This is a genomic window from Roseateles toxinivorans, from assembly GCF_004362525.1.
GTDB lineage: Bacteria > Pseudomonadota > Gammaproteobacteria > Burkholderiales > Burkholderiaceae_C > Paucibacter > Paucibacter toxinivorans.
Window position 1 is genome coordinate 1 of the sequence record NZ_SNXS01000009.1, and the last position, 57,671, is coordinate 57,671.

Genomic DNA, 57,671 nt, shown 5'->3' on the forward strand with positions numbered 1-57,671 from the left:
CGGCAAAACCAAGTGCCGCTAGCGCAGCGGGCTTCAACATTCCACTTCAGGTCGGGGCCAGCACCGATGACTGCGCTTTGTGCAGACCTTCCCTAGAGACCGAGCAGGACACACCAATGCTCGCCCCGCTCGGCCTTGGAACCCAAAAGTCAACGACGACCACGCCTCAACATCAACCCCAACAGCGCGATCCCGCCAATCAGCAGCGCACCGCTGGTTGGTTCTGGAACAGCGCTCGCGCTGGAATATTTGAAAGCGTAGAACGCGTCAGCGGTGCCATTGGGTTGGAGTCCTGCGCCGTCGGCGATGATGCTGATTCGGTCGGCCGACAAGCCGGTTGACGCCACGGTCACCGTGTCGCCGCCGGCCAGTACGAAGCTCGCGAAGATGCCGCTGGCAGAGGCTGGGGAAGGGAAAGTCACGTTTTGTGCATAGGGCGTACCGTCCGCGATGAACGATATTTGACCGGCGCCTATGTGTTCGCCGAACCCCAAGAAGGCAATCGCATAGTAGCTGCCATACCCCAGGCTGACGGTGGAGTCAGCCGCATTCAAGAAGGGTTGATTCAGACCAGTAGCTGCTGTGAAAGCCAACGGCGAGGTGTTGCCATCCACGATCGTGTTGTTGATGTAGCTCAGAGAATTGGATTTGAAGCTGATGTCGGTCAAGGTGCCGGCGCTGGCCGTGGCCATCGCTGTGCACAACATCGAGATACTCAACAGGTACTTGGAAACGAATCGCATATCAGTTGCTCCAGGTGATTTCGTGGATGCCGGCGATGCATTGGCAGACTTGTTGCCGGTGTCCGCGACGCTACTCGGGAAGTTGGTGGGCAACAACCCCGCGTGTGGGTGGTTCGCCTTCCCCTACGGGTTTGACCTAGCTCTACGACTCAAGCCTCGACAAAGCGCAATCTCTGTGAATCGATCGCGTTTGTGACGGTCATGGCGCAGGGGTGGTTTGATGCGATGTCCGCGCCGACCGAACTTTGACCACCCGGGGATGTGACCAGAAACTTGGACTGGTTATGCAGCGATCCCCAAGTTCCTGCGGTGCTCGGTGGGGCTGCGGCAACCGAGCGAGTTCTTGATCCGCGCGTCCATGTACCAGCGGATTTAGGCGTCCACGGCCGCCACGAACTCGATGGTCGTGGATAGCCAACCGCCTGTGCTTCGCGACCTATGTGGAGGCAAGCTCGCTGCGGCTTCTTCCCGCCGACTTCGCTCTGTACAGAGCCGCATCGGCTCGACCGAGCAGATGCTCAACTCGGTCCTGAAGCGAGTGCGCCACACTTTCGATCGGCTGCTGGGAACTCAGTGCAACGAGCGTTGCCACGCCAATCGAGGTGCTCAGGCATCCTTGTTGACTTGCCTCATGGGGATGTGCCAGTTCAGCTAAGGCCCGATGCATGTGCGACGCGACCGCCATGGCGCCGTCGCTATCGGTATCTGGAAGCAGAACGACGAACTCTTCGCCACCCCAGCGCGCGCAGAAATCATTGGCGCGGCTGGCCGCCTTTCGCATGCACTCGGCAACCTTGATCAGGGCAAGATCGCCGGCTACGTGACCATAGAGGTCATTGAATGCCTTGAAGTGATCGACATCGATCATCAGCACGCTGGTCGGCGTGCGCAAGCGATCGGCCCGAAGGACCTCGCGCTCGAGCCGCTCCTGCATCGCGCGGCGGTTTGCCAGTCCGGTCAGCGTGTCAGTTCGGGACAGTCGCCGCACTTCAGCCAGGGCCCGGCTCAACCGAAGCTGGGTGTTCACCCTGGCCTTCAGCACGCCGGGCCGGATGGGTTTGGACAGGAAGTCCACTGCACCCGCCGCAAAGGCAGCTTCTTCGGTGGCTTCGTCGCGATGGCTGGTCAACAGGACCACGGGGATCTCGGCGAGTTCGCTGGAATTCTGCATCAGGCCGAGCATCTCCAGCCCGCCCATCTCCGGCATCTCGGCGTCCAGCAGGACCAGGTCGACCGGCTCATTGCGCAGCAGGCGCAGCGCATCGACTGCGCTGCGGGCAAAGCGGCAGCGGCCGAAATCGCTCAGCAGTCGGCTGGCGGCTTGGATGATCGATGGGTCGTCATCGACAAGAAGCAGCGTGGCTGGAGGCGCGGCGGTATCGTTCATGGCCCATTCTGACAGAGAGGTTGGACGGTCCGGCCGAAGCCGGTGCATGGCCTGTTGAAAACCCTCGGGGTCTAGTGCGCCGCGGCCCCAGATGCTTGCCAAGCGCAAAGAAACTGAAGCACGGGCTCGAAATCCAGCTCGGCCACGTCATGCTGGAGTCGCTGCAGTTCCTCGTCGGGCAGGCCCATCTGGCGCAGCCAGGGCAACAGGAACTCCAACTCCGTGGCGGCGCCGAGATCCTGCTGGCGCAGCAGGGTCAGCAAGCCCGTGAAGCGCTGGGCGGCATCGCCCGGTGGCTGCAACGCAGGCTGCGTTGGTGGGGCTGATCGGGCTGACGGGGTCACCAGTAGGCCTGCTGCAGACTGCCGCAGCATGTCCAGGGCCTCGGCCAATGCGTTCAACTGCGGTTGAATCTCGTCAGGCTGTCCGCCCTGCCGCAGCCGGTCTTCAGCCTGGGTGGCCAACTGGTCGATGCGCGCAGCGCCCAGCGTGGCAGCGGAACCCCGAAGCTTGTGCAACGTGGCCTTCAATCGGGCGGCATCCAGTGTATGTAGCTCTTCAACCCATCGACTGTCGAACGTCGCGAGCATACGCACGACCATGCGTTGGAACAAGGCGAGGTCGCCACCCAATCGGGGCAGGGCCTCGGCCATGTTGACCCCGTCGATGACGGGGTAGTTGGCAGGCGGAGGTGACGAAGAAGCAGGGACTGCCGAAATTCCGAGCCCGGCGGTGTGTGCCAACATCCGGCGGCTCAGGGTGTACACCAGCTTGCCGGGGTCCAGTGGCTTTGTCAGGAAATCGTCCATCCCGGCCTCAAGGGCGCGGCGACGCTCCTCTGACAGTGCGCCGGCCGTCAGCGCCAGCACCGGAAGCCTCTCCAGACCGGCCAACTGCCGGATGCGCCGGGTCGCCTCCAAGCCATCCATCTCCGGCATCTGAATGTCCATCAGCAGGGCGTCATAACGTTCTCCCCGCTGGAGCCGTGTGATCGCCAGGGCTGCCCTGGTTTCGCAAACAGCCTCGGCGCCTTCCTGCTCCAGCATGCGTTTGACCACGTCCAGGTTGATCTCGCTGTCATCGACAACCAGCACACGAAGACCCTGAAGTCGCTTGCCATCGACGGCTTGGGCTGAATCATCGATCGGTCGATGGAGCACTTGATCTAAGGCTGCCGCATCGGCGGGTTCGAGTGGCAGCGTGACGATGAACTCTGCGCCTTCGGCCGCCGCGCTGTGTAAGGTCAGGCTCCCCCCCATAAGAACCACCAGGCGCTTGGAAATGAACAGCCCCAGGCCGGTGCCCCCGAATCTCCTGGTCGTGGATGCATCGGCCTGAACGAAGGGCTGGAACAACTTGCTCTGCGACTCGGTGGAAATGCCGATGCCCGAGTCGCGAACCGAGAAGCGCAACTGGGCTCCATCGACTCGCGCGATCAGGCTCACGCCGCCGGCCTGGGTGAACTTCAGCGCGTTGCTGAGCAGGTTGCTCAGCACCTGGCGCACACGGGACGCATCGCCGATCAGCCACTGAGGCAGTTGAGGGTCCTTGCTCAGCGTCCAGTTCAGGCCCTTGCTGCCGGCCTGGATGGCGAACACCGCATCGAGTTCCTGCAGCACATCGTGGGGGCTGTAGGCTGCGCGCTCCGCAGTCATCTCACCGGCCTCGATCTTGGCCAGATCCAGCACGTCGTCAATCAGCGACAGCAGCGAGCGCCCGGAGATCTGCAACTTGCCAAGCAGCTGACTCTGGTCTTCGTTCAGCGGGGTATCGGACAGCAGGTGGCCGATGCCGATGATCGCGTTCATCGGCGTGCGGATCTCGTGGCTCATATTGGCCAGGAACATACTCTTGGCTTCGCTGGCTGCTTCGGCATCGAGCTTGGCTTGGAGCAGCGCCTGCATCAGGTGATGCTGCTCGGTGACGTCCTGCAGGGCGCCCATCAGACGCACGGGCCGGCCCTCTTCCCGGTCCACCATGCCGAGCGCACGTACCACCAGCGGTGTGCCGTCTCTTCGCACGAAGGGAACTTCCAGATCCCAGCCGATGCCTTCCTCCATGCCGCGGCGCAAGGCTGCTTCGATCTGCTGGCGTGCGGCCGGAGGGTAGAAATCCAGTGACTCATCCAGCTTGGGCTGATAGTCAACGGCCACCCCATGGAGTCTGCAAGTCTGCGCCGACCAGAACAAGGTTTGGGTGAGCAAGTCCAATTCCCACCCCCCGACCCCGGCCAGCTCATTGGTGCGGCCTAGCAGAGCCTCGCTGCGGCGCAGCGCGGTTCTTTGCGCCATGTTCCCGGAAATGTCGACCAAGGTGCCGAAGACCCATTCGGCGGAGCCATCCGGCATTCGACTGATCACCCGGCCGCGCTCCTGGACCCAGACCCAGTGGCCCTGCCGGTGCTGCATCCGATGCTCGCTGAGGTACTCCGCCTGCGTGCCGCTCTGCAGCACCTCCAACTGCGCCGTGATCCGCTCGCGCTCGTCCGGGTGGAGTCGCGCGGTGCGCAGGCCGAGATCCGGCGGTGTGATGTCTGCGATCGGCCAACCCAGCATCTCGGCCCAACGCTCATTGACCTTCAGGGCGCCTGACGGCACATGCCATTCCCAGGTTCCGGCGTTCGAACTCAGCAGCAGGTTCTGCAGGCGCTGTCTCGCTTGCAGCAACTCGGCCTCAAAGCGCTGCCTTTCCGTGGCGACAAAGAACGCCCAATGAACGCGCAGCGATGCCGGCGGTGCTTTGCCCGGATCGCAGCGGGCGTTCAGCAGCACGGCACGCTGCTTGCCGTTCGCGCTGCGCAGTTTCAGATGGATCTCGTCCACACGTCCCTGCCGCAGCAGCAGGGGCCAGACATGGGTCTGCATGAAGATGCGCGAGGCCGGCGGCAGCAAATCGTCAAGATGCCACTGCACTCCAGATGGCGGGGCCATGCCGAACTGCTCGTGCAGTTCGGCATTCGTCAACAACGCCTGTCCCTGGCCGTCGGTGACCAGCACAGCGCAGGGCAGCAAGTCGAGGTCGGAGGCCAGATGCTCCACCTTCAGGCAGCGCCTGCCGTGTCGGCCAGATAGCGCCGCATCGCATCTATCACCAGCTCGGGGTGGCTCATGTGCGCGCAATGGCCAGCGACATCCAGAACCTCGTAGCGACTGTTCGCCAACGCGCGGTGCAGGTACTGCCCGACTGACTGTGGCGCCAAGGCATCGTTGGCGTGCTGCAGGATCAGGCTTGGGCAATGCACCTTGTGCAAATCGGCGCGGTTGTCCGCAAAGAAAGTGGCGCGCGCAAATACCCGGGCAGTCACCGGGTCCGTCGAGCAGAAGCTGCGCTCCAGCTCCGCACCCGTACTGGCACCCCCCGCACCCGCCACCACAGGCGCCAGATAGCTGGCCCAGCCCAGGTAGTTCTGATCCATCAACTCCAGCAACCCTTCCAGATCGGCGGCCTCGAATCCCCCTTGATAGTCGGGAGGATGGTTCAGAAAGCAGGGCGATGGCCCGATCAGGATCATCCGTTCGAAAAGATTCGGCCGCTGCAGATGCGCCAATATGCCGATGCTGCAGCTCACCGAGTGTGCGACCAGGGTGACGCCCTGACTCAGTCCCAACGCGTCGCAAACCTCGATCAAATCCTGGGCATAGCCCTCCAGCCGACCGTAGCGTTGCGTGTCGAAGGGGACCGAATCGGACGCAGGCCCGCTGCCGGTGTAGTCCAGCAGAATCTGCCTGTGGCTGGACTCAAAGGCCGGCGTGATGCCGGACCACATGCCCTGATGGCAACCAAAGCCATGGGCGTAAAGCAGCACCGGTCCCTGCTGACCGATGCTGCGGACATGATTTCTATCCAGGGGATTCATGCTGTCCTTTCAGTGTCGTATCGAAAACGGATTCTCGTCCCTAGTCTGGACTCATGAACCCAGACTCTGCGCTTCCAGCAGACTCAAGGCCTTCTCGAAGTCGAGGTCGTCCACACAGCGCTCGACCGCATCGACTTCCTCGGCACGCAGCCCCTGCTCGCGGAGCCAGCGTCGCAGACTCTGCAGAACGCTTCCAGCCTCAAGGTCCTGCCTGCGCAGAAGGCTGAGCAGTTCCGCGAAAGCCGCTTGGGCGTCTGCCAGCGGCGGTTCCTCTGACCCGTCAGAAGTTTCCAGGGGTTGCGCCAACCAGGCCTCGGCAGCGCTTTGCAGCGCCGCGATCGACTGTGCCAAGCTGCCGCGCAGCACCTTCAGCTCTGCTGGCGACGCTCCAACACGCAGGCGCTCCTCGCCTTCGGCCGCCAGCTCTTGGACGCGCAGCGCCCCCAGCAGGCCAGCCGAGCCACGCAGCTTGTGCAGTTGAGCTGCGGCCTGTTCCGCAGGAAGTTCGGCCAGGCCGTTCACCCATTCGGCGCCATGCGATTGCAGCAGCCTTGTCAGCAGCCGGTGGAACAGCCCCGTATCGCCGCCCAGCCGGTGCGCCGTGCCCTGGGCGTCGATTCCCTCGATCTGTGGCCAATCCGCGGGCAGTGCCGCCTGCGCGTCGATGCCGCGAACCGGCAGCGGTGCGCCGCGCCGCGCTTCAATGTGTCGCCGCAGCGTGCGCACCAGGGTTTCAGGGTCCAGCGGCTTGGTCAGAAAATCGTCCATGCCGGCTTCCAGTGCGCGGCGGCGTTCTTCCGCCAGCGCGCCGGCGGTCAGGGCTATCACCGTCAGATCGCGCAGCTGTAGGCGCTCGCGGATCAGCCGCGTCGCCTCCAGTCCGTCCATGCCGGGCATCTGGATGTCCATCAGCACGGCATCGAATACCTCGCCCTGCGCCAATCGCTTCAAGGCGTCCTCGCCATGGCTGTCGCACTGCACCACCGCCCCCTGGCGCTCCAGCAGGCGGCGCGCCACCTCCAGGTTGATGTCGCTATCATCCACCACCAACAGGCGCACGTCGGGCAAGAGGCCGCCGCCCAGGCGCCGTATCACTGATTGATCCAGCAGGTGCTCGCTGCCGCCCTTGCGCTTGGCAATGGCCTCGTTGACGGCGTTGAACAAGGTGGAGGGGTTGGCCGGTTTGGCCAGCACAGCGTCCACAACCTCGGCGATGTCCTCGGTCTGCAGGGCCTGGCGCTCATCCTGGGTGATCAACAGGGCTGCCGGCACGCTGCCCGCGGGGAGTGACTCGCGAAGCCGACGCATCGCGCTGATGCCGTCCAGACCGTCGCCCAAGTTCCAGTCGACAAGCAGCACGTCAGGCATTGGCTGCCCCGTCTGCTGTCGCTCCAGCATCAGATCCAGCAAGGAGCCGGCCTCCGCGAAGCTCCGGGCTTGCCACCCGAAGCCCGAACACAGGGCGGACAGTCGTTCGCGCTGCACCGCCTCGTCCTCGACGACGATGGCTTCCATCCGATGGGGTGCACTGCTGACGGTAAGGGCCTGCGACTGCAGCGGCAGCTCGAGGGAGAACACGCTGCCTTGGCCCGGCTGGCTGACCAGCTCCACCGTACCGCCCATCAGCCCGGCCAGGTGCTTGACGATAGCCAGCCCGAGCCCCGTGCCGCCAAACCGCCTCGTCGTCGCCGCCTCGGCCTGTGCAAAGGGCTGGAAGACCTGTGCCTGCGCTTCTGGTGTGATGCCCACGCCGCTGTCCCTGACCGTGAAGCGAAGGCCCTGGCGGTACGCGTCAAGGTCGCAGCGCTCGACGCGCAGGCTGACCTCGCCGCTTGCGGTGAACTTGATCGCGTTGCTGAGCAGATTGCTCAGCACCTGCTTGAGCCGCTGAGGGTCGCCGACCAGCGCCTCGGGAACCTCGGGTGCGCTCGCCACCTCCCAGCTCAGGCCCTTGGCGCGCGCCTGGTCGGCGAACACCGCGTCCAGGTCGCGCAGCACCGCCGAGAGTTGATAGCCGATCCGCTCCACCGCTAGCTCGCCGGCCTCGATCTTGCTCAGGTCCAGCACATCGTTGATGACGCCGAGCAGCGAGCGACCCGCCACCTGCAGCTTGCTGAGCAGTTGTCGCTGGTCCTCGTTCAACGGGGTGTCGGCCAGCAGATGAGCGATGCCGATCACCGCATTCATCGGCGTGCGGATTTCGTGACTCATATTGGCCAGGAACATGCCCTTGGCCGCACTGGCCGCCTCGGCTGCCGCCTTGGCATGGCGCAGCGCCCGCTCGGCAGCCAGACGCGCGGAGATGTCCTGGGCGATGCCCAGGTAGCCGACGATGTTCCCGCGCTCGTCGCGCACCACGGTCACGGTCAGAGACACCGGCACATGGCTGCCGTCCTTGTGCACGTAGGTCCACTCGCGCTGCTCGGTTCCCTGGCGCTCGGGCAGGGTGACAAAGACGCGGAAGCCTTCCACCGTATGCCCCTCGGCTGCGCTGAGTGCAGTGCCGCGCTGCACGACTTCGTCGGCCAGATGCATGACGGCCGGCGTCTGCCGCCCGATCATCTCGTCCGCCGTGTAGCCGAGCAGGCGTTCGGCCCCGGCGTTGAAGACGGTGATCAGCCCGTCTGGCTCCGTGGCGATGATGGAAAAGTCGGTTGCTGCTTGCAGCACGCCGCGCAGCAGGTTGCCGAAGCGTTCGCGCTCAAGCTGGGCGGCGCGCATCTCGGAGATGTCCAACAAGGTGCCGCTGATCCACTCGGCGCGACCGTCGGGCGTGCGGGTCATCACCCGTCCGCTGGACAGGGTCCAGACCCAGTGGCCGTCTCGGTGACGCATACGGCTCTCGCACACGTACTGCCGGCTTTCACCCTTGAAATGGGCGATCAGCAGCTGGCGCGTCCGCTCCAGGTCTGCGGGGTGAAGGTATTCGACCCAGCCATCCCCGCTCATCGGCGGCAAGGCGTCGAGCTGATAACCCAGGATCTCCGCCCAGCGCGCATTGAAATGGGTCTCGCCGCTCTGGCAATTCCATTCCCAGGTGCCGGCACCCGTTCCCTCCAGGATGTTGCTCAAGCGGCTGCGCTCACTTTGGAGCTCGCGGGTCTGCTCGATCACACGACGCTCCAGACTGCCGTTCAGCGCGGCAAGCCGGCCCTGATGACCCTGCTGCAAGCGCCAGTAGAGAAACAGCAGCGCATAGAGCGCGCCGGCCAGCAAGACGGGTAGCCACAGCCGGTCTTGCCATTGCGACAGGACCTGCTGCTGCATGGCACTCATCGGCACGACTGCGCGGTAGAGCACCTGCGCGCTGGGGTCGCCGGCGTTCGGGTCAACAATGCTCTGCGCGCTCAGCACCTCGCCCTGCCGGCTTTGCCAAGCGCGCAAGGTGTCGGCAGGTGTCCGGACGCCCACCGAAATTGGGTCGTAGCGGTCCGACCAGACTTCGCCTGGCTGGCCTTCCAGCAAGCCCTGCCGGCTCAGCCAGCGCTCTTCACGGCTCAGCACGTGCAGGCTGCCCCCCCAGGGCAGGCGAAGTGCCTCGGCATTGAAGCGCGCTGAGATGTCAACGTCCATTTCCAGCACACCGAAGAGCTTTTCACCGTCCAGAACCGGCATCGAGTAGCGGAGCAGCTGCCTCGGCGATTCATCCGACTTACCCTCGCTTTGGTGATTCTGCGTCTCCATGGGGTGAGCCCAGGCCTCACCCCTGAGCAGTGTGGAGCGAATGTCGTTCAGCAAATCTATCCGGGCGGTGTCGACCCCTTGATCGAACAGAACTTCGCCGAGTTCACGTGGCTGGCGCCGCCAGCTCACCAGCTGGCTGGCCGGCCCGGCAAGTCGAATCAGCCTGACCTCCTGCGCATCCAGGTTGGCCCTGCCATAAGCTGCGAAGATCTGGCCCATGCGTTGCTGCCAGAGACGGCGGCTGGAGCCATCCAGCGGGTCCCGCCCGGATGCGTCACTGCGAATCAGTCCGTCAACCGGCGGCGTGCCGCGCAGGAAGATCAGCGCTGTTTTGCGGCTTTTTACTGCGGTGTTGCCCGCGTTGCCGCGCTGGTCGGCCAAGGCTTGCAGCTCCCGCTCGAAGCGGGCGGCAACGGTCTCTCGCACCTGCCACCAACTGAAGGCCGCGTACGCGCTTCCCAGCACCAGCAGGGCCAGCAAGGACCAGCGGGCGAGCTGGCTTCGGGCGAAGTCCATCAGGCTGCGTCGGCCGGCCCCATCGTCGAGTACGGCCCGCGGTGTTGCTGTGACGAGGTGGGTGATCAGCGATGCCAGCAAACTCAGCAAGGCCCCAAGCGCCAACAGCAGCCCGACGGGGGCTAAGCTTGCCTGGGTCTGCAAGGCCTGGCTGGCCTGCAGCTGAAGTTGCCACCGCCTCCCGAACACCGAGAGTTGATTTTCGACGATGCGCCCGGGCGCCGTTGCAAGCTCGGTGCCGCCTCGCCGCGTCGTGAAGAAAGGGCTAGGCTCGCCCACCTCACCAAGACTGAGATCCACTAGCGCGAACTCGTCGAGCAGGGGCTTGAGAACCTCCTCGGCAAGCAAAGGGGCATAGGTCCACCCCAGGGTAGCAGCCAGGCGGCCAGCCCCGTCCGGCGGCAGGGCGCCCGACGAGTACATGGGCAGCAGAATCAGGAAGCCTTGGCGAACCTTCTGGTCGGCCTGCACCAAGGTGAGCGGCGCAGTCAGGCGAACCGCAGCGTCACGTGAAGCCGCCACGGCGGCGTCGCGCCGGGTGGTCTCGGAGGCGATATCCAGGCCGACCGCACCTTGGTTGGCAGCCTGCGGGTAGATGTACTCGATAACGAAACGATCACCTGAGTTGGGTGCCAGCTCGCGCAGTTGGAAGCTGGGCATGCCGTCACCCCGGACACGGCGCAACTCGTCGCCGTCGTGGCCTTTCGGCCAGCGCCGGATGAAACCGAAGCCTCGCGCCCCGGGAAACTCTCGCGACAATTCGCGGCTTTGCGAGTAGGCGGAGAAGGTCTCGCGGCTGATGTTCGCCCCGCCGCCTGCGAGGATGGCGCCGCGAGCACCGCGCAGGCCGTACTCGTAGAGCCCGAATCGGGCCTCGACTTGCTGCGCTGCCCGTTCAGCCTGGCGTTCCAGTTCCGCGGCCAGCCGCTGCTCGTTTTCGTGCGCTAGCCACCAGGCGGCCATAGCCGTGACGAGCAGGCCAAGCAGGCCGACCCAAAGCCAGGGGCGTCCGTTCCGTGGCTTCCTTAACATCGCGCTCCCTGCAGGCTAGGTTGTCCGCGGAGCTCCCCGCTCCACGAACGGACTTTATTGCAAAATGGGCTGAGGTTCGCAGGCGCACAGCCTGTGGAGCACCAAAGGGAGAATACAAATGGCCGACAAGCCACGCCTGCTGCTGGTCGACGACGACACAGTCGCTCTGCAAGTACTGAGTAAGACCCTGGCGCCCTATGCGCGCATGCGCTTTGCGCGCAGCGGTACCGAAGCACTCAAAGCCGTCAACGAAGAACTGCCCGACCTGCTGATTCTTGACGTCAATATGCCGGGGCTTGGCGGGATGGATGTGCTGGCAGCCTTGCGCGCGAAGCCGGCGAGCGTGCACCTGCCAGTCATCCTTGTCACCAGCGCCAGCGACGAGACTTTGGAGGCGACGGCGCTGGAAATCGGCGCGCAAGACTTCATTCGAAAGCCGTTCCAACCGGAGCTGCTGGTGGACCGGATGAGAGCGCTGTTGCGGCTGTCCGCACTGCGGGCGCCGAACGCCTCGCTGACGACGGACCGGCTTCGCCAGGGCGCGCGCATCTTGCTCGTCGACGACGATCCGGTGGCTATCGAGTTCATGCGCGCCTCCCTGGCCCCGCTCGGGGCCACGTTGATGGCCGCTGCCGACGGAGAACAGGCGCTCGCCTCGATGCATGACCAAGCTCCCGACCTGGTGTTGCTGGATGCGGAGATGCCGCGCCTGGACGGCTACGCGGTGTGCCAGGCCATGCAGGTCGACCCAGTGCTGGCCCAGGTGCCCGTGGCCTTTGTCAGCGTCAATGCCGAAGCCAAGTTCGAAACGCTCAGTTTTGCGGTGGGGGCTTCCGACTTCCTGGCCAAGCCCTTCAAACCTGAGGTTCTGCTGGCCCGGGTTCGCAAGTTGCTTCAGCTGCGCAGCGAGCGTGATGAGGCGGTCAGTGCCATCGCCGCCCAGTGGCAGGAACTGGGTGACCGCCGGGTGGCCGAGCTGGTTTCGGTCGCCTCGGACGCCATCGTCTCGGTGGACGCCACCGGCGTGGTGCGTCTGATGAACAAGGCGGCAGCGGCCTTGTTCGGCATTTCCATCGAGCGAGCGTTGGGCCAGCAGGCCGAGGCAGTGCTACCCGGCTGGATGGTGATGGGCTTCGTCAGTGAAGCCTTTGGCCTTGCCAATGAGCGCCGGCGCAGCGGTCGAGGCGGGCGGGTATTCCGCCTCTATCGCGGCGATGGCGCCGTCCGCTCCGTGGAGCCGGTGGTTTTTCAGCAGGGCTCCGCGCAGCACCGCATCACCACGGTCGTGCTGCGCGATGCGACGGATCGGATCGCCGCGGAGCAGCGCCGCGAGGTGCATAGAGACGATGTGGTCACTTCTGCCGTTCAACTGGCCTTGCTTCAGGCGCTAGCCAGTGGGGACCGTTCGGCCGAAGACCTGCTGGCGGCCGCTCAGGGTCGGGTCGCCCTGCCGCTGAACGCGCCGCGACTCAGCGAGTTCGACCTTGCCCTGGAAATACAGCGGGTGCAGGAATGGGGGTTGAAACGGCCGGTGCCGATCCGGCTGCATCTGGTGCTGCCGACCCGAACGCTTGGGGCAATGGGCAATGCCGACAACTTCCGCCAGGGGCTGGAAAAGCTGCTGGCCGTTGCAGCATCGTGTGTCACGCGAGGTTTGGATGTGGACATCAACTGCAAGGTCGAAGAGGCCGTATCTCTGGATTTATGTCTTCGTGCGGAGCTTGCGGATCACCGCGTCGTCGAATCTCCTGCCTGGCGACTGGCGCTGATGCAGTTAGGTGCCGGCGGAGCGATCACCGCGGAAGACGCTGGATCAGCGCATCTTCCGACCACCATCGCCCTCAGACTCTTGAGGCCCCGCGCCTCCACGGACGTCGTCGACTGAGAATGTCGGCTCATCGCCTGCCCTCTACGCAGGGCCAAGAACCAGAGCCTGGGCTAGCATCTGATAACCACCGCTCGCGACCACCACCCCTGCGCAGGCCTGGCTCAGGGCGGGCCCATAATCAAATTCTAGGGGGACGCGCTTTGAGACCTTCCAATCGACGGAGTCAGGCAACACTGCCGCGCAGGTTCTGGCTTTCGGTATGCTGGATTGGGCTGACGCTGTTTGCCGGTGCAGGCCGGTGCGCGACACTGACGCTGGCGGTGGCCGACATCCCGTACTCCGCACCCGTGCTCATCGCCGAGGCCGAAGGCTATTTCGCGGCCGAGGGCCTGGACCTGCAAGTCAAGCACTACCCGGTCGGGCGCATCTGTCTGGAACGGCTGCTGGCCGGCGAGGCGCATTTCGCCACCGTGGCCGATACGCCGATCACGCTGGCCGGCTTCACCCGGCGCGACTTCGGCATCCTGGCCACGACCACCCTGTCAGGACGCGAGAACCAGGTCGTGGTGCGCACCGACCGGAGCATCCGTCAGCCCGCCGACCTGCAGGGCAAGCGGCTGGGCGTCATCCCGGGGACCAGCGGCCATTACTTTGCCGACACCTTCCTGCTCTTCCATGGCGTGAAGATCGACAAGGTGACCGAGCAGCCCCTGGACCCCAAGGACCCGGTCGGCGCCCTGGTGCGCGGTGAGGTGGATGCGGCTTCGCTTTTCGGCACCTATGTCACGGACGCGCTGAATCGGCTGGGGCCGCAGGGCCGGGTGCTGCCCGGCCCGGCCTTTTTCAGCGTCACCTTCAACATCGTCAGCCGGCCCGCCAGCCAGGGCGTCAGCGACGACGATGCCATGAAGCTGCTGCGGGCCGTGCAGCGCGCCACGGTCCTGCTGCAGCGCGAACCCGAGCGCGCCCGCGCCATCGTGGCCAAGGCGCTCAAGGTGTCAGTGGAGGACCTGGCAAAGACCTGGAGCGGCTTCGAGTTCCGGCTGCACCTGTCACAGGCGCTGATCACCACGTTGGAGGCCGAGGCCCGCTGGGCCTTGCGCCGACGGCTGGTGCCGGCCGGCGAGGTACCCGACTACCTGGACCTGGTGCGCCCCGAGCCGCTGAAGAAGCTCGACGCGCGCGCTGTGAACCTCATCAAGTGAGCCCAGCTTGCAAGTCCGCCGACTGATGTTGTGGGGCATTGCACTGGCCTTCGGGCTGGTGGCCGTGCACCAGGTCGCCGTCGAGTCGCTGGAGCGGCAGCGCGAGCGCATCGACGTGGTGCAGCTGGGTGTCGGCAAGGTGTCGCGTGACGCCGCCGGTCTGCTGGTTTTGACGCAGGACTATCTGCTGCACGGCCATGTGCGTGCGCGGCGGCAGTGGCATGCCGTGCACACCGAGCTGATCCAGACCCTGCACGCGCTCGACGGCCCGGCGGTGGGCCTGAAGGACGATATCGACGATTTGGTGGCTGTGACCGAAGGCCTGCCGTCCCTCTTTGCCGCGCTTGAATCGGCGGCTGGGGCGGGCGCCGCCGATGCCGATGCAGAGGGTGCGCGGCGCCAGATGCTGTCCGACCACCTGGTGGCTGAAACGCGCCGCATCAGCGATGGTGCATTCGACCTGGTCAGCGGACTGATCGATCTGCGCAGCCAGCAGCAGCACCGGCTGCGCAGCGCGACCTTGGCCGCGAATGCTTCGCTGGCTGCGCTGCTGGCAGGTCTGGTGGCCATGGTGCTGCGCCGCGTGCTGCGCCCGATGCGCCGGCTGCAGGACACGGCGCGCTGCATCGAGGCCGGCGAGCTGCAGGCCCGCAGCGCCTACCCGGCGCCGGATGAGTTCGGCTCGCTCTCGCAAAGCTTCGACGCCATGATCCAGTCCCTGCAGGACCGCCAGGCCGCGTTGGAAGCCACCCGCCGTGACCTCCGCACCGTGCTCGACGCCATGCCCTCGATGATCGGCTACTGGGACCGCAACCTCGACAACCGCGTCGCCAACCGGGCCTACCACACCTGGTTCGGCGTCGATGCAGACACTCTGCCCGGGCGCAATATGCGCGAGCTGCTCGGGCCTACACTGTTCGAGTCCAACCGGCCGTATATCGAGGCAGCGCTGCGAGGCGAGCCGCAGACCTTCGAGCGCTCTATCCCGCGCCCAGATGGCCAGGGCCTGCGCCACTCGCTGGCCCACTATCTGCCCGACCGCCAGGGCGACGAGGTGAAGGGCTTCTACGTCATCGTTCACGATGTCACCGAGCTGAACGAGGGCCGCCTGCAACTGGCAGCCGCTTTGCGCGAGAACGAGGCCTTGCTGGCGGCGATCCAGCAGTACGCCATCTTCTCGGAAATGGGCTCGGACGGCCGCTTCATCACGGTCAACGACAACGTCTGCCAGCTCACCGGGTTCTCGCGCGAGGAACTGCTCGGGAAGACCTATGCCGTGCATCAGCCGCTGCTCAGCTCGGGCGACTTCGATAGCGAGATCTGGCCCGCCCTGCGCGCCGGTCGGGCCTGGCAGGGGGAGATCGGCGGCGTCGCGAAGGATGGCAGCGTCTACTGGACCTACGCGGTGATGGTGCCCGTGAAGGCCGAGGACGGCTCGATCCGGAAGTACGTGTCGATCCGCACCGACATCACGGCGCAGAAGCGCCTAGCGCAGGAAGTCCAGCGCAGCAACGAGCGCTTCGAGCTGGCGGCCGGCGCCGCAGGCATCGGCGTGTGGGACTACGACGTCGTCGCCGGCACCCTTGTCTGGGATGACCAGATGTATGCGTTGTACGGCCGCCATCGCTCGGGCGGGCTTGAGCCCTACACGCTGTGGAGCGACAGCGTTCACCCCGAAGACAGGGCCAGCAGCGAGAAGGCTCTGCAGGACTCCATCGACGGGTATGCCGCCTTCGATCGCCAGTTCCGCATCGTCAGGCCCGACGGCGAGGAGCGATATCTCAAGGCCATGGCCCGCGTCGTGCGGGACGCCAACGGCCGACCGCTGCGCATGATCGGCGTCAACTTCGACGTGACCGAAAGGCTGCGAACCGAAGCCGCGCTGCAGGCCAATGAGAACCTGCTGCGCAGCGTCGGGCGCATGGCCCTGGTGGGCGGCTGGCGCGTCGACCTCCGGGCCGGCCGGGTGCACTGGAGCGAGCAGACGCGCGCCATCCACGAATTGCCGGCCGACTTCGAGCCGACGCTGGACACAGCCATGAACTTCTACGCGCCCGAGAGCCGCCCGGTGATCACCGATGCCGTGAACCGGGCGATCGCCAGCGGCCGTGGCTGGGACTTGGAGTTGTGCCTGATCACCTATACCGGCCGAACAGTCTGGGTGCGGGCGATGGGCGAGGTGGAATTCGACGCCCAGGACAAGCCGGCGCAACTGGTCGGGGCCCTCCAGGACATCACCGAGCGCCGTCGCACAGACGACCTGCTCCGCGCGGCCACCGCCGCGGCCGAAGCCGCCAGCGCGGCCAAGAGCGCCTTCCTGGCCAACATGAGCCACGAGATTCGCACGCCGCTGAACGCGGTGATCGGGCTGGCGCACCTGCTGCAGCGCACGCCGCTGAGCACCGAGCAAGCGCCCTATGTGCAGAACATCCTGCTGTCGGGCAAGGCGCTGCTGGGCATCGTCAACGATGTGCTGGACCTGTCCAAGATCGAGGCCGGCGAGATGGCGCTGGAGCGTACCACCTTCAGCCTGCGCGACGTCAGCTCGTCGCTGGAGGCGCTTTTCGAGGACCAGGCCCACAACAAGGGCCTGGTCCTGGCCATGACGCCTGAAGCCACGCTGCCGGACGCCCTGCTGGGCGACCCCACGCGTCTGCGCCAGGTCCTGGTCAACCTTTTGGGCAACGCGATCAAGTTCACCGAGCACGGTCAGGTCGAACTGCGCATCCAGGCCCTGGCGGCGCCGGCCGGCCACTGCCGCTTACGCTTCGAGGTGCGCGACACCGGCGTGGGCATCGCCGCCGACGTGCTGCCCACGCTCTTCGCCCCCTTCTCGCAAGCCGACGCGTCCACCACGCGGCGCTTTGGCGGCACGGGGCTGGGCCTGTCGATCACCAAGCACCTGGCCGAGCTGATGGGCGGACAGGTGGGCGTGCTCAGCACGCCGGGCCAAGGCAGCTGTTTCTGGGTTGAGCTGCCTTTCGAGCTGGGCGACGCCACCGAACTCGCGAGCGCCGCGCAAGTTCGTATCGATGGCCCGCGCCTGCAGGGCGTGCGCGTGCTGCTGGTGGACGACAGCGACATCAACCTGCAGGTGGCCGGACGGCTGCTGGAGCTCGAAGGAGCGCTGGTGCAGCCCGCACGCGACGGCGCCGAGGCGCTGCGCTGGGTGCAGCAGCGCGCTGACTTCGACATCGTGCTGATGGACGTGCAGATGCCCATCATGGACGGGCTGGAGGCGACGCGGCGCATCCGCGCCATGCCCGAGCGCGCCGGGCTGCCAGTCGTGGCGCTGACCGCGGGCAACACCGACACCGAGCACCGGCGCGCACGTGAGGCCGGATTGCAGGACATTCTGTCCAAGCCCATCGACCCGGAGCTGCTGGTACAGGGCGTACTCCGGCTGCTCGGGCGCGCGCCCGTCGTGCCCGCGGTAACCCCGACGGTGAACGACTTGCGTGACTGGCCGCAGATCGAAGGCATCGACACCAACGATTCGCGTCGACGACTGGCGGGCGACGTAGAGCTGATGCGCCGCATGCTGCGGCGCATGCTGGTGATGTGCGAGGAGTGCCTGGGCGTGCCGGCCACCACGCCCGAGCAGCGCCAGGCGCTGGCGGCGTTGATGCACAAGCTCAGAGGCAGCGCGGCCACGCTGGGGGCCAAATCGATGGCAGCACTCGCGGGGCAGGTCGAGTCGGCTTGCCAGCCGGGTCAGGCGGGGGCGGTGGCTCCGCTGCTGGCGCAGCTCGGCGAGGAGGCCCGGCAACTGCAGGCGGCCGCGGCCGCCTGGCTGCAGACGCCGCCTGATCGGCCAGGCGCAGAGGCCGGCGCGCCGCCGCTGGACACCCAGCGCATGGCCGACCTCATGCGCGCGCTGAGGTCCAAGGATCTGGCGGCAGAGTCTATGTTCGAGGCGCTGGCGCCAGCGCTGCGCGGCGTGCTCGACGCAGAGGTCTTTCGAACGCTGGCTACTTGTATCGAAGACCTAGAATTCGAGCAAGCGCTCGCCTTGTTGCGGGAACTGTCTTAGATCCTGCCGGACCAGCCAAAGTGGACTGTCTATGGCCAGTAGATGCCCTGCAATCAGTACACGGGATTCGCGGCATACAAGTGCGGCGGCTCATTGCATCCTTCACCCGGAACAGCAGGCATTCGAGCGAGCCAAGGCGCAGAAGGCCGCCGGCCGCGGGTTTTGACCTTTGCAGTTCTACGCCGGCCCAAGAGTGAAGCGGCCAACTCACGACGCCCCCGTAACCGTAATCGGGCGCGAACCGTGAATACACCTCCCGGCCGCGAGCAGCATCAATCGTTGCGGCATTGACCGATAACCCACGACCTCGAACTTCGGCAATGGGCACGTTCCTGGCTATGGCGGACGGCTCTGTGCCCAAAGCGGGCATTCACCTTGGCTCGATGAATTCACGCGGTCGGCCAGGAACGCACATACACCATTGACTACTTTCTAGATCTTTGTCTAGCCCGCCTATGCGCTATGCAAATTCAAAGCAGATGCCCGGATACATCCACGTGAACTCGATTGCCAGCGGCACCATGTAGATGCTCTCGACATCGACCGGCATCGAGGCACGCAAGACGCCCTTGGGCTGACCGAATGGCGCAGATGTAGCGGAAGGTTGCGTTTCGATCAGGCGCCTCTGGCAGACGCATCTGGAGAAGGCGACTTCAACGGGCGCTCCAGCACACGCTGCACAAGCGTGCGCAATTGAAGGTGCGCTGGGTCAGCGCCATGGCGCGGATGCCAGGCCATCAGCTGACGCTCGGGAGGCACATCGAAAGGCAGCTCGAAGGCGATGAGTCCGAGCGCGGGTGCCATGGCCCGCACGATGCGTTCGGAGGCGGTGGCAACCAAGGTCGAGCGGGCTGCCGTCACCAAGGCTGCGTAGCTGCTGGGCACGGTGAGCACGATTGCGCGCGTCAAGCCCCGCTGCGCCAACGCGTCGTCCAACGGTGAAGCCTCCCCGTGTCGCCACATCACCGCCACATGGGGCGCCTCGGCGTAGCGCCGCGCCGTGCGTCGCCCTTGAGCCAGCGGGTGGTTGGCGCAGACTGCGCCGAGCGGCGCGTGCTGCGAGAGCTCGATCAACTCTACCTCGGGGTCTCGATCCGTGAAGCTGCCGATGTCCAGATCGATGCGACCCTCGCGCAGCGCGCCACGGTCACCAAACGCTTCGGGCACAAAGTGCAGCGTGGCGCAGGGCAGGACGTCGCGCAACGCCAGCGCCAAGGTGGCGGCATAGGCCACCACCATAGCGTCGGGCGCGCGAACGACGAAGTTGCGCTCCAGCGTCGCGAAGTCACGCTCACCGGGCGAGGCCACCAGCGCGTCGGCCTCTGTCAGCAGGCGCGCGATGGCCGGTTTCATTGCCAGCGCACGCGGTGTCGGCGTCAAGCGGCGGCCGGCGCGCACGAACAGTGGGTCGCCCATCGCTTCGCGGGCGCGCGCCAGCGTGTGACTGGTAGCAGGCACGGACAGGTGCAGGCGCTCGGCAGCGGCAGTCACGCTTCCGGTGACCAGCAGCGCATCCAGCGCGCGGAGCAGATTGAGATCCCAGGATTTCATTTGTTGAAATTAATAGCTTCAATAATTGCACTGTACAGAATTCGTCTGCATTCGCACACTTTGCAGCTATGAAGACCACCCCAACCCCCGTTCCCCGTCCCGTCGCCCACGCACTGCTGATGTTGTTGCTTGTGCTGTCCGGTCTGGATCAGACGCTGCTGTCGGCCGCGCTGCCCACCATCGTGCGCGAGCTAGGCGGCGCCGATCGCTCCTCTTGGGTGTTCACGGCCTTCCTCGTTGCGTCTACCGTGGTGATACCGGTCTACGGCAAGCTGGCCGACCGCTGGGGTGTTCGGCCTCTGCTGCTTACCGCGGCGGGCCTCTTTGTGGTCGGCTCGCTGGCCTGCGGACTGGCGCCGTCGATGGATACGCTGATCGCCGCGCGCGCGCTCCAGGGCCTTGGCGGCGGCGGATTGATGACGCTGACCCTGCTGGCCACGACCGCGCTGACGACGATCGAGGAGCGGAGCGGGCACCTGGCGCGCTTGGGCGCAGCCTATGGCCTGGCCACAATGGCCGGCCCGCTGGCGGGAGCATTCGTCACCGAGCACCTGTCGTGGCGTTGGACCTTCTTCGCCGCATTGCCATTGGCGCTGGGCGCCTGGGTCGGATTGGCGCGTACGCCGATGGGCAGGCCGCACGGTGGACGATTGCCACTGGACTGGCGTGGCGCTCTGCTCCTGGCCGTGATGCTGATCTGCGCCTTGCTGGCCACGCGCAGCCGGGCGCTGGGCACCGAAACGGCCACCCTGCTGGCCGCCGCCGCGGCGACGTTGCTGCCGGTCTGGCTGTGGAGCCAGCGCCGGGCGGCCGATCCCATCGTGCCGCTATCGCTGTTCACGCGGCCGGGATTCGCCGCCAACGCATGGCTGGCGGTGAGCACGGGAATGTCGCTGTTCGCCGCAGTGGTGTTCCTGCCGTTCTTCATGCAGACCGTGCGGCACCTGTCGCCCACTTCATCGGCCTTGCACCTGCTGCCGCTGATGGCGGGGCTGATGCTGGCGTCCCGGCGCGCCGGTGCGCGGCTGAGGCGCGGTGCGGCGCCACGGTCGCTGGCGGCGACGGCTTCGATCGCTATGGCAGGCTCTCTGGCCTTGCTGGCCGTGCTGCTGCATGCGGGCGTCACGTCGCCCTGGGCCTTGTCGGCCGCTGTGCTGCCGCTGGGCGCGGGCTTGGGGCTTGTGATGCCGGTGTTGACGGTCGTCTCGCAGCGCGCCGCCCCAGCCACGCACGCGGGTATTGCGACCGCGCTGCCGATGATGCTGCGCGCCTTGGGCGGCGCTGCGGGCGTGGCCCTCCTGGGCGAGTACCTCGCGCGCCACTCGGCGGGTGGATTGATGTCCGCACTGGCGGGTGTCTTCACCGCGGCGGCGCTGGCCGCACTGCCGGCCTGCGCCGCGGCTTGGGCGCTACCGACCCGGCTCACGCCAATCGCCGCACCGCGACCGACGGCCGCTTGAGCGGCATGCCGCACCGTCGTTCAGTTTGCCACCGCTCGGTAGGGCAAATCGACAGTTCAAGGACATATGCGGCCGGGCGACAGGTTGCCTGCTAGGCAGGCCGGAAGGCACCGCGTACAGTATTGGAAGGGCCTGCCAGCACATTCCTGACGGCATAGGAAACGCGGATCATTTCACGGACGGCGCTGCATGTCCTCACTCGAGATCGCCACCTTTCGGAAGACGCCACTGGCGTGGCAGAGTGTTGCGCGGCTGATCGCCGTGTCGGCCTTGTTCTGGGCCGTGGCGGCCGGGATTCTCTTTCTTGCGGCACCGGGCATTGACACCTATCCCCGGTTGCTGGTGTTCAGCGAATGCAGCGGCCTGGCAATTCTGGGCTTCGCCATGCTGCTCAGGCCGTCGCGCTGGTTCCCGAAGATCAACCCCACGATTGGTTGGCTGGTCACCGGTGTCATAGCCATTCCGGCAGGCTATGTGCTTGGCCATGTGATTGCGCTCCTCGCGCTCGGCGAGCCGTTTCGCCTGCTCAGTCCAGGCAATGATCGGATGGTGCCGATCATCTTCACCGTGTTGATTGCGGGATTTGGCTTGCACTACTTTGCCACGCGCGAGCACCTCGCGAACGAGGCCATGGCACGCTCCGAAGCCCAACGACTGGCAACCGAATCCGAGCTGCGCCTGCTGCGTGCTCAGCTCGAGCCTCACATGCTGTTCAACACGCTGGCTAATTTGCGGTCCTTGGTCAAGGAGGACGCGACACAGGCCGAGCTCATGATCGACCAGTTGATCACCTACCTGCGCAGTGCGCTGGCGGCGTCACGGACGGAGGCCAACACATTGAGCGACGAATTTGTTCAGCTCCGTGCCTATCTGGAAATCATGTCGTTGCGCATGGGTCCGCGGCTGAGCTACCGGCTCGACCTGCCAGCAGACCTGGCGCGGCTGGCCGTGCCGTCGATGCTGTTGCAACCGCTGGTGGAGAACGCCATCAAGCACGGACTCGAACCCAAGGTAGGGGCGGGCAGCATCGAAGTGCGTGCATGCCGAGCCGATGCCGGTATCGAGATTTCTGTGACCGACACGGGCCTGGGCCTGCGGCCAGCGGGTAGGTTGCAGAGCGCGGCCGACACCACGTCCGGAAGCTATGGTCTTTTACATGTGCGCGAGCGTCTGCGGGCCATCTACGGACCAAAGGCGTCTCTGACGCTGAATCCGCAAACGCCGGCCGGCGTCTGCGCCACAGTAAGGATCCCGCAATGAACAGTGCCTTGAAGCGACCCAGTGCCGTGATCGCCGAAGACGAGCCGGTGCTTGCCAGAACCCTGTCCCGCTTGCTGGAGGAGGTCTGGCCTGAGCTGCAGGTGCTTGCTGTGGCCAGCGACGGGCTCAGCGCCATCGAGCTCGCGCTGCAGCACGCCCCGGACATCATGTTTCTGGACATCAAAATGCCTGGCAAAAGCGGGCTCGAGGTGGCCGAGGAGCTTGCAGACGAATGGCCCGACGACAGAGCCGAACCCTTGTTTGTGTTTGTCACGGCCTACGAGGAGTTTGCGGTGGCGGCGTTTGAGCATGCCGCGTTCGACTACATGCTCAAGCCCGCCAGCGTCGAGCGGTTGACGTTGTGTGTCGAGAGACTCAAGCGACGACTCGAGCAGCGCGCTGACTCGCCCGTCGATGGCGACATGTCAGCGCTGATGCAAAGGGTGCAGTCGGTGGCCACGCCGGCCGATCCGATGGCTGAGCGGATCAAGGTCATTCGGGCCGGCGTCGGCAACACCATCCGGATGATTCCCGTGGCCGAGGTGATCTGCTTCGAGGCGACAGAAAAGTACGTCAACGTGGTCACCCCGACGGGTGAGGCGCTGGTGCGCATGAGTCTGCGTGAGCTGATGTCCAGAATCGACGCGACCGACTTCAAGCAGGTGCACCGCAGCGTCGTGGTCAACTACAACTGCATCCTCAGCGCGACGCGCGACGATGTGGGCCACTACAGCCTGACGTTGCGCGGGCTGCAGCGGACCCTCAAGGTCAGCCGCGCCTTCGGTCACCTGTTTCGGGCGATGTAGCAGCGCGGTCGACGCCGCTATTCGCCAAACGGCGCCTGCTGAATCAGGTCGACGAATCCCAGGCGTCTCACATACAGACCCAGGCGCGAGTTGGGCAGGGCCCTTGCCTCGGCCTGGACGCAGTCGCAGAAGGCATTCTTGAACCCAAGTCGCGGGTGCGCTCTGTGTACCGCATCCTGCAATACGGCAGGGATCTCCTGGCTACGCCGCCCGACGACATCGAGCGCGGCGCCGGCCTGCAGCAGGTGGGCCTCAACGCCCTGCTCGGTGCCGACCTCCAGGTTCATATGCAAGGTGATCGCTTCGGCAACGCACTGCAGCTGAGCCTCGGACGCGCCGGCACGCTGCAGGATGGTGCGCGCCGCTCGAGCACTCCGCATGGTGAAGCATTGCTCACTTGGTGCGGTGGCATGCGAGGTCAGGCCGATGTCGTGCAGCATGCAGGCCGAGAAGAACAGGTTCTTGTCGTATTCCAGGTTGGCTTCGAGAGCCAACAAGGTGCCCCAGGCATAGCTTCGCCAACCGTGGTTGGTCAACCACTGCGGCTGAAGCGCTTGTGCGGCGGTCGATGCGGCAAACGCGAGCGCATCCCATGGGGGCTCGATGTATTCAAGCGCAGCCAGCTCAAGCCGGTTCATGGTGAGCGTGGATACTGACTCGCCGGGAGCCCGCGCCGAATGGCGCAGGCGTGCTCGCCCGCTGATAGCCGCTATGGTGAGTCGCCAGCGCTCAGTCAGCGAGAGCATGCCGCTGCGCTGCATCCAGTCAAGGGTTCCAATACTCATGATGCACTTTCGTCTATGGGCGAGTCAGGTCGCCAATGAAGTCGAGTCCGCCGCAATCACTGCTCCGACGCCAGCTCCACGGGGCAGGCGCAGACCGCGCCGCACTTGCACTGTGCGCCGCACGCGCATGACTGCTGGGCGGTGGGCTTCTGGCAGCCGCAGGCGCATGCCGCGCCGGTGCAGGTGGCGCAGCGGCAGGTGCTTTGGTTTGTATGGTTCATGATGAGTTTCCTTTGGGTTGAATCGACGACGAGATGTCTTCGATGGCCGTACTTTCTGCGCTCCGGCTTCGAACGACCAGCTGCCTGAGACGAGCCGTTGTGTCTGGTGCCGGAACGGTCGCGCAGTTCGACCGAATGGTCTTGCCTTCGACCCCCTGCCTGCGGACAAAGCGCTGAGTTCCTGTTGGCCTGCCCGAGGCCAGGTGGCTCGGGCGAAGCATTGGCGGCCGAGGGTGTCGTTGAATCGCCAGCAGCGCCATCACGCAGGTGCCTCGACAGTTCGGTCGACGCAAATGGCGGCTCCCGGATCGATCACGACGCTTGATCGCAAGCCGCTGTCCTCCGCCGGCGAGAGCAACGAAATTCACGTCAGCGAAGGCATGTTGCGCTCGCGATCCAGGTGGACTGATCGTGCTCAAACAGATCGCTGCATCCGCCCAAGAGAACTAGCGCCATCTACTTCCGACTTACTGCCGCCAGGCCGGCTGCCACGGCGTGAGTCCCCCGATTCTGAAGCCCGCAACCGGGCCAAACCACACGGAGATCAATGTATGGAAATCATCGTGGGCATCGCCCTTGCACTGCTTGTCTACGGAACCACCCATTGGCTGGAAATGGACCGTGAGCGCGTGTTCTATCCAACGGTCATGATCGCCATCACCACGTACTACATAGTGTTCGCCGTCATCGATGGCCGCGGGCAGGTACTGCTGCCAGAGGTTGTCATTGCCGCGGCGTTTTGCGCTGTCGCCGCGGCGGGATTCAAGCGCAACTTGTGGCTCGTTGTTGTTGCCCTTGCAGGCCACGGCGTCATGGATTCATTTCACCATCTGCTTGTTCCCAATACGGGAGTGCCCCAGGTATGGCCAGGGTTCTGCATGGCGTATGACGTGACCGCCGCAGCGCTGCTGGCTTACCTGCTGAGACGCCGTGCTCGGGCGCTCAGCCAGCCCAGCGGCCAGCTATCCGCAGATATGGATCTCCGGTAGAGAGCCGCAAGCTGCGCATGGTTGCCTATATCCGGGACGCCCTTCAGAAACGCCCAGACGCTCGCGTTCTCTGGGCTTCGGCGCCTCGCACAAGCCGTGGTTTGACGCCTGGCTCGCACAGCTCCAGGGTGCGGACATCTTGACGGAGCCACGCTGCCAAAAGCGCGTGGCAACGGCCGCCACCGACAAAGCCAGCTACATAGCCCGCCAGCACAGGTCGCGATGGCGTGCCACAGAGGGAAGCCCCGAGCACGCAGTGGCATGAGGGCTTCTCGCAACAAACGATCCCGAGAATGGAGAGCCATAGTGAATTGGCACAAGACCGCCGGACGGTTCAAACCGTTCAACACCGATTGGTCAAAGCGCACTTTCGGACCCTACGAGGCTGTGCCGGTGTCGGGTACCTACTTCTGCACCGGATGCATGCAGGAGATCAGCCGCTATGGCGGCGAGCAGTTTCCGCCTGTGGGTCATCACGGGCATGGGGAATCTGCATGTCCGGTACGGTGGAGGCTCAAGTGCGGTGACGACTGACTGCCACCCGTGGGCGGTCTTGTGCTGTAGACCGGCGCTGGCGACCGGTGTGTTCGCCGCCCAGGAGCTACCCAACTTGCCCCAAGAGGGGTTGGCTGCGGCAGCCTAGCTTGCCCCTAGCAGCAGACGCCGCCTCGTTGGTGAGAAGTCTCGGATAGGCATTTCGGCTACCGAGACTTGGCGGGTCACGCGTGCCCGGCAACAGATCCCCTGCAGCAGGCCACGCCAAGCAAGTACGTCATGACAGCGACTGCCAGTCGTACTCCATGTACTGAGCCGTCTCGACCGCGGCACTTAGGCCCAGCGCCTTCTCGACCATCCCGATTGACATGTCGATCCCAGCCGAAATCCCGCCGCTGGTGATGATGAATCCGCTGTCCACCATCTTCGTGCGCTCGATGACAGTGATGTCCTTGCCCGATCTCCGAAGCTCTTCATACGCTCCGTGGTGCGTGGTTGCACGCCTGCCGTCGAGCATGCCTGCATTCGCCAATACAAGCGCGCCTGAGCACACGGATAGAACGTGCTGCGCAGTCCTGGCGCGAGACCTCAGCCATTCCAGCAACACCAAGTTGTCTTTCTGAAGGCGGGTCCCATACCCTTCGCCATCAGGCCGATAGCCACCACCGCCTGGAACGAGTATCCAGTCGAGTTGTGGGCAGCTGACAAAGCTCTCGTGCGCCCTTACCTCGAAGCGATTGCGCGCAATGACAGCTCCGCCTCGTTCAGACACCAGGCGCACATCAAAAGGTCGAACGTCGTTATGGCGATCCGCGACGCTGAACACTTCGTAGGGGCCAGCGAAGTCCAGCAACTCTACGTCGTCAAAGATCACGATGCCGATTCGGATTGGGCGCGCTTGGCGCGCCTCAAGTACTAGGTCTACAGAACTCATTCTGATGATCTCGCAAGCTGGGAAAACTAGGAATGCAAAATTGGCCGCAGGTGCTGCCAATCCCGGTGCCGACGGGGCTTCGAAATCGCTACGCAGTGTTTGCTGACTTGCCTCGCCGACACCTGCCTCAGTGACTTGGCGCTGCGGGACCGGCACCACGTCTCTCGACGAGTGGCAAATAGCCGAGTCAAGATGCTCAACCGCAACATCGAAGCGTCGCCGCGCCGTTGGCTCAGGCCTTGGCCCCGGCACAACCTTGCCCGCACTTGCACTGGGTCCCGCAAGTGCAGGACTGTTGTGCGGCGGGCATCTGGCATCCGCAGGCGCATTCCGCGCCAGGGCAGGTTGCGCAGCGGCAGGGGTCTTGATTCAACTCGCTCATGATGAAGTTCCTTTTTGGGCAATTCGACGACGAGATGTCTTCGATGCCAGAACTTTCGGCGCGAAGGCGGTGCCCTGCCAGCTCTCTGAGACGAGCCGTCGTGTCTGATGCCGGAACGGTGAGGCCGGTCGACCGAACGGATCTGGCCGATTTGGCCTGCTCCTATCCTGCCGAAGCAGACCAGGACATCGGCCAAGTCAGTTGTCTGCGCCGACGACCGCTTTGCGATGTTGAGTTGGCCGAGGCTGATGTCGCAGATGGGTCACTATGAAAAGCTTTGCATAGCGCCCCCTCACCGACCTCGGTGGCCATGATCTTGCCGCCCCAATGCGGCCGGTTGAACCCATACGGAGTTCTCCACATTCAGACCAGTCAACCACCGCTTCGCAAAGCCTTGCGAAGACCTCTTACTCGCGTCACTCACTGATTCGTTGCCTGCAGCCGTTTTGTCGACTTCAAGGGGCGAGATGCGAGATCGGGAAGGCGCAAATCCAGGCCGAGAGAAGGGTCTTGTCACGCTTTGATCGAGCGGACGTCTAACGACTACAAGCTCAGCACATCCCAGCAAACACCAACCACGTCTCCTCATCATGCGCCCCGCCACGAGTCCATCAGACCCAGCCGCCTGCTGCCAGACAGCGTCGGATACCGCACTCACCCTGCGCGCGAGCCGCGGCGAAAGTATGGCCATCGAAGCCATCATGCGGCGCTACAACCGCCTGCTGTTTCGAAGCGCGCGGGGCGTGGTCGCCGACGACGCAGAAGCCCAGGACGTAGTGCAGGAGACCTACCTGCGCGCCTTCTCCACCTTGGCCTCGTTCCGCGGCAACTGTGCACTGGGCACCTGGCTGGCGCGCATTGCCATCAACGTGGCGCTCGACGCGCAGCGCAAACGCCAGCGCTGCGTGCCCATCGATCACAGCCAAGATTTCGGTAACGAGCCAGCCTTGGAGCACATGATGGCCTTCAACGCGCCCGCCAATGCTGCTCCGGAGGCCCAGGTCGAGCGCGGCCAGATGCGCGCCGTGCTGCAGCGCGCGATCGACAGCCTGCCGCCTATGTACCGCAGCGTGTTCATCCTGCGCGCCGTGCAGGAGATGAGTGTCGACGAGACCGCCGCCTGCTTGCAGGTCAGTGCCGAGGTCGTCAAGACCCGCTACCTGCGCTCCCGCTCGATGCTGCGTGACGCGCTGGGTGCTCAGATCGAAGCCCACGCGCACGAGGTGTATGCCTTTGCCGGCGCACGGTGCGACGCCGTGGTCGCCCACGTGCTGGCGCAACTGCAGCACCAGGGGCGAATTCGCCCTGGCAGCCCGGGCTGAACGCGCCCCAGCTTTCCCTCTCTTTCCCCACCACCACCAAGGAGATGACCATGAACGGTCAGAGACTCGCTTTGCCGAAAGATTTCTCGCTGCTGTCGCGCCGCCGCGCCCTAGCCGGGTCGGGCCTGATGCTATCGGCCGGCGCCGTGGCACTGCTCGGCGGCCGCGACGCGCTGGCCGCCAGCACCAAGGCCAGCGCCGCCGACCTTGCAGCCGACGTGCGCATCCTCAACACCGCGCTGGGCGCGGAGTACGAGGCGGTGGCGGCCTACCAGGTCGGCGCCGAGAGCGGGCTGCTGACCAAGGACGTGCTGGGTGTCGCCGTCGCGTTCCAAGGCCATCACAAGGAACATGCCGACGCGATTGCCGCTGCCGTGCGCAAGCTCGGCGGCCAAGCCGTTGCAGCCAGGGCGAAGTACACCTTCCCGGTGGACACGCTCAAGTCACAGGCCGATGTACTGCGATTCGCTGCCGGCCTGGAGAAGGGCGCGATCTCGGCCTACCTGGGTGCTGTGCCCCTGTTCTCCGACAGGGCGCTGGCGCAGGTCGCGGCCAGCATCCTGGGCGATGAGGCGATGCACTGGGCGGTGCTGCGTCAGGTGCTGGGCGAGAACCCGGTGCCATCGGCCTTCATGTCATGAACATCGCCCGTTGCATCCTGGCCGCGATCGGGGCGGTGACCGCGACGTCGGCCATAGCGGCTGGCGAAAAGGCGCCCGACACCCGTGCCCTGCAGCGCGGCGAGCAGGTCTACGCCCGCTGCGTCGCCTGCCACGCCATCGAGGCTAACCGGACCGGCCCTCAGCACTGCGGCCTGTTCGGTCGACGTGCCGGCACGGCCCCGGGCTTCGACACCTATTCGAAGGCAATGCGCGAGTCGACGATCGTATGGAACGAACGCAGCCTCGACGTCTTCCTGGAGGCGCCGATGCAGGCCGTGCCGGGCACATCCATGGGCTACGCCGGCGTGAAAAGCTCGGGCGAACGGGCCGACCTGATCGCCTGGCTGCGCGAGGCCACCCGGCCGGGCGCCCGCTGCAGCGTGCGCCGTTGAGCTGAGTCTTTGCGAGTGGCCCTGCACCGATGCAATGAATCAGAACCGTAAGGAGACACCATGAAGCACATCGCCTCTGAATCCACCGCACGGCCACACCGGCCCTCAGCCCTTGGCGTCGTCCTGGCCACGGTGGTGGCTGTATCGGCCTGCGGTGGCGCGGACGACCGCGCCGACGCCGTCGCCCAGGCGGCGCTGGTCGCGCAGGGCCAGCAGATCTTTCGCCACGACACCTTTGGCGACGAAGTCCAGTGGACCGACACGCTGCGCTTGCACGAGGTCATCGCGACCGCGGTGGACCCGCTGACGGCGCTGTCGGTCGGGCTGAAGGTCGATAGCGAAGCGTTGCCTCCCGCCGTCGTCGAGGGCATACGCAACGGCAGCGTCGACCTGCACAGCCCGGCCACCACGGTGGCCCTGCTCAAGCTGAACGCCGTGGTCGGCGTCAAGGGCACGGTCGAGACGTTGAATGGGGTCGACAGGCTGGCTCGCGTGGGCATCACCTGCGCGCTTTGCCACTCGACGGTGGACAACTCGTTCGCGCCGGGCATCGGCAGGCGTCTGGATGGCTGGGCCAACCGCGACCTGAACCCTGGCGCGATCATCGCGCTGTCGCCAGCGGTGGACGCTGCGACCAAGAGCGCGCTCAACGCCTGGGGCGCTGGCAGGTTTGATCCGCGCCATAACGTCGACGGGCTCAACAAGCCGGTGGTGATCCCCCCGGCCTACGGCCTGGAGGGCATCCATCGCATCACGGTCACGGGCGACGGTGACGAGATCGCCTACTGGAACCGCTATGTCGCGGTGGCCGAGATGGGCGGGCTGGGCACGATGAGCGAGCCGCGTCTGAACCTGAACATCACCCATGGCACGCAGGACCTTGTCTCCGCCAAGCTGCCCGCACTGCAGGCCTACCAGCTCAGCCTGAAGGCGCCGACCCCTCCGGCCGGCAGCTTCGATGCCCCAGCGGCAGCGCGCGGCAAGCTGCTCTTCGAGGGTGCGGGCCAATGCGCAAGCTGCCACAGTGGCGCGACGTTCACCGACGCCAACCTACGTCTGCATCCCCCGGCCGATTCGATGGCCGAACCCGAGTCACCCAGCTACGCCTCGCGCTCGGCGACGAAGCAGTACCGAACCTCGCCGCTCAAGGGCGTCTGGCAGCATGCGCCGTACTTCCACGACGGCTCCGCGGCGACCCTAGAGGACGTCGTGCAGACATACAACACCAGGCGATCACTCGGGCTGACGAGTCAGCAGGTCATCGAAATCGCGCAGTATCTGAAGTCGTTGTGAGGAATGTTGTCGGCAGCTGCGCCGGCCAGGAGCAGTGTTTCCGTGATTGAGTCTTTCGGGCAGGAGTCCGCTTGTTGCCCCGCCTCTCCATCGAGTCGCGCCCGAAGGGTGCGGCGATGGCTGTGATTCTTCTTGGCCTACCCGGCATAGACGGCAGACGCCAGCCATCGCGATCTACAAGGCTGAATGGTCGCGGCTGAACGAAGCCAATGTCACTCCAATCGATCACCCTGACGCGGCGCTACGCGCAACGCCAGCAATCGCCGCCGGCGGTACAGCCCGACGCCGATCCAGGTGACGGGATCAGCAGATGCACTGGATCGCCTGCGGGTCCGCGGCGTCTTCCGCACCGGCGACAACACCAGCATCACCCGTGCACCGGTCGCGTTGCACGGCTCGGCCGTGCGAGGGCCGCCAGATGGGCCCGAGCTGGTGTCGAAGTGGGAGAACGGGTGAGGGCAGGGCCCTGTCGTCGCCGCGTTTCGCCTACTTTCTTGCTTGGCTGGTTGTTCAGCGCGGGACGAAGAATGTCGACTTCTCGCGCTGCACGGCCGGGGCAGTGCGTGTGGTGTCAAGCAGGCTCACCTCGAACTGCACTGGCGAAGATTGTCCGAGCAGCCCTTGGGCTGAGCTAAAGGGCAAGCGCAGGTTGACGACGACCGAGCCGATGCCTGCCGGCGGGACACTGAGTTCCGTGCTTGGCGCCTCCAGGCCAGCGATGCCTCGGGCCTTGATGCGGTAGGTTTGCGACAGCTCGGTACGGTTCATGATCTGCAGGCGGTAGACGTTCTCGATGGCGCCGTCCTCGACGACCCTGGCCAAGGCCCCGCGGTCCTTCACCACGTCCACCTGGAACGGGCTGCGCAGCGCCACGCTTGCGGCAAAGGCCACGCTGGCAGCTGACAGCAGGCCGCCATAGATCAGCACACGCGGACGCAGGGCGCGCTTGAACATCTGCAGCTTCGACCAGCCGTTGACGACGCCGTTCTCGGTGGAGTAGCGGATCAGGCCCTTCGGGTAGTTCATCTTGTCCATCACGTCGTCGCAGACGTCGATGCAGGCGGCGCAGCCGATGCACTCGTTTTGCAGCCCGTCGCGGATGTCGATGCCGGTGGGGCAGACCTGCACACACAGCGTGCAGTCGATGCAGTCGCCCAGCCCCTGGGTGGCGGCACTGACCTTGCGAGAGCGCGAGCCGCGCGGATCGCCGCGTGCGCTGTCGTAGGTGATGATCAATGAGTCCTTGTCTATCAAGGCACTCTGGAAGCGGGCGTAGGGGCACATGTACTTGCACATCTGCTCGCGCAGGTAGCCCGCGTTGCCGTAGGTCGCGGCGCCGTAGAACAGGATCCAGAAACCGCTCCAGGGCGTCACGGTCAGCGTCAGTACGACCTGGCTCAACTCGCGGATGGGAGTGAAGTAGCCGACAAAGCTGAAGCCCGTGTAGAGGCCGATGGCCACCCAGGCGAGCTGGGTGGCGCCCTTGCGGGCGACCTTCTCGGCCGACCACGGCGCCTGGTCCAGACGCATACGGGCGATACGGTCGCCTTCGAACTTGCGTTCGACCCACATGAAGATCTCGGTGTACACGGTCTGCGGGCAGGTGTAGCCGCACCACAGGCGTCCCGCCACCGCGGTGAAGAAGAACAGGGCGAGCGCCGACAGCACCAGCAACGCCGCGAGGAAGATCAGGTCCTGCGGGTAGAACACCAGGCCGAGCAAGTAGAAGCGTTGCGCCTCCAGATCGAACAGCAAGGCCTGACGACCGTCCCACTGCAACCAGGGCAGCCCGTAGAACAACAACTGTGTGAGCCAGACGAAGGTCCAGCGCCACGCGGCGAACCACCCCTTGACAGCCCGGGGGTAGATGTCCGGCTGTGCCTGGTACATCGAAACGAACCGCACGCCGTCGTCAGGCTCCGCGGAGGCGGGTGTCGATCGGATCGGGATGATGGGGCGGGTGAGTGGCTTCTTGTTCACGTAAGGGGGCAGAAAACATCGACGGTTGATGCATCTTAAGGATTGGTGCCCACTAAAGCAATACAATAAATACACCTTTAAGGCGAATCATGCGGCTTTCCGAGTACACCGACTACACCTTGCGCGTGCTGATGTACTGCGCACGGCACCGGGAGCGCCTGGTCACGATCAACGAGTTGGCTGAGCAACACGCGCTGTCAAAGGGCCACCTGATGAAAGTGGTGAACGACTTGGCGCGGCAGGAGCTGATCGAGACCACTCGCGGACGCGGTGGCGGCCTTCGGTTGTCGAAGGAGCCCGGGACCATCCGTATCGGCGACGTGGTGCGGGCCTCTGAAACCGACTTCCGGCTCGTCGAGTGTTTCGATCCCAGCACCAATGCCTGTACTTTGACGCCGAACTGCCGGCTGAAGCATCTGTTCGACACGGCCCTGCGCGGGTACTTCCAGGCGCTGGACGGCGCGACGCTGGCCGACCTGACTGTTGGATCCCCCGGACCAGAGGGCCACTCAGCTGGCGCTGCCGTGCGCGTCAAGCGCGCTGTCGCCGTCGCCATGCCGGCTTCCACTCAACCGCCGCTGCGGGTCAAGGCGCCCGCACGGCGCTGACGACCTCGAAGGACTCGCCATGACCATCACGCTTCCGGGCCACTCCGCCCCCACCGTCGGCTTCGAGGTGCCGCTCGAGATGCTCGCGGCCTGCCACTTGCGGGTGCAGGACCAGTGCGCAACGTTGCAGCGTCTTGTGCCGCACATCGCGGCGATTGGTTCGGATCGGCCGGCGCAGGAGGCTGCCGCGGCGGTGATGCGCTACTTCGACACCTCGGCCCGCCACCACCATGATGACGAGGAGCGCGATCTGTTTCCCGCGCTGATCGAGTCGATGGCGGGTTCAGACGCTGTCTGCCTGCGCGAGCTCACCGAGGCTCTGACCGCGGAGCATCGCGAACTCGAAGCACGCTGGCAGGCGCTGCGTTCGGTGCTTGCGCAGGTGGCGGCAGGGCAGACGGCGGTGCTTACGCAAGAAGGCGTGAGCAGCTTTGCGCAGCTGTATGAGCGGCACATTGCCCGCGAAGAGTCCGAGCTGCTGCCGATGGCCGAGCGCCTGTTGAGCGACGCCGAACTCGACCGGGTTGGCCGGGCCATGCGTATCCGACGTGCCATGCCGAGCGCACAAGCGAATCCTTCTGCTGCTTCTGCCTCCAGCTCAGGAACAGTGGGTTCATCCCCCGTTTCTGGCGTGACCCTGACCTGAGCGACGCACGTGGTCAAGAAATTTCCGCTGCACCCGTCGCATCCTGAGCGCATCTGCTGGGGCTGCGACCGGTATTGCCCAGCCGATCAGATGGTCTGTGGCAATGGCAGCGTGGCAACGCTGCACCCCGCCGAGCTGTTCGGTGAGGACTGGATGAGCTGGGGGCGGGAAGGTGACGCGTCCGCCCCGGTGGCGGCCGCGCGACCTGCCTCTGGCAAGCTGCCGCCCTGAGAGCACTGACGAAGGTTACTTTGTCAAAGTGTTTTCCTTGGGAGGTGCGCTGCCGCACAGACCCTGAGGCGCGAACTGGCGCAACGTCGAACTTCTCCAAGGCTAGGCAGCGGGCGCTGCGCAGCAACAAGCAGCTGATCATCGCCCGCCTGCTCGCACCGGACCCCGTTCGACCTAGGCGATAAACCCATGCACCAAGATTCAACAGCAAAAGCGCCGCCGGATGAGTCGGAACGTATGCGCCTGCGCGTGATCGCCTTGTCGCGATGGGGCAACGAAGGTGGTGCCGGCTCCGAGTTCCTGGCAGCAGGCGCTGTTGCCGGCAATGCGCCCGTCGATGAGCCTGCTTTGGACGATACCGATACCGATACCGATACCGATACCGATACCGATACCGAAGCCGTGCAGCTTCGCATTCGTGTCATTGCGCTGGAAAAACTCGTTATCGCATTGTTGGCACAGGTCTGCGACGCACAACTGGATCTGGCGTGCGAGATGGCGGACTACATCTCTCCGCGGCCTGGCTTCACGCCTCACCGCCTGACGCTGCGTGCGGCCGACGAGATGCGCAGTCTGGTTGATCGCGCCAAGCCCTTTCGGGCCTCGCTCACAACTTGATCAGACCCCATGCACAGCTTCCATATCTACCGCTACGACCCGGACCAGCACGACGTACCCCGCATGCAGGTGCTCGAACTGGATGTGCCCCCCAGTGACCGCATGTTGCTGGACGTGCTGATACGGCTGAAGTCGATCGACCCGAGCCTGAGCTTCCGGCGCTCCTGTCGCGAAGGTATCTGCGGCTCGGATGCGATGAATATCAATGGCAAGAACGGGCTGGCATGCATCACCAATATGGGCGCGCTGCCCGCCAAGGTGGTGCTGAAGCCACTGCCCGGCCTTCCCGTCATCCGTGACCTGATCGTGGACATGACGCAGTTCTTCCAGCAGTACCACTCCATCAAACCGTATCTGATCAACGACCAGCCAGCGCCCGAACGTGAACGACTGCAGTCGCCCGAGCAGCGAGAGTCGCTCAACGGTTTGTACGAGTGCATCCTGTGCGCCTGCTGTTCGTCGGCGTGCCCAAGCTTCTGGTGGAACCCTGACAAGTACGTAGGCCCTGCGGGCCTGCTGCAGGCCTACCGCTTCCTGGTGGACAGCCGCGACACCGCAACTGCCAGTCGGCTGGACAACCTGCAAGACCCTTACCGCCTGTTTCGCTGTCGAGACATCCTGAACTGCGTGGATGTGTGCCCGAAGAACCTGCTGCCGGCCGCAGCCATTGGCAAGATCAAGGAAATGATGGTGCGGCGTGCCCTCTGATCGCTCGGCTTGCTGCAGTGCCGCCGAGTCAGTTCTGGGCGAGGAAGATCCGGGCGCCGCCATGGACGTTTTCTACAGAAGCCAGGAAGTAGCTATGCCGCTCCCTGTGGCCGCGCTGCTCGATGTCGAGAAATCTGAGGGCCCGATCGTGGCGGGTACCGAACATGCCGGGAGGGCCTCGTGACGCGCATCTCCGGCCATTCAAGCCGTGCCTAGCCTTTTACCAACCGCTGCAACCACTCCAGCAACACGGTCGGAAGCGCACCCGGTGTCGACAGCAGGGCGTACTGGCGGGCGCCAAACACGGTAGACAGGTAGCCGCTGCCTTGCCGGTCCACAGCCAGGCAGAACGGCGAGATGCCTTGAAGCTTCGCCTCGACCACGGCCTGGCGCGTGTCTTCGATGCCGTATCGGCCTTCATAGATGTCGCAGTCGTTCGGTTTGCCGTCCGACAAAAGCAGCAGCAAGCGGTGAGTGGCGTCTTCTCGCATGAGTGCCGCGCTGGCGTGACGGACTGCGGCGCCCGTGCGCGTGTACTGATCGGGCTCCAAGGCCGCGATGCGCAGGGCCACGGCGGGGCCGTATGGCTCATCAAAGCGCTTGACGTCCCACAGGCTCACCGCGTTGGGGCCGTTCCCCGAGAAAGCTTGCGCCGCGAAGGGTTCACCCATGGCACCCAGGGCAATGCAAACCAGCAGCAAGGCTTCCCGTTCGACATCGATGACCCTGCGCTGGCTTGAGATCCAGCCATCAGTGGATCCGCTGACATCGATAAGTAGCAGGATGGCCATGTCGCGCCGTGATCGCCGCTGCGCGCAGTACAGCTCCTGGGCCATAGGCCACCCAGCCCGCAGGTTCGCCAGGTTTTCAACGAAGGCTTCAATGTCAATGTCATCCCCATCCGGCTGGCGGCACCTGCGCGTACGCTGGGGTCGCAGGGTTGCAAAGCGCTGGCGTATGGCCCCGAGCAGCGAACGATGCTGAGCCAGGGTGTCGTCGACCCACTGCTGTGCCCCGGCTGTCGCCATCAGTACCCGCACCGTGGCACCGGGGTGGTGATAGCCTCCGATGCGGTAGTCCCACTCGGGATAGCAGACCTGTTGAGGCTCATCTGACGCGAGGGTATTGGTGTGCTTGGGCCGTACCGTCGGCGGATCGTCGGACAGCAGCACCTCGGGTGCCTGGCCCTGGCTCCAAACCAGCCGCGCATGGGCAAGCTCGGAGACCAGGTCGGCGAACTCGTCGGCGGCCGCAGCTTGGTCCCGGTCGGTAGGGCGCTGCATGCCAAATGGATCCTCGGCCTGTTCGTGCGGTATTTCGGGAGGGACCATCCACGCGCCTGGCCTGGCCTCGTCCTCCTGGTCCGTGCCTTCACGCACCTCGGGGCGACGAGCCAAGCGTGCACTTCGGGTGGCGCGAGCATCGGTCTCACCAGCGGTGTCCGTGTCGGCAAGCGTTGAGCTCATGGCTTCGCCCGGCCTGCGCAAGTCGCCGGTCCAGGCGTCCCGGAACAGCGGGGAGTGGAGCCTCGTGCCGACGTGGTCGCGAACCATGTCAGCGGCAAGAACCTGTGCGGTGCACCTCGATTCCGCCGGTGATGCACTGATGGTCGCGTGCACATTCGGTCCCTCGCAAGGCTGCGACATCAGGGCACGCACCCAAGCCTCCAGCGGCCGGCGTGCGGCAGGGAACCGCGCCAATGGCGGGCGGGCTGCGAGCGCTTCGCAGCGCAAACTGTTCAGGGCGCCCGTCATGCCGGGCAACAAGCGGGCCAGTGCCGCGTCAGCCGCAATCGCTTCGATCAGCAGGTAGATGTCGAGAACCAGCGGCAAGACAGTGAAGTCCGCGCCGGCCGCGCTGCCCCGGCTCGCACGCATCGCCTGGACCAGGGCCATCGCGCGAAAGCGTTCCATGGCCAGAGCGGCATCTGCGAGGCCGGTTTGCGACGGCAACCAGATGCCGCGGTCGTCGGTGGCAGGCAGCGCTATGCGAGCCATCGGGAAGATGCCGGGCTGGAAGACCCTGGCGAGCAAAGTGGGCCGTGCTGGCGGTTGTGCCGTGCGCAAGCGGTAGGTGGAGCCGAACACCGCCTGGATCAACAGGTCCAGACGCGGCGCCACATCCGTCAGCAGGGTCGCGGGTCGGGCTGGCGCCCTGGCGCGATGCTGTCGCCAGAGTTTCTGCGAGAAGACTGTCGCATGCCGGGCGACGTCGGTGATCACGTCCTCGGCTTCGGCCATCGGGGCGCCCCTCGATCAGGCAAAGGTGGCGTCGACGAGGTCGCGCATCGCGCCAACCAGCGCATCATCGTCCGACAGCGGCGACACGACGGCGCTGAGGCAGGCCTGCCGTATCGGGATGCCGCTGACCACCAGCGCGGCCGCCGCGATCAACAAGCGAGTGCTTGGTACCTCGGCCAGCCCGCGGTCGCGCAGCGCGCGCAGCCGATGCCCGAGCGCTACTAGCGCCATCGAGGTGCCGTGGTCGGCACCGGCCTCTTTCTCGATGATCGCCGCTTCGCGTGCGGCCGGCGGGAAGTCAAAGTCAAGCGCGACGAAGCGCTGGCGCGTGCTCGGCTTGAGGTCCTTGAGCATGCGCTGATAGCCGGGGTTGTACGAGATGACCAGCTGAAAGCCGGGCGTTGCCACCAGCGTTTCGCCAGTCTTGTCGATCGGCAGCATGCGGCGATGGTCGGTCAATGAATGCAACACCACCATGGTGTCCTGGCGGGCTTCGACAACCTCGTCGAGATAGCAGATGGCGCCCTCACGCACGGCCCGGGTGAGTGGTCCGTCCTGCCAGGCAGTGCCGTCGTGGCGGATCAGGAATCGCCCGATAAGATCGCTGGCGCTCAGGTCGTCGTGACAGGAGATCGTGGTCAGCGGACGCTGCAGCTTCCAGGCCATGTGCTCGACAAAGCGGGTCTTGCCACAGCCAGTGGGGCCTTTGAGCATCACGGCGAGCCCAAGGGAATGGCAGTGCTCGAAGACGGCCACTTCTCCACCTGATGCCTGGTAGTAAGGCTCATCGGCGGTCAAGGGGCACTCACGGTGTGGACAAGGATGTCGTCGCCTTGGGCGGGGCCGCAGCACGGGCCTCTTCGTCGAGGTCAAAGCGGGGCGCATGGCGGAAGAAGTCATAGATGAACAAGCCCACTCCGATCGCGAACATCGATCCGGTGGCAATCAACATGACGAAGTGCACCTGGATCTTCAGTTGTGCGTCGAGGTAGCCCATGCCCATGATGCGCTCCAGGTACACCTGTGCGATGCCGGCGGTGGCAAACGACAGCGTCATGCCAAACATGCCACCCAGCTGCATCCAGAAGGCCCAGTAGCCGAGACTGCTGCCCTGCTCGCTGCGCCCCGGCGTCATCGCCGGCAGGGCATAGGTGATCATGGCCAGCACGATCATGGCGTATGCGCCGTAGAAGGCTGCGTGTCCGTGCATGGCGGTGATCAGCGTGCCGTGGGTCCACTTGTTGACGTCTGGAAACGTATGTGCCAAGCCCAGCAGACCTGCCCCGAACAGGGTGAACAGCGCGCTTCCGATGGTCCAGTGCAGTGCCAGCGTGTTGGGGTGCGACAAGCCCGCCCGGCGCATGGCCGAGTACGCGAACATGGCCATGCCCACAAGCGCCGCAGGCTCAAGTGCGCTAAAGATGCCCCCGATGGGGAGCCAGTACGACGGAACGCCCACCCAGTAGTAGTGGTGCGCTGTGCCCAGAATGCCGGCGATGAAGACCAGGCCCACGATCACGTACAGCCACTTCTCCATGACCTCACGATCGGCGCCGGACAAGCGGATCAGCAGATAGGCCAGGAAGCCGCCCTGGATCATCACCCAGACCCCCTCTACCCAGAGGTGGATCGTCCACCAGCGGTAGTAGATGGACACGGTGTAGTTCTCGTACTCCAGCAGCGCGGGCAAATACAGCAGCGCGCCGAGCGCCAGGCCGAGCACAAGAACGCCCTCTGTGGTGGTGAAGCGTTTGGATCGCCAGATCGTCATGCCGATGTTGTAGAGAAAGATCAGCATGCAGATCACGATCACGATCTTGTGGGGCAGCGGCTGTTCCAGCAGCTTGTTGCCGGTGCCGTATCGGAACAGATAACCGACCACCGCGGTCACGCCCATCAAGGTCCACAGGACCAGCTGCACATAGGCGAGCTTCGTGCTGTAGAGCTCGGTGCGCGACTCGTCCGGCACCATCCAGTAGGTGGCACCCATGAAGCCGGTCAGCACCCAAACGATCAGCAGATTGGTGTGTATGACCTTGGTCACATCGAAGGGCAGGATGTTCAGCAGCGGATCAGGCCCGACGTACTTGGCGGCCGACAACAGGCCGAATACCAGCTGCAGCCCGAACAGCACCATGGCCACCGCGAAGTACCAGTAGGCAACCGATTGAGACCTGTAGCGCATTGGGAAGCTCCTGCAGAGGTGGCTGCGGTGCACCGCTGCCTGTATGGGAATGGCGGCGCAATGTCCGCTACTTGAAGGTCGCCAGGTAGGCAGCGAGGTGGCCTATCTGCTCGGAGGTCAGATCCTTTTCGTAGGTGTTCGGCATGAACGAGACCCCGTCGGCCGAGTACATTGCGCCCGCGACCAGGTGCGCGCTGGGGTGGGTGATGGACTCGCGAATGTAGGCCTCCAGGTCGGTGGCCTTGCCCTTGTATGCGGGAGACGCCAAGGTCTGCTGCGTTCGTGTGGCGATGCCGGCGAGCGAAGGGCCCGCCATGTCGGCTCCTGCCACGATGGAGTGGCAGGCTGTGCATGCAGGCGCAGCGCTTCTGAACACGCGCTCACCCAAGGCCACCGGATTCTTGTCGGCGTCGGCCGAAATTGAAGCTCCAGCTGGAGTCGTGGAGCCCGCCACAACAGCTTGAGGGAGTGCCATGCCCCCAGCTCCTGGACCAGCGCCGGTGACGGTGATCGGCCGTGGCGGCCAGCCCTGGTTGTCCACCCGGCTGACCCAGTCCAGAAAGGCGATCAGTCCGTCGATATCGGCATCGCTAAGATTCTGCTTGGGCATCAGCCTTCGGTGGCGCTGTTCGTCGTAGAACTTCGACGGGTCTTTCAGGAACGCACGTAAGTAGGGCGCACCGCGCTGCTGGGCGATCTTGGTGAGGTCAGGTGCGTAGTAAGCACCTTCACCAAAGATGGTGTGGCAGTTGATGCAGTTGTTCTTGTGCCAGACGTTCTTGCCCAAGGTGACTGCTGGCGTGATGTTCTGCGCGTTGGTCAGTTTCGGAAACTGGCGATGGCTATCGAGGGTGAGACCCAGAAAAACCAGCGTGGCCACGAGGGTGGAGCCGATCGCGAAGTAGCGTGCCTGGCGCTTGTTCATGTGTCTGGCACCGCGTCAGACGCTGATGCCTGTCCAGTAGATGATGCTTACCGCGCCTGCGTACGCGATACCGGCGCCCATCAAACCGAGCACGACATAGCTGAACAGTTGGAGACTTCGGAATGCGGTCATTGGTGCCACCTCAAGTTGCATCCACACGCTCCCTCAGAGGCAAGAGAGGCAGTGAGCCCGTGCAGAGTGGCGAGTCCGCGTCTAGCAGTCTGTGCGGCAGCGAACATAGCCAGGCCGCCAGCAAGCCAGCGTTGCGGATGCCCGTGTGCCGGCACCAGGCCGAAGCGGTCGTGCGTCGACTTGGACGACGGCTCGTCCGTCCGCCTGGTCGGTTGGTGTCAAGGTCCCATCATTCGGTGATGATTGAATCCGGCCACCCATTCCAACACCGCTAGTTCCACTGCCTGCTTGGTTTGTCTTCCACGGCCCGCGCCGGTGAATGACCCCGGCCTTGTAGCGCTCGTTGACTGTCTCGGCCCGCGTATTGTTGTATCTGTCACGCTTGGAGCCCACTGAAGGCTCGAGTCCTGCCTCGGCCAGCCGCTCGCTGTAGCGAATCGAGAGGTAAATGGCGAATTCAATCCGTCAGCAAGCGCCGTCAGCCCGGTTCTTCCGACTTGATGATCCACAGCACGCGTGTGCGGCTGTCTGCCAGGTTGCGGAAGAAATGCGGCTGGCGGCCATCGAACTGGAAGCTGTCTCCCTGCTCCAGCACGTGGCTGCTTTCAGCCACATGCAACTCGAAGGTGCCCTCCAGCACCAGCCCCGCCTTTTCGCCACGGCGGGTCCAGGGCTCGGGGCCTGAGCTGCCGCCCGGTTCGATCACGAGCATCAGCATTTCAAGGTCTGAATGGCCGGGCGGCGACAACAGTTCCTTGACCAGTCCCAGTTTCTTGAAGGGCAGTTGCGAGCGTGCGGTCGCGCGCACCACCGTGCCGTTATTGGCGGGCTTGGGCTCTTCACGCTCGAAGAAGCGCGCAAGCGGCACCTCCAGCGCCAAGCGCAGGCGTTCGAGTGTTTTCAATGATGGTGAAGTCTGACCGCGCTCGATGTGACTGAGCATGCCAATCGACACCTGACTTTTCAAGGACAGCTCCGCAAGCGTCATCTTCTTCTCGTTACGGAGTTCGCGCAGTCGTGCGCCTAAATCGTCCAGCGCGCCAAAGCCGCCTTCCTCTTCTTGTGATGTCGTCATGGGCGTTAGCACGATGCAGCCTTCCACCTGTATTGGAGTTCTTGAGTGAAGCAAGATTTCATTGTAAATGAATTGCGGCTAGCGTTTCCCCTATGGTGACGCCAACATTTTCAATGTGAGAATAATTTTTAGCAGGAGAACTTCACAAATTTCAATATCGTGAGCTTGAGGCTTTCACCCAGGTCCGATTTTTCTGGAGACAGTGATGACGATTCAACGACATGAAAGCGGCAAACGCCTGAGCCAAGTGCTGGTGCACCAAGGCGTGGCCTTTGTCAGCGGCCAAACGGCTGACGATCTGGGGCAGGACATCACGGGCCAGACCCAGCAGGTGCTAGCCAGCATCGACCGGCTGCTGGAGCTGGCTGGCAGTAGCAAGTCACGCATTCTCTACGCCAACATCTGGCTGCGCCATGGCGAGCATTTCGATGCCATGAACAAAGTTTGGGAGGCTTGGATTCCCGCCGGCTGCGCACCGGCCCGCGCCACCGTCGGCTCGCCACTGGTGGGCCCTGACACGATGTTGATCGAGATCGCGCTGCAGGCCAGTACCTGACGCGCCAAACCCTGCCGCCGCCTGGCTGTGGCCCCGTCCGTCCCCCAAGGAGAACTTCAATGAGATTTCCGACCCCGCTTCGCAAGCTGTTTGTCCTGCTTGCCCTCGTTGCGGCGAGCGTGTCCACGGCCCAAGCCAAGGACAAGGTCACGTTTGCCATCACAACGTATGGATGGTCTTACGTGCCGGTGCTTACGGCGGCCCAACTCGGCTTTTACGAGCAGGAAGGGCTGGACGTGGAAATCATCAACACCGGCGGCGGCGCCAAGGCACAGGCGGCACTGGCCGGCGGCAGCGTTGACTTGTATGGCTCGGACGCCGGCTTTGCCATCAAGGCACGTTCGAAGGGCAGCGAAGTCACGCTGGTGGGCGCCAGCATGACCGAATACGCCACCAACATCGTGGTGAGCGGCGCCTGGGCCAAAAAGAACGGCATCACCACGGCCAGCAGCTATCAAGACAAGCTGCGGGCCATGAAAGGTATCACTATCGGCGTGCTGTCGCGGGGCAGCGGCCATGAACAGTTGGTGCGCTTCCTGGCCAAGGAAGCCAAGCTGGATGCCGACCGCGATCTGACGATCACCGCCATGGGCACCGCTGCTGCCACGATCGCTGCTTTTGAGCAAGGGCGCATCACCGCCTTTGTTCACTCCGCGCCGATTGGCGAGCGCGCCGTCAAGGACTTCGGCGGCGTAATGATGTTCAACATGAGCAAGGGCGACGTGGTGCCCTTGCAAGGCTTTCTGTACACCGCCTACGTGGCGCGCGAATCGTGGATCAAGTCGCATGAAGACGTGCTGGTGCGCTTCCTGCGGTCGCAGCAGCGCGCGCTTAACGCGCTGCACGATCCCGTTCAGACGAAGAAGGCGCGTGATGCGTTGCATGCCGCCTACTTTTCCACGCTTGAGCCGGCCTTCTGGAACTTCGTGTGGGACAGCAATATTTCCGCCTTCCCCAAGACCGTGGAAGTGACGGCCAAGCAGATGAAGCAAGCGGTGGCGCTGATCGAGGAATTCCAGACCGAGCGCATTCCCGCGTCAGCGGTTGACGCCAGCTGGACCAATACCTACGCACAGCGCGCTGCCCAGCAGCTGGCCGCGCCTGGCGGCAAGTAGGCCTGACCATCAGGACCATTCGCCGTGAAACCATTGATCGAGTTCGACCAGGTCGTCAAGACCTTCACCACCTCGGCCGGCCCCGTCAAGGCCGTCGAAGGGGTGGATCTGCAGGTGATGCGCGGCCAGTTCGTCACGCTGGTGGGGCCTTCGGGCTGCGGAAAGTCCACGCTGCTGAACATGACGGCCGGCCTCTTCCATCCCAGCAGCGGACAGGTGCGTTACGACGGCGCGCCCGTGCCTCAGTTCAACCGCCGCACCGGCTACATGACGCAGAACGACCACCTGCTTCCGTGGCGCGACGTGGCGGGCAACATCGCGGTGCCGCTTGAAATCGTCGGCTTGCCGCGTGAACAGATCCGCGAGCGCGTGGCCAGGCTCATGGAGATGGTCGGGCTCACCGGCTTCGAAACGTCGTATCCGGTGCAGTTGTCCGGCGGCATGCGCAAGCGGGCCGCGCTGGCGCGTCTCTTGGCTTACGACCCAGAAACCTTGCTGCTGGACGAGCCCTTTGCGGCGCTGGATGCGCAGCTGCGCCTGCGCATGCAGATCGAGCTTCTGCAGATTGCCCGCCGCCTGGACAAGACGGTGCTCTTCGTGACGCACGACCTGGATGAAGCCGTGGCCCTGGCAGACCGCATCGTCGTTTTCAGTGGCCGGCCAGGGCGCATCGTGCGCGTTGTCGAGTCCGTGCTGCCGCGTGACCGCGACCTGATGGGCCTGCGGCGCAGCGTGGAATACAACGCACAGACCGCGGAGCTGTGGGAACTCTTGGCTCCGGCCGTCGAGGAGGTTCGGTGATGAACAACAGCAGCAGCAGCCCGCGACGCATGGCTCACCCGCAACCGGCTTCCGCGGCATCGTCCCGCAGCACCGGTTCTGGCGCGGCCGGAATCATCGTGGCCCGCCTGGCCTTGTTGCTTATCATCCTGCTGGCCTGGGAGCTGGCTTCAGGCCGGCTGGTGGCCACCTTTTATGCCAGCAAGCCTTCTCAAATTGCCGCCGTGCTGTGGATGTGGTTGCGCGATGGCAGCCTCTTTTTCCACATGAGCATCACAGCGCTGGAGGCCTTTCTTGGTTTCGTCATCGGTGGCGTGCTGGGCATGGCGGTGGGCATTGCGATGGGCCGGTCGCCACGGCTGGCGCAATTGCTCGACCCCTTCATCATGACCTTCTACAGCCTGCCCAAAGTGGCGCTGGCGCCGCTGTTCATCCTGTGGCTGGGCATTGGGCTGGAGATGAAGGTGGCGCTGACGGCCGCCATCGTATTCTTCCTGGTGTTTTTGAACACTTACACCGGCGTGCGCAACGTCAGCCGCGAGCTGGAATCCATCCTGCGCCTGATGGGGGCGAACGAACGCGACGTGTTGACCAAGGTGGTGCTGCCGTCGGCCGTCACCTGGGTGTTTGCGGGGCTGCGTATCTCGGTGCCATATGCCTTGATCGGCGCCATCGTCGGCGAGCTGATGGCATCCAACAAAGGGCTGGGTTCGCTGCTGGTGCTGGCACAAGGGCAACTGGACACGGCGGGTGTCTTTGCCGCGCTGGCCGCAATCATGTGCCTGGCCATCGTGATGAACCTGCTGGTGAAGGCGGCCGAAACGCGCATGACGCCCTGGAAGTCCGCCGAAGGACAGCGCGAGCTGTCGATCTAGCCGCTGGCCGCAGGACTCGGAGTTCGATCATATGGACCGGCTGATTGAAGAGTCGCTGCGCCTGGGTTCGATTGCTCAGTGGCAGGCTCTGCTGGTGCAGCGGCGCATTTCGGTTGTGGAGGCCCTGCAGTGGACGCTGGCACGCATCGCAGCGCTGAGCCAGATCCCGAGCGGGCTGAATGCCCTGGGTGCGGTGTGCGAACACACCCTGGCACAGGCACAGCGGGCCGATGCGCGCCTGCGTCATGGGCAGCCTCTGGGGCCCCTGTTTGGCGTGCCGGTCCTGCTGAAAGACAACATCCTCACCACCGACGGATTGCCCGCCAGTGCCGGAGCCGCCGCGTTGGCGGGCTTCATTCCCCAGCGCGAAGCCCGCATTGCCGCGCGGCTGCGCCAGGCCGGTGCTCTCATCATCGGCAAAGCTCACATGACGGAATTTGCCGACTATGTGTCGGACACGATGCCCGCGGGTTTCAGCGGTGCTGCGGGCATGGTGCTCAACCCGTTCACGAGGGTCCCCTATGCCCGGGGGCAGGGCTCGAGCGTGGGCTGTGCAGCGGCGGTGTCGGCCGGCATCGTGCCGCTGGCCATCGGCACCGAAACACAGAATTCGATACAGACGCCAGCCCACCATTCGTCGGTCGTCGGCTTCAAGCCCAGTGTGGGCATGGTCAGCCGAGCCGGCATCGTGCCCTTGGTCCCGAGCCAGGACTCGCCGGGACCCATCGCGCGCAACGTACCGGACGCCGCGCTGGCATTGCGGTGCCTGGGCGGCGTGGACCCCGGCGACGCGGCCACCCTGCCGGTTGCTCATGTGCCCCCGGTGCCGCAAGGGGCCGCCCAACTTAAGAACGTGCGTGTTGGCGTGCCTCGGCGTGCCATGGCCGATCGCGCCGATTTCAGCCTCGGCATGCAGGCCTTCGAAACCTTCCTGGCGCGTTTGTCAGCCGCCGGCGCCGTGATCGTCGATCCCTGTGACCTACCTACGGCACCGGCTGTTCTGGACCTGCGCTCGTCCGTGTTTGCCACCGAGTTCAAGCAATCCCTCAACGAGTTTCTTCGAACGCACGGCAGTCCTCAGGGCATCGGTTCGCTGGCTGATCTGATCGTGTGGAACCAGGCACATCCGGAGTGCGTGCCGTTCGGGCAATCTTTGCTGCTGAATGCCCAGGCCACGCGGGGCACGGTGGACCCCGCTTACCGGGCTGACCGGGAGCGCGACCTCCGGCTGTGTCGGGATGAAGGCATTGACTTCACGCGGGCGCATCACCGCGTTGACGTGCTGGTGGCGCCGATGGGCGCCGCGGCCAAGTTCACCGGCAAGGCTGGCGCGCCTGCCGTGGCCTTGCCGGCCGGGCTGGGCGGCGACGGCCTGCCGTTTGGCGTCACCGTCTTTTCGTCGACGGGGTGCGACGCCGAACTGCTGCGCATCGCCGCTGCCATGCAAATCGCCGCGGGGCAGCGGGTGCTGCCCATTGACCATTGACATTGCTCACAGGAGATCCCATGCCGATTGGCGTCTATATCGAATACGAAGCGCAGCCGGGCAAGTTTGACGAACTGCTGCAGTGCCTGCGCGTGGAGTCAGAGACTTGCCTGCGCGAGGACCATGGGTGCTTGCGAATGGAGTTGTCCATTCCGCAGCCGCCGGACGGTTGGGTGGTGCTGAGCGAACTCTGGCAAGACCAGCAGGCGATCACTGCACACCAGGACAAGCCCGGCCACTCGCATGACTGGCAAATCCCCTTGGTCGCCCGCAAGCGCGTCAGGGTCTGCACGGTCATTGAGCGCGGCACGCCAGGCTGATCTGTCTCCCCGTCCATTCCCTTGCTCTCTTTCATGAGGGCTTCATGACCCCTCCGATCACCCACATCCGTGAAACCCGCCCTGATTCCAAGCTCGACGCCACCGTTTGGAAACGAATCGAAGGCACGGATCCGCGCACAGTGAACATCGTCAACTGCCAGTCTCCCGGTGGCCGAAAGATCATGGGCACCTGGATCTGCAAGCCCGGCAAATGGGAGATGGACTACGACCGCTGGGAGTACTGCCACGTCCAGGAGGGCTACAGCATCATTCCGCCGGAAGGCAAGGAGCCGGTGCACGTGCGTGCCGGGCGACATCTTCACCCTCGAGCCGGGTACCAAAGGCACCTGGGAAGTGGTGGAAACCGTGCGCAAGTATTTTGTCTTTGTCTCCTGAAACGACGAAGTAGGAGTCACAACAGAAACGCAGTCGAAAACTGCCTGCGCCTGGATGTTCGCAAGTGAACATCCAGGCGCGGTGCTGGTTTCAGAAGTTGTGCCGAATCCCCAGCTCAAAGGCAGAAGACGGGCTGGTTGTGGGGCCCGCAGGCACGCCCAGCACCGTATAGCTCGCTTTTCCGCTGTTGACCATGCGCGCCGCGGTGCCGTACAGCGCGGTGCGTTTGGACAGGTTGTAGACATAGCCCAGCGCATAGGCATTGGCACCATCGGCGTCAATGCTTGCGCCTGCGGCGTTCTTGCCTTGCTGTTTCACTTTGCTGTACGAAGCCTTGAACTGCGAATTGCCCAATGAGTAAATAGCGCCGATCAAGAAGTTCTTGTGCTGGGACGTCAGGTACTCGGATCGCGTGACGCTGGCAGACAGTTTCAGTGCGCCAAAATTGTAGAAACCTGCTGCGCCTACTTGTTTGAAATTCGCGCCCGTGGCAGCGATCTTGGTAGTTTCGGCGTACACGGAAAAATCAAGTGCACCAGCGGCATAACCGGCGCGGCCGCCCAGATTTTTGTAGGCCCCGTCGGCGCCGGTGCTGCCTTCTGACGGCGCGATCATCACATGGCTATAGAAGCCGTTCAATCCGCCCGGTGTGAGGTACTGTAAACTGTTATTTGAGCGTGTTACTGTGGTGGGATTGGTGCCGAATGCGCGAGCGATTGCGGTTGTTGATCGGGCGTTGAAGCCGTTGGCCAGCGCGCCAACGCCCAGGTAGCCGAAGGGGTCGCTGGCGCCGAAGGCGCGGTAGGCGGGCGTGTAGTCGCGCCCAAAGCGCAGCTCCCCGAAAGGGCCCGCCAGACTGGCCAGCGCGCGACGCTCCCAGAACACGGCACCGCCGTTGTCGCCCAGCACGGTGGATTCCAGCCAGAAGCCGGCAATCAAGCCGCCGCCCAGGTTTTCTTCGCCCCGCACGCCAAAGCGAGAGGTCGCATTGCCGCCGCTGGCCACTGTGGCCAGCGAACCCGAGGCGTTGCGGGCATAGCGGGCCGATACGTCCATGACGCCGAATACCGTCACCGATGACTGGGCCGGTGCTGCGGCACTGATGACCAACAGGGTGCCGCAGGTGAACCATTGCTTCTTCATTGAAATGTCTCCGTCGATGTGAGTGGGGATGGGTCGGAAAGCGCGCAGCCCACGCAGGCTGCGCGAGGAAAAACCTAGGGAAGTTCAGCGGGGCGCTCAGGCGCCGGGAGCGATGTCTCGGACCTGCACTTCGTGAATCACGCGACGGCCTGGCACGTTGAATCCGCGGCTGCGGTGCATCAAGGGCAGGTTGCGCCAGGCGATCAGGTCGCCGGCTTGCCAGGCATGGCGGTAAACGTGCTGCGGCAGCGTGGCCGCGGTCATCAGCGCTTCCAGCAAGGCCTTGCTGGAAGCGGTGGTCATGCCGATCACCTGCGCCGCATGAAAGCCCAGCACCACGTGGGGATCGGCGGCATCCCACACCAGCTGCAGCATGCCTTTGCGGGAGGGGTCATCGGCCCGGGCCGTGGTGTGCCGCACGGAAGTGAAGTCGTGTTCGACGTTCAGTCCGCGCAGCCGTTCTTGAACGGCCGGCTCCAGCGCACGCCAGCTGCGCCGGTTCGACACCAGCTCGAATTCACCGTCCTGGCTGGGGAACTCCCTGACGGACATCAAGGTGAGGTCGCAGGGCTTGCCGTCCACCAGATTGCCCACGTGGTGCCAACGCGACTGGCCAATGGAGCCGGTGGGGCCTTCGACGACAAAACGTTTGACCTCGCTGCAGCCTGAACCCAGCTGCCGGCCGATGTCGGTCAGTTGGGCGTCGTCAATCGCCGCGGCGCGAATCACGACGAGGTCATGGCTGGCCATCAGGCGGCGCAAGGCTAGCGCCAGGTCTGCCGCGTCGTGCCAATCCATGCGTATTTCTGCGCTGTACGGAATGGAGGCGCAAAGTTCGTTGCTGCGGTTGGGGAGTGCGCTCACAGGTCGGCCTCGCGGATGATGACTTCGTGGATCACGCGCAGTTCCTCGGCGTGCCAGGGATGGCCACGGTGTGCCACGGTTTTCATGTCCCACAGGATCAGATCATGGGCACGCGCGGAGTGCAGGTGGTACAACGTCGGGTCGGCGGTGGAAAGCTCGCGCATGCGTCCCAGCGCAGTGTTGCTTGTTGCCGTCTCCGGGTTGCTGCCGTCTTCCGCTTCCACCGCATGGGCGCCCATGTACAGCGCCTCGTGCACCTGCCCCTCCAAGCGCCGCTCCACCACCATGGGATGCCATGGCGGTTCGGCAATGGGCGGTATGCCTGCGTGCGCAACCGATGTGAAGTCATGGCGCATCTGCTGGTTTCTGGCCCAGGAACGGTCTGTATCGGATAGGCCGTCGAACCAGGCCTGCGCATCGAAGAATTCGATGGAGCCTCCCGTGGCTGGCACAGCGGGCGTGTAGTACAAGATCCAGTCATCCAAGGCCCCGGCGCAGTTGCTGTGGTGGTGCCAGCGGGTGGCGTCTCGTGTGCTTGATGGCCCTATCGTGCTGTACTTGATGACACGCTCTTCAATGCGGCCGAACTGCCGGCCCAGCGCCAGCAGCGCCGCGTCGGTGAAGCGCTGGTCGCGCAGCACCACGAAGCCATGGTGCAGCACGGCCGCGCGCAGTTGCTGCAGCACGGCTGCATCGCTGCGTTCGGCGCTGAGGCGGCCCAGCGCGAGTTCGGTGCCGAATGCCCGCAGATGCGAGAACGTGTGGGTCATGCAGGTCTCCTGCGTGAGGGCACTTTTGAGGCCGCTTATTGTTTGGCCGCGACCAGCATGATTTCCACCAGCATGCGGGGATTCGCCAGCTTGGCTTCCACGGTGGCGCGTGCCGGCAGGTTGGCGGGGTCGGCCCAGGCCAGCCAGGCCTCATTCATCTCGTCGCGCGTGCGGATGTCGGCCAACCAGATGTTCACCGACAAGATGCCCGATTTGCCGGAGCCTGCCGCAGCCAGCAGGCGGTCGATTGTTGCCAGAATCTGTCGCGTCTGGCCTTTGACGTCCTGGCTCAGGTCGTCGGCCACTTGGCCGGCCAAATAAACCAAGCCGGCATGTTCGACGGCGCTGCTCAGGATGGCGTTAGAGGGGTGGCGTTTGATGGTCATGACAGTGCTTTCTTTCTGTGGAATGGGCGGGTGAAGGAACCCTGCCCGTGACTCAATTGATACTGACACCTATGGTCTCGACCACACGGCTCCAATGGGCGGTTTCTTCCTTGATGCGGGCGGCGAACTGCACGGGCGTCAGCGCCATCGGTTCCGCGGCCTGGCCAGCCACGAGTTCGCGCATTTCAGGAGTCGCCATGATCTTGGCGATCTCTGCATACAGCCGCTGGACGACTGGTGCTGGTGTCTTGGCCGGTGCGAAAACACCCACCCAGGAATTGATGTCGTCCATGCCGCGCACCCCTTGTTCGGCCAGCGTCGGGATGTTGGGCAGCACCGGACTGCGCTTGGCCGATGTCAGTCCCAGCGCCCGTAGCTTGCCGCTCTTCAGATAGCCGAAGGTGCTGGGGCCGCCTGCGCAGTACAGATGCACGCGGCCGGCCAGCAAATCTGCCGTGGCGACGGAGCCGCCCTTGTAAGGCACGTGCATGATGTCGATGCCGGCTTGGCGCTTGAACCACTCGCCGCACAGGTGCGGCGTGGTGCCGTTGCCCGACGACACAAAGTTCAAGATGCCCGGCTGTGCCTTGGCCAGGCTGATGAATTCCTGGGCCGTGGTGGCCGTGACCGATGGCGGCGCAACCAGCATGTAGGGCACCAGCGCGAACAGCGAAACAGGTTGCAGATCCTTCTGCGGATCGAAGGGCATCTTGGCGCCATACACGCTGGGTGCGATGGTGATGGTGCCGTTGGCGGCCAGCAGCAGTGTGTAGCCGTCTGCGGGCGCCTTGGCCACCTGGTCGGCTCCCACGGTGCCGCCGGCGCCTGGCCGATTTTCCACCACCACGGTCTGGCCCAGCGCTGGCCCGAGCTTTTCAGCCAGCGCGCGGCCGAACACGTCGCTGCTCGTCTGCCCAGGCGGGAAGGGGATGATGAGCTTGATGACCTTGTTGGGCCACACCGCCACCGAGCCGGCGCCATGGGCCGTGGTGCAAATGGCGGTCAGAACACTTGCCCCGACCAGCATGCGGCGGAGCGCAGGTCTTATGTGTGAAGTAACGGTCATGGAGTACTCCCTTGAATCTAAACAGGGCCTTCAGGCGTGTTGGGGATAGCGGCTCGATTGAAATCAGAAGCCTCATTCAGTGATATTTATTTTCCTATTGAAAATATGCGCTGAAACCTAGGGGAAACGAGTGCATTTTGTTCAATGCATATGAAATTGACGTGCTTTGATGTCCCTGCCCAGCGGGCATGGCGCTTTGCTGTCGCTGATCGTGGTGCGCACGACAGTGCCGCACAGCACACCGCGAAGACCTTAACGCCGGCCGTATCAGCCGATCGATCGTCGAGGAACAAAGTGAATGTGGGTCTTCACGCAGTTTGTGTTGCGCAGATGCAGCGGCATACCGCGCGATGTATTGCCGAAGGATTCTGGGGCCTCGATTGACGGCCGCAGGGCTGCCCGGGAGGCTCGTGGCTATGCCACGAGCTCGAGCGGCGCGTGCGTGCGCGGTGCCTGATTGACCGCGTGCCGATACACGCGAGATCAAGTCGCGCCTATCTACAGGTGGAAATCGCCCGCGGCTTCAGGCTGGTAGAGCACGCTCCCGATTCGGATGCGCCAGGTCCGGTCTGGAAGCCGCCAGTCGAAAGCATCGCCCTCCCGGCAGCCCAGGATCGCGGTGCCGATGCCGGCGCAAACCGACAGCTTCCCGGCACCGTCTTCCGCGTCGTCCGGGTAGACCAGCGCCACTTCCATTTCGTCTTCGTCCAACTGCAGCAGAGCCCGGGAGTTCATCGTCACGACATCCCGCGGCATCTGGCGGGGATCGACAACGATGGCTCGTTCGATCTCGTGCGCCAACTCGAAGCTGGCCGATGCTTGCCCGAACGCGAGCAGATTCCTGAGCCTGGCTTGGTCGATCTCAGTGATGTGGATGTTGTCGGCGTAGCCTGCTGCGCCTTCGCGCAAAAGCCGGAGATAGCGCTCCGAGGTCATCGCAAGGCACTTCAGTCCTATGGTCTGGCTTTCAAGCAGGAAGCCGCAGCGTTGGAACACCTTCAGCGAGCGCGCGTTGTCCGGGTGGATCTTGGCGATGAGCTTGTCGGCTTGCATTTCGAAGAAGGCAAGCTTCATGGCTTCTCGGATGGCGCTGGCGCCGAGCTGGCGGCCCCAGTTGTCGCGGTTGCCGATGACCAAAACCATCTCGCAGTTCGGTCCGGCCTTGACGAGACGGACGAAGCCCACCTTCACGTCATCCCGGTCGCAGGCCATGAAGAACCGGCCGCCTTGGTTGAACAGATGGGTCAGGATCGGCAACTGGACCCGGTTGATGACCTGCTGGATGGACCGCGAGACATGACGCGAATCGCTGAGGTGGCGGGTGACGCACTCGTCTTCCAGCCAGTCCATCAGCGTCAGCGCGTCGGCCCGGGAGATCTCGGGGCACAGCGAAACGAAGGGCTGGTTCATCTTCACTCTCATGGCTAGGTTCGTCGCACCGTTTGCACTCCGGCGCGACGGAGGCGCCCGGGCGGCTGCATGGTCGGCATGGACCGAGAAGCCGGTGGCAACGAAGACAGTCCGGGTGGGGCCATCACGCCAGGGGTTCGCACGGAGCGCAGTCCCAGAAGCCGCTGAGCAGATTTTCGGGGCGTGTCCGTGACACCACACGAGCACACGAAGACCATGCGTCGCGCCGAGCACTCAGTCCAGCGTAGAGGCTGAATCCGGCGCCGGCCCGAACGCTGCCGCCACTGAGGATGCACTCGCCAGCCCGGATGGCTCCTTCGCCCGTGATGTCCGATCCGGCAACGATGCCCCAGCCCGCATCGATGTGCATGCCGCTGCGGAGCGACTGTCCGACCTGGATCCCATGCCCGGCGCGCAGGCCCTCCGTGCACACCAGATGGCCACCGACACGCAGGCCCTTGGCGAAATCGATCATGCCATTGACCTCGAGGTCCTCGGCCACCACGGCAGAACCCTCGCCACGCAACGCCACACCGCAGGCCAATGCCCCGCGGACGCGCAGGTCACCGCCGCACGTCAAGGCGCCGTGCACCTCGGCACTCCAGGACGAGACCAGATGGCCTCCGGTGCGCAGCGAGCCGAGGGTACGCAGGCCCGCGCCGGCGTGCAGATCACCGCTGATCCAGACCGCGTTGCCGGCGCGAATGCTGCCGCCTGCCTGCAGCGAGCCGCCCGTGCGAAGGGTCGCGTCAACATCCACCTCGCCACGCACCTGGACCGAGCCCGCGTAGACGAAGGATTCCGCCGAGATGGCATCAACCACGAGAACGGAATCGATCGGTCCGAACTGATCCAGCAGCCAGCAGGCGTCATCGACGCGTCCGTCGGCGACGAGCGCATCGATCACGCTCTGGTACTCGGCCGGGCTCTTGAAACGCCGGGTAAACCAGCGGTAGCCGCTGGTACAAGAGCGCTTGGCCCTGAGCGCGGTTGAAGAGATCTTCATGAGAGCGTTCTCGTTTGAAGCGGAGATCGGTACCGAGAGGTTTTGGCCCGATCACCTTCATTGGTCAACGCCAGTGGCTCGACCTGCTGAAGACTGATGCCGAGACCCCGCCGAGAGGCCTTGGAGCGATCCGCCGAAATCCCGATCGCTTGCGTCCACCAGTCCGCGCAGGCGGTCATGTTGAGGATGTGTTCACGTTCGATCCATCCATAGACAAACCATGCGATCTGGTGGCTCCTCTGCGGCTGCGTGTACAACAAGCCGGTCCACGGCATTCCCCACAGGTTCATGATGTTCTCCGTGGCCCGAAACGCGCTGTGTTGTGGATCCAATGGCTCTGAGGCAACGCCTCGGCATGCGCTGCCGCGCTCTGTGCGAGGGCCGCGTTGTCCGCGTGGGACACAGCTTGTGGTCGAGGCGCGACCGTCGCATCAGCTGGGGGGTGAGAACTGTTCCGAGGCTGCGGCACGACCAGCATGTCACAGGCCGCCTCGGATAGGACGCGGCTGCTGACGCTGCCGACAAGGAAACCGCCAACGGTCGATCGACCCTGCTTCCCGGCGACGATGAGGTCGGCGCACAGTTGTTGGGCATGGTGCAGAGTTGATTTCACAGCCGGCCCGTGCGCCAGCGCAAAGCTCATGAACGTGCAGTCCAGACCGAGGCCCGCGACCTTGCTACGCATGCGTGCGTTGATTCCTGCTTCCTCCTTCAGGCGCGTTTCCCTGATGATGTGCTCGGGAACGTCGGCGTCGCGCAGCACGGCTTCGCGCTGGGAGTTGATGGCGTGAAACACCTGCAAGATGGCCTCGCGTCGCATCAGCGTCGCGACCCGGATGGCGGCATCCGACGACGCCGAGAAATCGATCGGGACTAGCACGCGCCGGTAAGGTTGCTCGACCGGCGTGCGGACGACAAGCACTGGGCGCCGGCAGGTTCTCAGCAGGCGATCAGCGGTTCTTCCGACCAGCAGACCACCGAAGCGGCCGCGGCCGCGCCGCCCAAGTACCACCAGGTCCGCGCGATCCGATGCGCGCAGCAGCGTCTCGAACGGGTCGCCGACCAGGACCTCGATCGTCGGAGTCACGTCGTAGGCACCGGTGATCTCGACGGCCACACGTTGCAACGCGGTGCGAGCTTGCGCGGTCCGCAGGTCGATGTCGATCGTCGGGTAGAACCAATCGCGCAGCGGCGTGCAGCCCGAAGCCTTGACCGCGTGCAGGATGTGCAGTCGAGCGCCGTGCTCGTGCGCCAACAGCGCTGCACGACGCACCGCGTTGTTTCCGTCGACCGAGAAGTCGGTTGCGACCAGCAGGGATGTGAACGAAGTCATCTGTGTTGTCCTCACGAACTTTCCTGTTTCGAAAGGCGCCAGACGAGCGTGTGCCTCAGGTGCGAAGTGAATCGCACCGAAGCCGAAGTCTCGGTAAGCCCGTCGTCGCCATCTGTGTGAAGTGCAGCAGTGGCTGCCCGCGGCGGCTACATCGCGTAGTCGCCGCTCGACTCGGGCTGGAAGAGGATGGCCAGGATCTCGGCCGCCTTCTCATCGCCGGCTGGGGTGCACCAACGCGCCACGCTACCGACCCGCAGGCCGAGCAGGGCGCAGCCAACCGGTGACAGCACGGAGACGAATCCGACCGCCGGCTCGGCATCGGCGGGATAGCACAGCGTGAGCGTGTTTCGCTGGCCGGCTTGCGTGTCCTGCAGCAGGACTTGCGAATACATTGTCACGACATCAGGTGCGACCTCGCGCGATGGCACGAGGGCGGACACGTCCAGGACGTCTTCGATGGCGGAACGTTGTGAGGCTGACCCGTCACCGCGTGCATCGCGGCGAAGCAGATTCAGGAGACGGACATGGTCCAGTTCAGTGAGCGTACGCTCGAGAGCAACGACTTCCACGAGGCATTCCTTCAGTGGCAGGATGAGCGTCTACCGATAGGCGACGCGCACCGAAGCGCGGGCTTGGAGCCCGGCGATCTGAAGTTTGCGCAAATGGGGTGGAAGTGATCGCCGGGCCTAGGGATGTGCGGCCGGCTGACAGGTGCGAGTCCCCATCCCCGCATGCGAATGCGGCGTGCATAGCGACCTAGCAGCACAAAGAGCCGCCTCGCAGAATGCACCGCTGAACGCGGCTTGTGGATGGGTGGAACACATATGGCTAGTCTATCGCCGTCGCCCTGCTCAGGCAATTCTTCCAGGGTAAGTCGCACTGGAGCGTAGGCGTATTGCAATCGCGCAGAGGAATAAGCGGGTGCCGAACACGCCTTGACGGGCGCGGCCATGGATGGCGGTGTCAGGCTGTTGGTGGCCAGCAATGCGGCAGCAGTTCGTCAATCCGGCTGACCCACAGCTCGTGGAACTTGCGTCGACTGTGCGCCATCCATGGCTAGCTACTGGGCTTCAAGGTGACCTTGGCGGACGCATACAACGCTGTGGGGCCGCTGCTGGTCAAGGAGAGACGCGCATGATCCAGGCCGGGTTTCGGTCCGCACCAGGATTGAGGTAGCGCGTGGCCTGCCCGGAACCGCTCGCGTCGCGCGAGTGGATGTCGTACTCGTTACCGATTCGGCCGACGAAGGCGATGCGTTGCCCATCCGGCGACCACGCCGGTGCATAGGCGTTGCCGTCGAACTCGAAGAAGGCAGGAGCACCCCCCGCTGCGGGCAGCAAACCAATACGGTAGAGGTCACCGCTGCGCCGCTGGAAGGCGATCAGTTTTCCGTCTGGCGACCAGCTCGGCAATACATCGGCGTAGGCCCCTGCCGATGTCAGTTGGCGCGCATGGCTGCCGTCGGCATTCATGACCCAAAGTTTGAAGTCGCTACCATCGCGGTTTGACGCGAAGGCAATCTGTGTGCCGTCCGGCGACCATACCGGGGTGACGTCCAGACCGGCACTGCCAGATGCGCGAGGCGTCAAGTTGCGAACGTCCTCCAGTTGATCGCCGTTGATCGTGGCGACAAAGACGTCGGATCCTTCCGGTTCGTCGCGCTGGGAGACGAATGCGATGCGGCGCCCGTCCGGCGAAAACACCGCCTCGCGCTCGTATACGCCGATCACGTTGGATAGCACCGAGGCCGGGCGCGTGAAGTCCGCGAGCAACATCAGGGCCGGCACCTTGAGTGGGTCAGTGCTGAACGAGGTGTATACCAGTGCACGGCCGTCGGCGCGCGCATGCGGCCGAACGGCGTTGATGGCATTCGGCACGGGCACGACTCCTGACCCATCAAGAGCTACCCGTTTCAAGCTCCTGCTGCCGTCGGTCGCCTCATTGTCGAAAATGAGATCGAAGACATGCTTCGGCGGCGGCG

48 protein-coding genes and 2 pseudogenes (1 of these 50 running past the window's edge) are annotated in these 57,671 nt (G+C 64.5%); 23 read left to right on the top strand and 27 right to left on the bottom strand.

Going from position 1 to position 57,671, the window contains the following annotated elements; translation table 11 throughout:
• Window positions 1-149 precede the first annotated feature (149 nt).
• The 5 genes from DES47_RS23525 to DES47_RS23545 form a co-directional block, all read right to left on the bottom strand.
• The gene (locus DES47_RS23525; RefSeq protein ID WP_133703218.1) at window positions 150-743 is read right to left on the bottom strand and encodes a PEP-CTERM sorting domain-containing protein; all 594 of its coding nucleotides are present in this window, start codon (window positions 741-743) and stop codon (window positions 150-152) included.
• A 436-nt stretch (window positions 744-1,179) separates the two neighbouring features.
• Window positions 1,180-2,130, bottom strand: coding sequence for a GGDEF domain-containing response regulator (locus tag DES47_RS23530; protein ID WP_166652133.1), 951 nt, complete (start codon window positions 2,128-2,130; stop codon window positions 1,180-1,182).
• Window positions 2,131-2,201: 71 nt separating this feature from the next.
• Complete coding sequence (locus DES47_RS23535; protein WP_133703220.1) at window positions 2,202-5,168, bottom strand: PAS domain-containing hybrid sensor histidine kinase/response regulator; 2,967 nt, start codon at window positions 5,166-5,168, stop codon at window positions 2,202-2,204.
• A gap of 2 nt (window positions 5,169-5,170) precedes the next feature.
• Window positions 5,171-5,986 carry an alpha/beta fold hydrolase gene (locus DES47_RS23540; protein WP_133703221.1) on the bottom strand — a complete coding sequence of 272 codons (816 nt, stop codon included), beginning with the start codon at window positions 5,984-5,986 and terminating at the stop codon, window positions 5,171-5,173.
• Between the two features lie 51 nt (window positions 5,987-6,037).
• Window positions 6,038-11,149, bottom strand: coding sequence for a CHASE domain-containing hybrid sensor histidine kinase/response regulator (locus DES47_RS23545; protein ID WP_166652134.1), 5,112 nt, complete (start codon window positions 11,147-11,149; stop codon window positions 6,038-6,040).
• A gap of 187 nt (window positions 11,150-11,336) precedes the next feature.
• Between DES47_RS23545 and DES47_RS23550 the strand changes: the two genes are divergently transcribed.
• The 3 genes from DES47_RS23550 (at window position 11,337) to DES47_RS23560 (ending at window position 18,284) form a co-directional block, all read left to right on the top strand.
• The gene (locus DES47_RS23550) at window positions 11,337-13,103 is read left to right on the top strand and encodes a response regulator (protein WP_133703223.1); all 1,767 of its coding nucleotides are present in this window, start codon (window positions 11,337-11,339) and stop codon (window positions 13,101-13,103) included.
• Window positions 13,104-13,366: 263 nt separating this feature from the next.
• A complete protein-coding gene (locus DES47_RS28835; protein ID WP_166652135.1) occupies window positions 13,367-14,251 on the top strand; it encodes an ABC transporter substrate-binding protein in 885 nt (294 codons plus the stop codon).
• Between the two features lie 7 nt (window positions 14,252-14,258).
• Complete coding sequence (locus tag DES47_RS23560) at window positions 14,259-18,284, top strand: PAS domain-containing protein (RefSeq protein WP_133703225.1); 4,026 nt, start codon at window positions 14,259-14,261, stop codon at window positions 18,282-18,284.
• A gap of 615 nt (window positions 18,285-18,899) precedes the next feature.
• On the opposite strand, the gene DES47_RS23565 is transcribed toward DES47_RS23560, so the two are convergent.
• Window positions 18,900-19,835, bottom strand: a complete 936-nt coding sequence (locus DES47_RS23565) for a LysR family transcriptional regulator (RefSeq protein ID WP_133703226.1) — start codon at window positions 19,833-19,835, stop codon at window positions 18,900-18,902.
• A gap of 68 nt (window positions 19,836-19,903) precedes the next feature.
• Between DES47_RS23565 and DES47_RS23570 the strand changes: the two genes are divergently transcribed.
• The 3 genes from DES47_RS23570 (at window position 19,904) to DES47_RS23580 (ending at window position 23,361) form a co-directional block, all read left to right on the top strand.
• Entirely contained in the window at window positions 19,904-21,295 is a 1,392-nt protein-coding gene (locus DES47_RS23570; RefSeq protein ID WP_133703227.1) for an MFS transporter, read from the top strand.
• A 189-nt stretch (window positions 21,296-21,484) separates the two neighbouring features.
• Entirely contained in the window at window positions 21,485-22,555 is a 1,071-nt protein-coding gene (locus tag DES47_RS23575) for a sensor histidine kinase (protein WP_133703228.1), read from the top strand.
• Entirely contained in the window at window positions 22,552-23,361 is an 810-nt protein-coding gene (locus DES47_RS23580) for a LytR/AlgR family response regulator transcription factor (RefSeq protein WP_208115098.1), read from the top strand. The genes DES47_RS23575 and DES47_RS23580 overlap by 4 nt, the downstream gene beginning before the upstream one ends.
• A gap of 17 nt (window positions 23,362-23,378) precedes the next feature.
• Here DES47_RS23580 and DES47_RS23585 read toward each other — a convergent pair whose 3' ends face one another.
• On the bottom strand, window positions 23,379-24,146 hold the full coding sequence (locus DES47_RS23585) for an HD domain-containing protein (RefSeq protein ID WP_133703229.1): 768 nt from the start codon (window positions 24,144-24,146) through the stop codon (window positions 23,379-23,381).
• A 772-nt stretch (window positions 24,147-24,918) separates the two neighbouring features.
• Between DES47_RS23585 and DES47_RS23590 the strand changes: the two genes are divergently transcribed.
• Window positions 24,919-25,356 carry a hypothetical protein gene (locus DES47_RS23590; RefSeq protein WP_133703230.1) on the top strand — a complete coding sequence of 146 codons (438 nt, stop codon included), beginning with the start codon at window positions 24,919-24,921 and terminating at the stop codon, window positions 25,354-25,356.
• 772 nt (window positions 25,357-26,128) lie between these two features.
• Here DES47_RS23590 and DES47_RS23595 read toward each other — a convergent pair.
• Entirely contained in the window at window positions 26,129-26,785 is a 657-nt protein-coding gene (locus tag DES47_RS23595) for a DJ-1/PfpI family protein (RefSeq protein WP_133703231.1), read from the bottom strand.
• A gap of 972 nt (window positions 26,786-27,757) precedes the next feature.
• Between DES47_RS23595 and DES47_RS23600 the strand changes: the two genes are divergently transcribed.
• The 4 genes from DES47_RS23600 to DES47_RS23615 are packed head-to-tail and all read left to right on the top strand — an operon-like array spanning window position 27,758 to window position 30,836.
• On the top strand, window positions 27,758-28,489 hold the full coding sequence (locus DES47_RS23600; protein ID WP_133703232.1) for an RNA polymerase sigma factor: 732 nt from the start codon (window positions 27,758-27,760) through the stop codon (window positions 28,487-28,489).
• 50 nt (window positions 28,490-28,539) lie between these two features.
• On the top strand, window positions 28,540-29,130 hold the full coding sequence (locus DES47_RS23605) for a ferritin-like domain-containing protein (RefSeq protein WP_133703233.1): 591 nt from the start codon (window positions 28,540-28,542) through the stop codon (window positions 29,128-29,130).
• Complete coding sequence (locus tag DES47_RS23610) at window positions 29,127-29,543, top strand: c-type cytochrome (RefSeq protein ID WP_133703234.1); 417 nt, start codon at window positions 29,127-29,129, stop codon at window positions 29,541-29,543. Before DES47_RS23605 ends, DES47_RS23610 begins: the two co-directional genes overlap by 4 nt.
• A 60-nt stretch (window positions 29,544-29,603) precedes the next feature.
• Window positions 29,604-30,836 (top strand): c-type cytochrome, encoded by a 1,233-nt coding sequence (locus tag DES47_RS23615; RefSeq protein ID WP_133703235.1) that lies wholly within the window; start codon window positions 29,604-29,606, stop codon window positions 30,834-30,836.
• 510 nt (window positions 30,837-31,346) lie between these two features.
• On the opposite strand, the gene ccoG is transcribed toward DES47_RS23615, so the two are convergent.
• Complete coding sequence (ccoG, locus tag DES47_RS23620) at window positions 31,347-32,741, bottom strand: cytochrome c oxidase accessory protein CcoG (RefSeq protein ID WP_425057485.1); 1,395 nt, start codon at window positions 32,739-32,741, stop codon at window positions 31,347-31,349.
• 164 nt (window positions 32,742-32,905) lie between these two features.
• On the opposite strand from ccoG, the gene DES47_RS23625 reads away from it, so the two are divergent.
• The 5 genes from DES47_RS23625 (at window position 32,906) to DES47_RS23645 (ending at window position 35,627) form a co-directional block, all read left to right on the top strand.
• On the top strand, window positions 32,906-33,424 hold the full coding sequence (locus tag DES47_RS23625) for an RrF2 family transcriptional regulator (RefSeq protein ID WP_133703236.1): 519 nt from the start codon (window positions 32,906-32,908) through the stop codon (window positions 33,422-33,424).
• 19 nt (window positions 33,425-33,443) lie between these two features.
• Entirely contained in the window at window positions 33,444-34,070 is a 627-nt protein-coding gene (locus DES47_RS23630) for a hemerythrin domain-containing protein (RefSeq protein WP_133703237.1), read from the top strand.
• Window positions 34,071-34,079: 9 nt separating this feature from the next.
• Window positions 34,080-34,301 (top strand): DUF3079 domain-containing protein, encoded by a 222-nt coding sequence (locus DES47_RS23635; protein WP_133703238.1) that lies wholly within the window; start codon window positions 34,080-34,082, stop codon window positions 34,299-34,301.
• 189 nt (window positions 34,302-34,490) lie between these two features.
• Window positions 34,491-34,919, top strand: a complete 429-nt coding sequence (locus DES47_RS23640; protein WP_133703239.1) for a hypothetical protein — start codon at window positions 34,491-34,493, stop codon at window positions 34,917-34,919.
• 9 nt (window positions 34,920-34,928) lie between these two features.
• The gene (locus DES47_RS23645) at window positions 34,929-35,627 is read left to right on the top strand and encodes a succinate dehydrogenase iron-sulfur subunit (protein ID WP_133703240.1); all 699 of its coding nucleotides are present in this window, start codon (window positions 34,929-34,931) and stop codon (window positions 35,625-35,627) included.
• A 28-nt stretch (window positions 35,628-35,655) separates the two neighbouring features.
• Here the strand turns inward: DES47_RS23645 and DES47_RS29040 are convergent, their stop codons facing one another.
• The 7 genes and pseudogenes from DES47_RS29040 to DES47_RS23675 form a co-directional block, all read right to left on the bottom strand.
• Complete coding sequence (locus DES47_RS29040; RefSeq protein WP_208115099.1) at window positions 35,656-35,793, bottom strand: hypothetical protein; 138 nt, start codon at window positions 35,791-35,793, stop codon at window positions 35,656-35,658.
• A gap of 46 nt (window positions 35,794-35,839) precedes the next feature.
• The gene (locus tag DES47_RS23650; RefSeq protein WP_133703241.1) at window positions 35,840-37,867 is read right to left on the bottom strand and encodes a nitric oxide reductase activation protein NorD; all 2,028 of its coding nucleotides are present in this window, start codon (window positions 37,865-37,867) and stop codon (window positions 35,840-35,842) included.
• Between the two features lie 15 nt (window positions 37,868-37,882).
• Complete coding sequence (locus tag DES47_RS23655; protein WP_243748437.1) at window positions 37,883-38,665, bottom strand: CbbQ/NirQ/NorQ/GpvN family protein; 783 nt, start codon at window positions 38,663-38,665, stop codon at window positions 37,883-37,885.
• A gap of 7 nt (window positions 38,666-38,672) precedes the next feature.
• The gene (locus DES47_RS23660; protein WP_133703242.1) at window positions 38,673-40,052 is read right to left on the bottom strand and encodes a cbb3-type cytochrome c oxidase subunit I; all 1,380 of its coding nucleotides are present in this window, start codon (window positions 40,050-40,052) and stop codon (window positions 38,673-38,675) included.
• 67 nt (window positions 40,053-40,119) lie between these two features.
• Window positions 40,120-40,977 carry a c-type cytochrome gene (locus tag DES47_RS23665; protein ID WP_133703243.1) on the bottom strand — a complete coding sequence of 286 codons (858 nt, stop codon included), beginning with the start codon at window positions 40,975-40,977 and terminating at the stop codon, window positions 40,120-40,122.
• Window positions 40,978-41,327: 350 nt separating this feature from the next.
• Window positions 41,328-41,556: pseudogene (locus DES47_RS23670) on the bottom strand (IS3 family transposase); the annotation flags it as partial.
• A 31-nt stretch (window positions 41,557-41,587) separates the two neighbouring features.
• Window positions 41,588-42,184, bottom strand: a complete 597-nt coding sequence (locus DES47_RS23675; RefSeq protein ID WP_133703244.1) for a helix-turn-helix domain-containing protein — start codon at window positions 42,182-42,184, stop codon at window positions 41,588-41,590.
• Between the two features lie 205 nt (window positions 42,185-42,389).
• On the opposite strand from DES47_RS23675, the gene DES47_RS23680 reads away from it, so the two are divergent.
• The 7 genes and pseudogenes from DES47_RS23680 to DES47_RS23710 all read left to right on the top strand — a co-directional run bounded on the left by DES47_RS23680 (window position 42,390) and on the right by DES47_RS23710 (window position 47,712).
• Window positions 42,390-42,740, top strand: a complete 351-nt coding sequence (locus DES47_RS23680) for a RidA family protein (protein ID WP_133703245.1) — start codon at window positions 42,390-42,392, stop codon at window positions 42,738-42,740.
• A 59-nt stretch (window positions 42,741-42,799) separates the two neighbouring features.
• The gene (locus DES47_RS23685; RefSeq protein WP_133703246.1) at window positions 42,800-43,855 is read left to right on the top strand and encodes an ABC transporter substrate-binding protein; all 1,056 of its coding nucleotides are present in this window, start codon (window positions 42,800-42,802) and stop codon (window positions 43,853-43,855) included.
• A gap of 24 nt (window positions 43,856-43,879) precedes the next feature.
• Window positions 43,880-44,656: an ABC transporter ATP-binding protein gene (locus DES47_RS23690; RefSeq protein WP_133703247.1), complete on the top strand. Its 777-nt coding sequence runs from the start codon at window positions 43,880-43,882 to the stop codon at window positions 44,654-44,656.
• Window positions 44,656-45,510 carry an ABC transporter permease gene (locus DES47_RS23695; protein ID WP_208115100.1) on the top strand — a complete coding sequence of 285 codons (855 nt, stop codon included), beginning with the start codon at window positions 44,656-44,658 and terminating at the stop codon, window positions 45,508-45,510. The genes DES47_RS23690 and DES47_RS23695 overlap by 1 nt, the downstream gene beginning before the upstream one ends.
• 31 nt (window positions 45,511-45,541) lie before the next feature.
• Entirely contained in the window at window positions 45,542-46,996 is a 1,455-nt protein-coding gene (locus DES47_RS23700) for an amidase family protein (protein WP_133703248.1), read from the top strand.
• 20 nt (window positions 46,997-47,016) lie between these two features.
• Window positions 47,017-47,316, top strand: a complete 300-nt coding sequence (locus DES47_RS23705; protein WP_133703249.1) for an antibiotic biosynthesis monooxygenase family protein — start codon at window positions 47,017-47,019, stop codon at window positions 47,314-47,316.
• Between the two features lie 44 nt (window positions 47,317-47,360).
• Window positions 47,361-47,712: pseudogene (locus DES47_RS23710) on the top strand (cupin domain-containing protein).
• 90 nt (window positions 47,713-47,802) lie between these two features.
• On the opposite strand, the gene DES47_RS23715 reads toward DES47_RS23710, so the two are convergent.
• The 11 genes from DES47_RS23715 to DES47_RS23765 all read right to left on the bottom strand — a co-directional run.
• Window positions 47,803-48,855, bottom strand: coding sequence for a porin (locus tag DES47_RS23715; RefSeq protein WP_133703250.1), 1,053 nt, complete (start codon window positions 48,853-48,855; stop codon window positions 47,803-47,805).
• A 96-nt stretch (window positions 48,856-48,951) separates the two neighbouring features.
• Complete coding sequence (locus tag DES47_RS23720) at window positions 48,952-49,653, bottom strand: TauD/TfdA dioxygenase family protein (RefSeq protein WP_133703251.1); 702 nt, start codon at window positions 49,651-49,653, stop codon at window positions 48,952-48,954.
• Window positions 49,654-49,715: 62 nt separating this feature from the next.
• Window positions 49,716-50,489, bottom strand: coding sequence for a TauD/TfdA dioxygenase family protein (locus DES47_RS23725; RefSeq protein ID WP_133703252.1), 774 nt, complete (start codon window positions 50,487-50,489; stop codon window positions 49,716-49,718).
• Window positions 50,490-50,524: 35 nt separating this feature from the next.
• Window positions 50,525-50,875, bottom strand: coding sequence for a RidA family protein (locus DES47_RS23730; RefSeq protein ID WP_133703253.1), 351 nt, complete (start codon window positions 50,873-50,875; stop codon window positions 50,525-50,527).
• Between the two features lie 52 nt (window positions 50,876-50,927).
• Window positions 50,928-51,941, bottom strand: coding sequence for a Bug family tripartite tricarboxylate transporter substrate binding protein (locus tag DES47_RS23735; protein WP_133703254.1), 1,014 nt, complete (start codon window positions 51,939-51,941; stop codon window positions 50,928-50,930).
• 498 nt (window positions 51,942-52,439) lie between these two features.
• Window positions 52,440-53,351, bottom strand: coding sequence for a bifunctional GNAT family N-acetyltransferase/nucleoside diphosphate kinase regulator (locus tag DES47_RS23740; RefSeq protein ID WP_133703255.1), 912 nt, complete (start codon window positions 53,349-53,351; stop codon window positions 52,440-52,442).
• Between the two features lie 124 nt (window positions 53,352-53,475).
• The gene (locus tag DES47_RS23745; RefSeq protein ID WP_133703256.1) at window positions 53,476-54,357 is read right to left on the bottom strand and encodes a hypothetical protein; all 882 of its coding nucleotides are present in this window, start codon (window positions 54,355-54,357) and stop codon (window positions 53,476-53,478) included.
• Complete coding sequence (locus DES47_RS23750) at window positions 54,354-54,647, bottom strand: hypothetical protein (protein ID WP_133703257.1); 294 nt, start codon at window positions 54,645-54,647, stop codon at window positions 54,354-54,356. Before DES47_RS23750 ends, DES47_RS23745 begins: the two co-directional genes overlap by 4 nt.
• Complete coding sequence (locus DES47_RS23755) at window positions 54,644-55,690, bottom strand: universal stress protein (protein WP_133703258.1); 1,047 nt, start codon at window positions 55,688-55,690, stop codon at window positions 54,644-54,646. The genes DES47_RS23750 and DES47_RS23755 overlap by 4 nt, the downstream gene beginning before the upstream one ends.
• 146 nt (window positions 55,691-55,836) lie before the next feature.
• Window positions 55,837-56,259, bottom strand: coding sequence for a GreA/GreB family elongation factor (locus DES47_RS23760; protein ID WP_133703259.1), 423 nt, complete (start codon window positions 56,257-56,259; stop codon window positions 55,837-55,839).
• Between the two features lie 549 nt (window positions 56,260-56,808).
• Window positions 56,809-57,671 carry the 3' portion of a TolB family protein gene (locus DES47_RS23765; protein ID WP_133703260.1) on the bottom strand. 91 nt of this gene lie beyond the right edge of the window, so only the last 863 of its 954 coding nucleotides appear in the window; its start codon lies off the right edge, out of view — the gene reads right to left on this strand; its stop codon occupies window positions 56,809-56,811.

Bases quoted from the DNA above. Each gene is read 5' to 3' on its own strand.
- DES47_RS23720 (WP_133703251.1), bottom strand. From the start codon at position 49,653: ATGGATTGGCACGACGCGGCAGACCTGGCGCTAGCCTTGCGCCGCCTG.
- DES47_RS23565 (WP_133703226.1), bottom strand. From the start codon at position 19,835: ATGAAATCCTGGGATCTCAATCTGCTCCGCGCGCTGGATGCGCTGCTG.
- DES47_RS23595 (WP_133703231.1), bottom strand. From the start codon at position 26,785: ATGAGTTCTGTAGACCTAGTACTTGAGGCGCGCCAAGCGCGCCCAATC.
- DES47_RS23745 (WP_133703256.1), bottom strand. From the start codon at position 54,357: ATGAAGATCTCTTCAACCGCGCTCAGGGCCAAGCGCTCTTGTACCAGC.
- DES47_RS23660 (WP_133703242.1), bottom strand. From the start codon at position 40,052: ATGCGCTACAGGTCTCAATCGGTTGCCTACTGGTACTTCGCGGTGGCC.
- DES47_RS23695 (WP_208115100.1), top strand. From the start codon at position 44,656: ATGAACAACAGCAGCAGCAGCCCGCGACGCATGGCTCACCCGCAACCG.
- DES47_RS23715 (WP_133703250.1), bottom strand. From the start codon at position 48,855: ATGAAGAAGCAATGGTTCACCTGCGGCACCCTGTTGGTCATCAGTGCC.
- DES47_RS23755 (WP_133703258.1), bottom strand. From the start codon at position 55,690: ATGACTTCGTTCACATCCCTGCTGGTCGCAACCGACTTCTCGGTCGAC.
- DES47_RS23625 (WP_133703236.1), top strand. From the start codon at position 32,906: ATGCGGCTTTCCGAGTACACCGACTACACCTTGCGCGTGCTGATGTAC.
- DES47_RS23570 (WP_133703227.1), top strand. From the start codon at position 19,904: ATGAAGACCACCCCAACCCCCGTTCCCCGTCCCGTCGCCCACGCACTG.
- DES47_RS23610 (WP_133703234.1), top strand. From the start codon at position 29,127: ATGAACATCGCCCGTTGCATCCTGGCCGCGATCGGGGCGGTGACCGCG.
- DES47_RS23550 (WP_133703223.1), top strand. From the start codon at position 11,337: ATGGCCGACAAGCCACGCCTGCTGCTGGTCGACGACGACACAGTCGCT.
- DES47_RS23700 (WP_133703248.1), top strand. From the start codon at position 45,542: ATGGACCGGCTGATTGAAGAGTCGCTGCGCCTGGGTTCGATTGCTCAG.
- DES47_RS23680 (WP_133703245.1), top strand. From the start codon at position 42,390: ATGACGATTCAACGACATGAAAGCGGCAAACGCCTGAGCCAAGTGCTG.
- DES47_RS23685 (WP_133703246.1), top strand. From the start codon at position 42,800: ATGAGATTTCCGACCCCGCTTCGCAAGCTGTTTGTCCTGCTTGCCCTC.
- DES47_RS23605 (WP_133703233.1), top strand. From the start codon at position 28,540: ATGAACGGTCAGAGACTCGCTTTGCCGAAAGATTTCTCGCTGCTGTCG.
- DES47_RS23525 (WP_133703218.1), bottom strand. From the start codon at position 743: ATGCGATTCGTTTCCAAGTACCTGTTGAGTATCTCGATGTTGTGCACA.
- DES47_RS23545 (WP_166652134.1), bottom strand. From the start codon at position 11,149: ATGGCCGCCTGGTGGCTAGCGCACGAAAACGAGCAGCGGCTGGCCGCG.
- DES47_RS23665 (WP_133703243.1), bottom strand. From the start codon at position 40,977: ATGAACAAGCGCCAGGCACGCTACTTCGCGATCGGCTCCACCCTCGTG.
- DES47_RS23630 (WP_133703237.1), top strand. From the start codon at position 33,444: ATGACCATCACGCTTCCGGGCCACTCCGCCCCCACCGTCGGCTTCGAG.
- DES47_RS23585 (WP_133703229.1), bottom strand. From the start codon at position 24,146: ATGAGTATTGGAACCCTTGACTGGATGCAGCGCAGCGGCATGCTCTCG.
- DES47_RS23750 (WP_133703257.1), bottom strand. From the start codon at position 54,647: ATGAACCTGTGGGGAATGCCGTGGACCGGCTTGTTGTACACGCAGCCG.
- DES47_RS23540 (WP_133703221.1), bottom strand. From the start codon at position 5,986: ATGAATCCCCTGGATAGAAATCATGTCCGCAGCATCGGTCAGCAGGGA.
- DES47_RS23705 (WP_133703249.1), top strand. From the start codon at position 47,017: ATGCCGATTGGCGTCTATATCGAATACGAAGCGCAGCCGGGCAAGTTT.
- DES47_RS23580 (WP_208115098.1), top strand. From the start codon at position 22,552: ATGAACAGTGCCTTGAAGCGACCCAGTGCCGTGATCGCCGAAGACGAG.
- DES47_RS29040 (WP_208115099.1), bottom strand. From the start codon at position 35,793: ATGTTCGGTACCCGCCACGATCGGGCCCTCAGATTTCTCGACATCGAG.
- DES47_RS23640 (WP_133703239.1), top strand. From the start codon at position 34,491: ATGCACCAAGATTCAACAGCAAAAGCGCCGCCGGATGAGTCGGAACGT.
- DES47_RS23725 (WP_133703252.1), bottom strand. From the start codon at position 50,489: ATGACCCACACGTTCTCGCATCTGCGGGCATTCGGCACCGAACTCGCG.
- DES47_RS23740 (WP_133703255.1), bottom strand. From the start codon at position 53,351: ATGAACCAGCCCTTCGTTTCGCTGTGCCCCGAGATCTCCCGGGCCGAC.
- DES47_RS23645 (WP_133703240.1), top strand. From the start codon at position 34,929: ATGCACAGCTTCCATATCTACCGCTACGACCCGGACCAGCACGACGTA.
- DES47_RS23675 (WP_133703244.1), bottom strand. From the start codon at position 42,184: ATGACGACATCACAAGAAGAGGAAGGCGGCTTTGGCGCGCTGGACGAT.
- DES47_RS23590 (WP_133703230.1), top strand. From the start codon at position 24,919: ATGGAAATCATCGTGGGCATCGCCCTTGCACTGCTTGTCTACGGAACC.
- DES47_RS23730 (WP_133703253.1), bottom strand. From the start codon at position 50,875: ATGACCATCAAACGCCACCCCTCTAACGCCATCCTGAGCAGCGCCGTC.
- DES47_RS23575 (WP_133703228.1), top strand. From the start codon at position 21,485: ATGTCCTCACTCGAGATCGCCACCTTTCGGAAGACGCCACTGGCGTGG.
- DES47_RS23615 (WP_133703235.1), top strand. From the start codon at position 29,604: ATGAAGCACATCGCCTCTGAATCCACCGCACGGCCACACCGGCCCTCA.
- DES47_RS23530 (WP_166652133.1), bottom strand. From the start codon at position 2,130: ATGAACGATACCGCCGCGCCTCCAGCCACGCTGCTTCTTGTCGATGAC.
- DES47_RS23735 (WP_133703254.1), bottom strand. From the start codon at position 51,941: ATGACCGTTACTTCACACATAAGACCTGCGCTCCGCCGCATGCTGGTC.
- DES47_RS23650 (WP_133703241.1), bottom strand. From the start codon at position 37,867: ATGGCCGAAGCCGAGGACGTGATCACCGACGTCGCCCGGCATGCGACA.
- DES47_RS23600 (WP_133703232.1), top strand. From the start codon at position 27,758: ATGCGCCCCGCCACGAGTCCATCAGACCCAGCCGCCTGCTGCCAGACA.